This window comes from Vagococcus sp. CY53-2 (genome assembly GCF_022604695.1).
Lineage (GTDB): Bacteria > Bacillota > Bacilli > Lactobacillales > Vagococcaceae > Vagococcus.
On record NZ_JALAHP010000002.1, the window covers coordinates 57,672 to 115,342 of the forward strand.

At 33.6% G+C, this 57,671-nt stretch carries 60 protein-coding genes, 2 pseudogenes and 2 other annotated features (2 of these 64 cut by a window edge); of the genes and pseudogenes, 50 read left to right on the forward strand and 12 right to left on the reverse strand.

What is annotated here, in order from left to right:
* The 3 genes in view from MN581_RS04075 to MN581_RS04085 are tightly spaced (at most 15 nt apart) and all read right to left on the reverse strand, a layout consistent with a single transcriptional unit that may run on beyond the window.
* On the reverse strand, positions 1–329 hold the start of the coding sequence (locus MN581_RS04075; RefSeq protein ID WP_117972423.1) for an ABC transporter permease. Its footprint begins 484 nt before the window's first position; the window shows 329 of its 813 coding nt (coding positions 1–329); it begins with the start codon at positions 327–329; its stop codon lies off the left edge, out of view.
* 13 nt (positions 330–342) lie between these two features.
* Entirely contained in the window at positions 343–1,428 is a 1,086-nt protein-coding gene (locus MN581_RS04080; RefSeq protein WP_117972424.1) for an ABC transporter ATP-binding protein, read from the reverse strand.
* Between the two features lie 15 nt (positions 1,429–1,443).
* Positions 1,444–1,986: an XRE family transcriptional regulator gene (locus MN581_RS04085; protein WP_071457808.1), complete on the reverse strand. Its 543-nt coding sequence runs from the start codon at positions 1,984–1,986 to the stop codon at positions 1,444–1,446.
* Positions 1,987–2,184: 198 nt separating this feature from the next.
* On the opposite strand from MN581_RS04085, the gene MN581_RS04090 reads away from it, so the two are divergent.
* Complete coding sequence (locus MN581_RS04090) at positions 2,185–3,183, forward strand: YhdH/YhfP family quinone oxidoreductase (protein WP_233519154.1); 999 nt, start codon at positions 2,185–2,187, stop codon at positions 3,181–3,183.
* Positions 3,184–3,225: 42 nt separating this feature from the next.
* Here the strand turns inward: MN581_RS04090 and MN581_RS04095 are convergent, their stop codons facing one another.
* Both MN581_RS04095 and MN581_RS04100 read right to left on the reverse strand, forming a co-directional pair.
* The gene (locus MN581_RS04095) at positions 3,226–4,668 is read right to left on the reverse strand and encodes a M20 family metallopeptidase (protein WP_117972425.1); all 1,443 of its coding nucleotides are present in this window, start codon (positions 4,666–4,668) and stop codon (positions 3,226–3,228) included.
* 27 nt (positions 4,669–4,695) lie between these two features.
* Positions 4,696–5,982, reverse strand: a complete 1,287-nt coding sequence (locus tag MN581_RS04100; protein ID WP_241699257.1) for an anaerobic C4-dicarboxylate transporter family protein — start codon at positions 5,980–5,982, stop codon at positions 4,696–4,698.
* A 361-nt stretch (positions 5,983–6,343) separates the two neighbouring features.
* Here MN581_RS04100 and MN581_RS04105 point away from each other — a divergent pair, with 361 nt between their 5' ends.
* The gene (locus tag MN581_RS04105; RefSeq protein WP_241699258.1) at positions 6,344–7,546 is read left to right on the forward strand and encodes a chloride channel protein; all 1,203 of its coding nucleotides are present in this window, start codon (positions 6,344–6,346) and stop codon (positions 7,544–7,546) included.
* A gap of 18 nt (positions 7,547–7,564) precedes the next feature.
* Here the strand turns inward: MN581_RS04105 and murB are convergent, their stop codons facing one another.
* A complete protein-coding gene (gene murB / locus MN581_RS04110; protein WP_241699259.1) occupies positions 7,565–8,473 on the reverse strand; it encodes a UDP-N-acetylmuramate dehydrogenase in 909 nt (302 codons plus the stop codon).
* 171 nt (positions 8,474–8,644) lie between these two features.
* Between murB and MN581_RS04115 the strand changes: the two genes are divergently transcribed.
* Positions 8,645–9,403, forward strand: coding sequence for an exodeoxyribonuclease III (locus MN581_RS04115; RefSeq protein ID WP_241699260.1), 759 nt, complete (start codon positions 8,645–8,647; stop codon positions 9,401–9,403).
* Between the two features lie 12 nt (positions 9,404–9,415).
* Positions 9,416–10,288, forward strand: coding sequence for a hypothetical protein (locus MN581_RS04120; protein WP_241699261.1), 873 nt, complete (start codon positions 9,416–9,418; stop codon positions 10,286–10,288).
* A gap of 55 nt (positions 10,289–10,343) precedes the next feature.
* Here the strand turns inward: MN581_RS04120 and MN581_RS04125 are convergent, their stop codons facing one another.
* Both MN581_RS04125 and tsaE read right to left on the reverse strand, forming a co-directional pair.
* Positions 10,344–10,865: a GNAT family protein gene (locus tag MN581_RS04125; protein ID WP_117972431.1), complete on the reverse strand. Its 522-nt coding sequence runs from the start codon at positions 10,863–10,865 to the stop codon at positions 10,344–10,346.
* A complete protein-coding gene (gene tsaE, locus MN581_RS04130) occupies positions 10,858–11,337 on the reverse strand; it encodes a tRNA (adenosine(37)-N6)-threonylcarbamoyltransferase complex ATPase subunit type 1 TsaE (RefSeq protein WP_117972432.1) in 480 nt (159 codons plus the stop codon). Before tsaE ends, MN581_RS04125 begins: the two co-directional genes overlap by 8 nt.
* 198 nt (positions 11,338–11,535) lie before the next feature.
* Between tsaE and MN581_RS04135 the strand changes: the two genes are divergently transcribed.
* The 22 genes from MN581_RS04135 (at position 11,536) to MN581_RS04240 (ending at position 29,252) form a co-directional block, all read left to right on the forward strand.
* Complete coding sequence (locus tag MN581_RS04135; RefSeq protein ID WP_117972433.1) at positions 11,536–12,384, forward strand: MerR family transcriptional regulator; 849 nt, start codon at positions 11,536–11,538, stop codon at positions 12,382–12,384.
* Between the two features lie 587 nt (positions 12,385–12,971).
* Entirely contained in the window at positions 12,972–13,256 is a 285-nt protein-coding gene (eutM, locus tag MN581_RS04140) for an ethanolamine utilization microcompartment protein EutM (protein ID WP_117972434.1), read from the forward strand.
* Positions 13,257–13,273: 17 nt separating this feature from the next.
* On the forward strand, positions 13,274–14,278 hold the full coding sequence (locus tag MN581_RS04145; protein ID WP_117972435.1) for a DMT family transporter: 1,005 nt from the start codon (positions 13,274–13,276) through the stop codon (positions 14,276–14,278).
* Position 14,279: 1 nt separating this feature from the next.
* Positions 14,280–14,558, forward strand: coding sequence for a hypothetical protein (locus MN581_RS04150; protein WP_117972436.1), 279 nt, complete (start codon positions 14,280–14,282; stop codon positions 14,556–14,558).
* A 44-nt stretch (positions 14,559–14,602) separates the two neighbouring features.
* Positions 14,603–14,899, forward strand: a complete 297-nt coding sequence (locus MN581_RS04155; RefSeq protein WP_117972437.1) for a BMC domain-containing protein — start codon at positions 14,603–14,605, stop codon at positions 14,897–14,899.
* Between the two features lie 16 nt (positions 14,900–14,915).
* Entirely contained in the window at positions 14,916–15,239 is a 324-nt protein-coding gene (locus tag MN581_RS04160; protein ID WP_117972438.1) for a BMC domain-containing protein, read from the forward strand.
* Complete coding sequence (locus MN581_RS04165; protein WP_117972439.1) at positions 15,240–16,661, forward strand: aldehyde dehydrogenase family protein; 1,422 nt, start codon at positions 15,240–15,242, stop codon at positions 16,659–16,661.
* Between the two features lie 26 nt (positions 16,662–16,687).
* Positions 16,688–19,228, forward strand: a complete 2,541-nt coding sequence (cutC, locus tag MN581_RS04170) for a choline trimethylamine-lyase (RefSeq protein WP_117972440.1) — start codon at positions 16,688–16,690, stop codon at positions 19,226–19,228.
* A gap of 15 nt (positions 19,229–19,243) precedes the next feature.
* Positions 19,244–20,194: a choline TMA-lyase-activating enzyme gene (gene cutD, locus MN581_RS04175; protein ID WP_255424287.1), complete on the forward strand. Its 951-nt coding sequence runs from the start codon at positions 19,244–19,246 to the stop codon at positions 20,192–20,194.
* Positions 20,195–20,227: 33 nt separating this feature from the next.
* Positions 20,228–20,572, forward strand: a complete 345-nt coding sequence (locus MN581_RS04180; protein ID WP_117972441.1) for a BMC domain-containing protein — start codon at positions 20,228–20,230, stop codon at positions 20,570–20,572.
* On the forward strand, positions 20,569–21,009 hold the full coding sequence (locus tag MN581_RS04185) for a EutP/PduV family microcompartment system protein (protein WP_241699262.1): 441 nt from the start codon (positions 20,569–20,571) through the stop codon (positions 21,007–21,009). The genes MN581_RS04180 and MN581_RS04185 overlap by 4 nt, the downstream gene beginning before the upstream one ends.
* 23 nt (positions 21,010–21,032) lie before the next feature.
* Positions 21,033–22,175, forward strand: a complete 1,143-nt coding sequence (locus tag MN581_RS04190; RefSeq protein WP_241699263.1) for a 1-propanol dehydrogenase PduQ — start codon at positions 21,033–21,035, stop codon at positions 22,173–22,175.
* Positions 22,176–22,751 (forward strand): hypothetical protein, encoded by a 576-nt coding sequence (locus MN581_RS04195; RefSeq protein ID WP_241699264.1) that lies wholly within the window; start codon positions 22,176–22,178, stop codon positions 22,749–22,751.
* Positions 22,723–23,559 (forward strand): ethanolamine utilization protein EutJ, encoded by an 837-nt coding sequence (gene eutJ / locus MN581_RS04200; protein WP_117972445.1) that lies wholly within the window; start codon positions 22,723–22,725, stop codon positions 23,557–23,559. Before MN581_RS04195 ends, eutJ begins: the two co-directional genes overlap by 29 nt.
* A gap of 12 nt (positions 23,560–23,571) precedes the next feature.
* Positions 23,572–23,865: a BMC domain protein gene (locus MN581_RS04205; protein ID WP_117972446.1), complete on the forward strand. Its 294-nt coding sequence runs from the start codon at positions 23,572–23,574 to the stop codon at positions 23,863–23,865.
* On the forward strand, positions 23,859–24,122 hold the full coding sequence (locus tag MN581_RS04210; RefSeq protein WP_117972447.1) for a EutN/CcmL family microcompartment protein: 264 nt from the start codon (positions 23,859–23,861) through the stop codon (positions 24,120–24,122). The genes MN581_RS04205 and MN581_RS04210 overlap by 7 nt, the downstream gene beginning before the upstream one ends.
* Positions 24,123–24,137: 15 nt before the next feature.
* On the forward strand, positions 24,138–24,734 hold the full coding sequence (locus tag MN581_RS04215) for a hypothetical protein (protein ID WP_117972448.1): 597 nt from the start codon (positions 24,138–24,140) through the stop codon (positions 24,732–24,734).
* A complete protein-coding gene (locus MN581_RS04220) occupies positions 24,734–25,330 on the forward strand; it encodes a BMC domain-containing protein (protein WP_117972449.1) in 597 nt (198 codons plus the stop codon). The genes MN581_RS04215 and MN581_RS04220 overlap by 1 nt, the downstream gene beginning before the upstream one ends.
* Positions 25,331–25,340: 10 nt before the next feature.
* Entirely contained in the window at positions 25,341–26,861 is a 1,521-nt protein-coding gene (locus MN581_RS04225) for an acetaldehyde dehydrogenase (acetylating) (protein WP_117972450.1), read from the forward strand.
* A gap of 20 nt (positions 26,862–26,881) precedes the next feature.
* Positions 26,882–27,520: a phosphate propanoyltransferase gene (locus MN581_RS04230; protein ID WP_117972451.1), complete on the forward strand. Its 639-nt coding sequence runs from the start codon at positions 26,882–26,884 to the stop codon at positions 27,518–27,520.
* A 29-nt stretch (positions 27,521–27,549) separates the two neighbouring features.
* A complete protein-coding gene (gene eutM, locus MN581_RS04235) occupies positions 27,550–27,828 on the forward strand; it encodes an ethanolamine utilization microcompartment protein EutM (RefSeq protein ID WP_117972452.1) in 279 nt (92 codons plus the stop codon).
* A gap of 92 nt (positions 27,829–27,920) precedes the next feature.
* On the forward strand, positions 27,921–29,252 hold the full coding sequence (locus MN581_RS04240; RefSeq protein WP_241699265.1) for an FAD-dependent oxidoreductase: 1,332 nt from the start codon (positions 27,921–27,923) through the stop codon (positions 29,250–29,252).
* Between the two features lie 53 nt (positions 29,253–29,305).
* On the opposite strand, the gene pta is transcribed toward MN581_RS04240, so the two are convergent.
* Both pta and MN581_RS04250 read right to left on the reverse strand, forming a co-directional pair.
* Positions 29,306–30,289, reverse strand: a complete 984-nt coding sequence (gene pta / locus MN581_RS04245) for a phosphate acetyltransferase (protein ID WP_117972454.1) — start codon at positions 30,287–30,289, stop codon at positions 29,306–29,308.
* Between the two features lie 172 nt (positions 30,290–30,461).
* Positions 30,462–31,136: a uracil-DNA glycosylase gene (locus MN581_RS04250; protein WP_117972455.1), complete on the reverse strand. Its 675-nt coding sequence runs from the start codon at positions 31,134–31,136 to the stop codon at positions 30,462–30,464.
* A gap of 104 nt (positions 31,137–31,240) precedes the next feature.
* On the opposite strand from MN581_RS04250, the gene MN581_RS04255 reads away from it, so the two are divergent.
* Positions 31,241–32,110 carry a Cof-type HAD-IIB family hydrolase gene (locus MN581_RS04255; RefSeq protein ID WP_241699266.1) on the forward strand — a complete coding sequence of 290 codons (870 nt, stop codon included), beginning with the start codon at positions 31,241–31,243 and terminating at the stop codon, positions 32,108–32,110.
* A gap of 33 nt (positions 32,111–32,143) precedes the next feature.
* On the forward strand, positions 32,144–32,692 hold the full coding sequence (locus tag MN581_RS04260; RefSeq protein ID WP_241699267.1) for a hypothetical protein: 549 nt from the start codon (positions 32,144–32,146) through the stop codon (positions 32,690–32,692).
* Between the two features lie 36 nt (positions 32,693–32,728).
* Here the strand turns inward: MN581_RS04260 and asnA are convergent, their stop codons facing one another.
* Entirely contained in the window at positions 32,729–33,736 is a 1,008-nt protein-coding gene (asnA, locus tag MN581_RS04265; protein ID WP_117972458.1) for an aspartate--ammonia ligase, read from the reverse strand.
* Positions 33,737–33,989: 253 nt separating this feature from the next.
* Here asnA and MN581_RS04270 point away from each other — a divergent pair, with 253 nt between their 5' ends.
* The 12 genes and pseudogenes from MN581_RS04270 (at position 33,990) to truA (ending at position 46,637) form a co-directional block, all read left to right on the forward strand.
* Complete coding sequence (locus tag MN581_RS04270) at positions 33,990–34,982, forward strand: LacI family DNA-binding transcriptional regulator (protein WP_117972459.1); 993 nt, start codon at positions 33,990–33,992, stop codon at positions 34,980–34,982.
* An 80-nt stretch (positions 34,983–35,062) separates the two neighbouring features.
* The gene (locus MN581_RS04275) at positions 35,063–36,379 is read left to right on the forward strand and encodes a sugar ABC transporter substrate-binding protein (RefSeq protein ID WP_117972460.1); all 1,317 of its coding nucleotides are present in this window, start codon (positions 35,063–35,065) and stop codon (positions 36,377–36,379) included.
* 65 nt (positions 36,380–36,444) lie between these two features.
* Positions 36,445–37,323 (forward strand): sugar ABC transporter permease, encoded by an 879-nt coding sequence (locus MN581_RS04280; RefSeq protein WP_117972461.1) that lies wholly within the window; start codon positions 36,445–36,447, stop codon positions 37,321–37,323.
* 2 nt (positions 37,324–37,325) lie between these two features.
* Positions 37,326–38,174: a carbohydrate ABC transporter permease gene (locus MN581_RS04285; RefSeq protein WP_071456316.1), complete on the forward strand. Its 849-nt coding sequence runs from the start codon at positions 37,326–37,328 to the stop codon at positions 38,172–38,174.
* A gap of 15 nt (positions 38,175–38,189) precedes the next feature.
* Entirely contained in the window at positions 38,190–39,650 is a 1,461-nt protein-coding gene (locus MN581_RS04290; protein WP_241699268.1) for a glycoside hydrolase family 32 protein, read from the forward strand.
* Positions 39,651–39,709: 59 nt separating this feature from the next.
* Positions 39,710–40,571, forward strand: a pseudogene (locus tag MN581_RS04295) (ROK family protein).
* Positions 40,572–40,574: 3 nt separating this feature from the next.
* Positions 40,575–40,785 (forward strand): annotated as a pseudogene (locus tag MN581_RS04300) (IS30 family transposase); the annotation flags it as partial.
* Positions 40,786–40,941: 156 nt separating this feature from the next.
* Positions 40,942–42,219, forward strand: a complete 1,278-nt coding sequence (locus MN581_RS04305) for an MFS transporter (protein ID WP_241699269.1) — start codon at positions 40,942–40,944, stop codon at positions 42,217–42,219.
* 46 nt (positions 42,220–42,265) lie between these two features.
* A complete protein-coding gene (locus tag MN581_RS04310; protein ID WP_117972464.1) occupies positions 42,266–43,696 on the forward strand; it encodes a glycoside hydrolase family 32 protein in 1,431 nt (476 codons plus the stop codon).
* A 12-nt stretch (positions 43,697–43,708) separates the two neighbouring features.
* Positions 43,709–44,581: a fructokinase ScrK gene (scrK, locus tag MN581_RS04315; RefSeq protein ID WP_117972465.1), complete on the forward strand. Its 873-nt coding sequence runs from the start codon at positions 43,709–43,711 to the stop codon at positions 44,579–44,581.
* A gap of 87 nt (positions 44,582–44,668) precedes the next feature.
* Positions 44,669–45,679, forward strand: a complete 1,011-nt coding sequence (locus MN581_RS04320; RefSeq protein WP_117972466.1) for a LacI family DNA-binding transcriptional regulator — start codon at positions 44,669–44,671, stop codon at positions 45,677–45,679.
* 217 nt (positions 45,680–45,896) lie between these two features.
* The gene (gene truA, locus MN581_RS04325; RefSeq protein WP_117972467.1) at positions 45,897–46,637 is read left to right on the forward strand and encodes a tRNA pseudouridine(38-40) synthase TruA; all 741 of its coding nucleotides are present in this window, start codon (positions 45,897–45,899) and stop codon (positions 46,635–46,637) included.
* 40 nt (positions 46,638–46,677) lie between these two features.
* On the opposite strand, the gene MN581_RS04330 is transcribed toward truA, so the two are convergent.
* Positions 46,678–48,093, reverse strand: coding sequence for an MFS transporter (locus tag MN581_RS04330; RefSeq protein ID WP_117972468.1), 1,416 nt, complete (start codon positions 48,091–48,093; stop codon positions 46,678–46,680).
* Between the two features lie 205 nt (positions 48,094–48,298).
* Between MN581_RS04330 and MN581_RS04335 the strand changes: the two genes are divergently transcribed.
* The 10 genes from MN581_RS04335 to MN581_RS04380 all read left to right on the forward strand — a co-directional run.
* A complete protein-coding gene (locus MN581_RS04335; protein WP_117972469.1) occupies positions 48,299–48,856 on the forward strand; it encodes an XRE family transcriptional regulator in 558 nt (185 codons plus the stop codon).
* A 62-nt stretch (positions 48,857–48,918) separates the two neighbouring features.
* Complete coding sequence (locus MN581_RS04340) at positions 48,919–50,082, forward strand: MFS transporter (protein ID WP_241699270.1); 1,164 nt, start codon at positions 48,919–48,921, stop codon at positions 50,080–50,082.
* A 139-nt stretch (positions 50,083–50,221) separates the two neighbouring features.
* Complete coding sequence (locus tag MN581_RS04345; protein WP_117972471.1) at positions 50,222–51,253, forward strand: branched-chain amino acid aminotransferase; 1,032 nt, start codon at positions 50,222–50,224, stop codon at positions 51,251–51,253.
* Between the two features lie 52 nt (positions 51,254–51,305).
* Positions 51,306–51,541 (forward strand) — a binding site (T-box leader).
* A 37-nt stretch (positions 51,542–51,578) separates the two neighbouring features.
* Positions 51,579–51,818: a binding site (T-box leader), on the forward strand.
* 65 nt (positions 51,819–51,883) lie between these two features.
* A complete protein-coding gene (locus MN581_RS04350; RefSeq protein ID WP_117972472.1) occupies positions 51,884–52,963 on the forward strand; it encodes an ATP-binding cassette domain-containing protein in 1,080 nt (359 codons plus the stop codon).
* The gene (locus tag MN581_RS04355; protein WP_117972473.1) at positions 52,947–53,627 is read left to right on the forward strand and encodes a methionine ABC transporter permease; all 681 of its coding nucleotides are present in this window, start codon (positions 52,947–52,949) and stop codon (positions 53,625–53,627) included. The genes MN581_RS04350 and MN581_RS04355 overlap by 17 nt, the downstream gene beginning before the upstream one ends.
* A gap of 21 nt (positions 53,628–53,648) precedes the next feature.
* Complete coding sequence (locus tag MN581_RS04360; RefSeq protein ID WP_117972474.1) at positions 53,649–54,500, forward strand: MetQ/NlpA family ABC transporter substrate-binding protein; 852 nt, start codon at positions 53,649–53,651, stop codon at positions 54,498–54,500.
* Between the two features lie 24 nt (positions 54,501–54,524).
* Positions 54,525–55,730 carry a M20 family metallopeptidase gene (locus MN581_RS04365; protein WP_241699271.1) on the forward strand — a complete coding sequence of 402 codons (1,206 nt, stop codon included), beginning with the start codon at positions 54,525–54,527 and terminating at the stop codon, positions 55,728–55,730.
* Between the two features lie 338 nt (positions 55,731–56,068).
* On the forward strand, positions 56,069–56,752 hold the full coding sequence (locus MN581_RS04370; protein ID WP_117972476.1) for a metal-dependent hydrolase: 684 nt from the start codon (positions 56,069–56,071) through the stop codon (positions 56,750–56,752).
* A gap of 154 nt (positions 56,753–56,906) precedes the next feature.
* A complete protein-coding gene (locus MN581_RS04375; protein ID WP_117972477.1) occupies positions 56,907–57,404 on the forward strand; it encodes an Rrf2 family transcriptional regulator in 498 nt (165 codons plus the stop codon).
* Positions 57,398–57,671, forward strand: partial view of a YhgE/Pip domain-containing protein gene (locus MN581_RS04380; RefSeq protein WP_117972478.1) — the 5' end (the start) only. The gene runs 2,429 nt beyond the window's last position; only the first 274 of its 2,703 coding nucleotides appear in the window; the start codon lies at positions 57,398–57,400; its stop codon lies beyond the right edge, outside the window. Before MN581_RS04375 ends, MN581_RS04380 begins: the two co-directional genes overlap by 7 nt.

Consider the following 57,671-nt stretch of genomic DNA (forward strand, 5'->3'; position numbering starts at 1 on the left):
AACGCATAAGCTTTTAACAACAAGTTAATCCAAGTGGGCAAGATAATTAACATGAGCCACAGTTGTTTGTGTTTTAATTTTGTTAAAAAATAAGCTGTTGGATAGCTAATCACTAGTGTAAATAAGGTAATAAGTAGAGCGTAGAATAATGAGTTAAAGGTCATACTCAAGTAAGTTTTACTTGTTAAATATTGTTGGTAATTACTTAAAGTAAATTGCCCATTAATATCAAAAAATGATTGATAAATAATTAAAATTACTGGTGCAATAACAAATAGAGCTATCCATAAAAAATAGGGAATAGTATAGAATCGTTTTGATTGTGTCACTTATCAACCCTCCTTAGTCGTCATAACTTTCTAATCTGGCATCAAAATCTTCTTCTGATTCATTAAAACGCATGACATGAATGTCTTCTGGTTCAAAAAATAAACCAACTGCTTGTCCTTCAAGTGGCTTCTTAGTTGAATGCACCACCCATTCATTTCCTTCAGAATCAATACAGAAAATTTCATAATGAACCCCTCTGAATAATAAGGTATCAACTGTCGCTTTTAATTTTCCTTGTTCGACAGGTACTAGGGAAATATCTTCAGGGCGCATTACTACATCAACGGGCTCATTTTCCCTCATACCACTGTCGACACATTCAAATTGTTTTCCGACAAATTCAACTAAGTTATCCTCAATCATAACCCCTTTTACAATATTGCTTTCTCCAATAAAATCCGCTACAAAACGGTTAATCGGTTCATCATAAATATCAGAAGGAGAGCCACTTTGTTCGATTTTCCCATCATGCATAACAAAAATTTCATCACTCATAGCTAAAGCTTCTTCTTGATCATGAGTAACAAAAATAAAGGTAATGCCTAACCGCTTTTGTAGTTCACGTAACTCTGATTGCATGGCTGTTCGCAATTTTAAGTCAAGAGCAGATAAAGGTTCATCCAATAGTAAAATTTCAGGTTCATTTACAAGCGCACGAGCGATTGCCACACGTTGTCTTTGCCCACCAGACATCTCACTGATTTGTCTTTCTTCTAAACCAGATAACTGAACCAAACGTAGAGCTTCACGTACTTTTACATCAATTTGTTCTTTGGGTAATTTTTTGATTTTTAACCCAAATGCCACATTTTCATAAACATCCATATGAGGAAAAAGAGCATAATCTTGGAATACAGTATTTACTTTACGTTTGTTTGCAGGAACTTTATTAATCACTTTTCCATCAAATAAAATTTCTCCAGATGTTGGTTCGCTAAAACCAGCAATCAAACGTAAAATCGTTGTTTTGCCACATCCTGATGGACCTAATAAGGTATAAAATTTTCCTTGTTCGATTTCAAAACTCACTTTTTTTAATACAGTGGTGTCGTCGTATTCTTTCACGACATCTTTAAATTCAATAATTGTGTGACTCATTTTCTCCCACCTTTACTATAAATAAGAATTTGTTGCAACAATGAGGAGTTTGCTAACTCCATCGTGAGCATTAGATATTTGGTGCTGGTTGAGTGCTTGGTAATAAATACTTTCACCTTTTGAAGCAATATAGGTATCTTCACCTATGGTAACATAGATTTTTCCTTGTAACACATAACCAAATGTTTCGGATTGTGATGGTTCAAATTCTTTGTATTCTCCTTTTTTTTCTAGAGTTAATAATATAGGTTCCATTTCATTTTCATTAGAGTCAGAAACTAACCAATTTATTTCATATCCTTTATCTTCATCAAGGTGAATGGTTTGATCTTCTTTAGGATAGACGACTTGTTGTTTTTGATGTTTTTCATCAAAAAATTGTTTTGGAGAAACACCTAATACTTCTAAAATGGAGAAAAATGTCTCTAGAGAAGGGGAGCTTAAATCTCGTTCTAATTGAGAAATGTATCCTTTTGTGAGATCTGTTCGTTCTCCTAATTCTTCTTGTGTTAAATTTTTTTGTATTCGTAAGTTTTTAATTTTTTTCCCGATAAGTATGGTCAACACCTCCAGTCTAATAGTTTATATATACTAAACTTAAAATGATAGATGTTTATTTATATTAAACTTTTAGTTTACTTTCTGATGGTAGTATACAAGATGATTTTCAACAAATCAATTCATTTTTTTGATATCCCAATTTGTTGTTTTTTTATGATAAACTAAGTGTATTAAAGAGATGAGGAGACGATGTAAATGATGGATAAAACATTCAAAGCACTTATTGTTAGTGAAAAAGATGATAGCATTATCTCAAGTATAGAAGATTGGTCAGTTGACAGATTATCAGAAGGAGACACACTGGTTGAAGTTGAGTATTCAGCGATAAATTATAAAGATGCCTTAGCAACGATAAAAAATGGGGGAGTTATTCGGTCATATCCTATGATTCCTGGTATCGATTTTTCAGGAACTATTATAGAAACAACTCACGAAGGATTATCTGTTGGCGATAGAGTAGTTGTAACTGGTCAAGGGACAGGGGTAAGTCACACAGGAGGTTTTAGTGAAATAGCACGTATTCCAGGTGAATGGATTCAAGTTGTGCCACAAGATTTAGATTTAAAAGTAGCTGCGTTTGTTGGGACAGCTGGAATAACAGCCGCTCAAGCGATTCATCGTCTAGAATCTGTTGGTTTAGGTGAAAACAAAGAGTCCAGTATTTTAATAACCGGAGCAACAGGTGGAGTTGGAAGTATGGCGATTAATTCATTAAAAGCTAAAGGATTTAACAATATCACCGCATTAACACGCAAAAAATCGACGGATTATTTGGATTCTTTAGGCGTACAACATATTATTAGTACCGAAGAAATACTTGAAAATACTCGTCCATTACAAAAACAATTATTTGATTATGTCATTGATACGATTGGTGGGGCAACACTAGAAGCAATACTACCTAAAATTTCATACGGTGGGGGAATTTCTCTATGTGGAAATGCAAGCGGTATTAAATTTAGCACGACAGTTTTACCGTTTATCTTACGCGGTGTAACCATGTTCGGAATTGATTCAGTTCAATTAACAACAGAAGAAAAATCTGCGTTATGGGATACAATTAAAGACAGTATCACAAAAGAGATGATTGACGCGACTATAGCTAATGAAATCTCGTTAGAGGATATCGTTCCAGTGACGAAACAATTATTAGAAGGAACGCATTCAGGAAGAACGATTGTTAAAATTAAATAATAAAAAAGGTGGAGCAAAATTAATTGCTTCACCTTTATTTGGTTAGAAAGCTAAACTATTTGGTTTTACGTCTGCTGGAATTGGATTCACGTAAGGCGTTACATCTGTTATATTTTTTAGCTCAGCCTTCGCTTGATCAATATACTCAGGTTCTTCAAGCACTTTAACAGCTGTTGCTGCCATGATTTTAGCTGCTTGAATCATTCCTTTTTTAGCGATACCACTTTTTCCGTTTGTAACCCATTGCCATGTATGCATGGCGGTATTTTGAACTTCTGTTGCAACGATACATTGAACCGTTGGGACAATCCAACTGACATCTCCTACATCAGATGAACCAGGAAGGGTAACGTTAGTTAATACCTCATTGAATGGATAAACATAGTCAGCTAATACTTTACCCACATTTTCTTTTAAGACTTTTTGTTCAACAGGTGTAGCCGGTGGAACCATCCTAAATTGTTTTTCTTCTTCAGTTAATGTATCATGAATTGCTTTAGCAAATACTTGATCTTCCTCATCAAATTCCGGTCCACCATAATGCATCATCACGTCTCCCATAATGCGAGAGTACACAACGTTTGGAATATAGTTTGAACAAGCTTTGTCGAAATGTACGGTTACTTCTGTTTCAGTCATAAGAGCCGCGCCTTCTGCAATTTTACATAAACGATCATAAATTTCTTTTGCTTGGCTTCCTTTTGGTGCACGAATTAAATATAAAAGTTTTGCATGATCTTGGACAACACTAGGAGCTACACCCCCAGCATCCATATACGCATAGTGATATCTTGCTTCTGGTGTCACATGTTCACGAAGGTAATTTCCACCGACATTCATCAACTCACAAGCATCAAGTGCACTACGTCCCATGTCTGGAGCATTTGCAGCATGAGCTGATTTTCCTTTAAACTCAAAAGCTGCTTGGATATTAGCTAGTGTTTTTACACCCCAAATGGCATTATCTGTTCCTGGATGCCAACAAATCGCCATATCTAATCCATCAAAAGCACCAGCTCTTGCCATAAATGTTTTTCCAGATCCGCCTTCTTCAGCAGGACAACCAAAATATTTAATTTGCGCAGGGATATTGTGCTCTGTAATATAATCTTTGGTCGCAATTGCAGCAGCAAGTGAAGCTGTACCAAGTAAATTATGTCCACAGCCATGTCCATTTGTGTTTTCTGTATCCGGATTTGCTTCTTTTTGTGTAGAACCTGCTTTTTGAGACATGCTAGGTAGTGCATCATATTCCCCTAAAAATCCAATGACAGGACCTTCATTTCCAAAACTTGCAACAAATGCTGTGTCAATCTCTCCAATATTTGTTTCTATGCTAAATCCTTCTTCTTTTAATACATTAATCAACACGTCTGCTGATTCTTTTTCATGGAATTTTGTTTCGGCAATATCCCAAATTTTATCGCTTGTTTGGAAATAAGTGTGTTGTTTTTGATTAATTAATGTTTCAATTTGTTTATACATATAGTATATCCTCCTAATATTCAATGATTACATAAATAGTGTGATACCATAAGATAGAGCAATAGAAAGTGCGGTTATAATTATTCCTGGTATGATGAAACTAAAGACCTTAGTCCGCCCAGTTCTATCTAATTCAACTGCAAGTAACAACGTCGGTTGTGCTGGAATCACAAAGTTAACATTTAGACACTGAACAATAATAATAAGTAACATTGGTGATATCCCTAGTGTCAGTGCTAATGGGAAAATAATTGCTGCAACGGCCGTTTGAGCCCCAATAATCATCGCAACAAACGCACAGATAAAGATGATAACCCAAGGATAGTCAGCTAGTATCTGTCCGACACTTGACACTAAAACAGCTTGATTTTTTGGAGCGCCAAAGATAGTTGAACCAACCCATCCAAGACCTAATACAATTAAGGTTGCTCCTAAAGCGTTAGCAGTAGCTGGAGCATGTAAAATATCTTTTGATTTCACTTTAAAGAGCATGATATTGATTGCAGCAGACAAATACATAAACATCTGAACTAAGTCAGCAGTTGCAATTTTTATTGGTTTTCCATCTACATTATACTCTGGTAAGAGACTGGGAAATAGTCCCAAAATAATAATGGCTAAAACACAGAGTAAGAATACTAATGTAGATTTTTTTGCGGCAGGACTTAACTCTTTTTCTTCATTTTCAATAATTACATCTTCTAGAATTGATTCATCAAACGGCAATTTTTTATTAACAATAGTAAGTAATATACTTAAAATAATAATGGATAATAATGTAGCAGGTAGTGCAATGGACAAATAGGTACCTAAAGATATACCATATGCAGCTAATAATGTTACGACATAAGCAGTGGATGATGATGCTGGACTACAAAGTAATGCCATGTTTGAGGCCAAAACAGATGATATTAAAGCACCTTTTGGATTGACTTTAGATTTTAAAGCAGTTTCTGAAATAATTGGCTCAAGAGATAGTGCAATCATTGCTGTTCCCATACCGAAAACAAACAAGAAACAAACAAGAGGTGCAACTATTGTAATCGCTTTCGGGAAACGTTGGATAATTTTAGTGGCAACGCGAATCATGTAGTCCATTCCACCAGATGCCTGTAATGCTCCACTAGCAATGCCAATTGACATAATAATAAGAACAGCTGTAACAGGTGGAGAAGATGGTGGAAGTTTAAAAATAAACAGCATGATAAATAGGGCAACAATTGCAGAAACACCAGAACCTAATGCACCACCTTTCATCAAACCATAAATAATAGTTGCTATCATGATAGCAATTTCAATTAATAATAAAGCCATTTGAACCCTCCTGATAAATAGAATATAACGTACTGAAAATAAACAACTTATTAAACCTACTTAAAAAAATAATAAAATCGAATACATTTGGATATTATCAATTAAATGTGTCCTAATTATTTATTTTATATGAATTTTATTAGACTTTTTAAACATTAAAACACCATGAGTATTATACCTTCTTTCTTTATATAAAGAATATCCTATTGATATTTTCCATTTAAATGCTTAAAATAAGGTTAAGTTCAGCGGAAATGAAAGTTTCCTTGAAAAATTATTAACTAAATTCATGTTTAGCTAATGATGTCTGCATACTAGTTTTGGTGTGTGGCTTTTTTTGTGTAAAAAGAAGGGTGAGAAGATGGGGAAAGTTAAAAGACATATTTTGTGGATGATTTTTGGATTGATTATCGGAATCTTTGTAGGTATACTTGAATGTATTTTTGGTAAAGTATTATTATTTGTTACAAATATTAGAGTACAATATTTTATGTTTTTTATATTTTTCTTACCGATTATAGGTTTATTTATTAAATGGCTATATCAATCTTATGGCAAGGAAAGTAGTAAGGGAATGACCTTATTGTTTGAAGTAGGGCAGAATAATCGTGATGTAATACCAGTTAGATTGATACCAATTATTACACTTAGTACATGGCTGACTCATTTAGTCGGTGGGAGTGCTGGTAGGGAAGGCGTGGCAATTCAGATTGGTGGAACCTTTACTAATTGGTTTTCTAGACACGTTTGGAAAAAATTTATACCAAGCCATGAAAAAAAACAACAGATGATAATAGTAACAGGAATGGCGGCAGGATTTGCAGGATTATTTCACACGCCGATTGCAGCAACTTTTTTTTCAATGGAAATTTTAGCTGTAGGCTATTTATCAATTGAGTCTCTTCTTTCCGCCAGTGTCGCAGCAGTTACGTCAAGCTATATGTCACAATTTCTTGGTTTAACAGCTTTTTCTACAACAATAGGAACGTATCCAGAATTAACTATCAGATTGATTTTAGTGTTATGCTTATTGGGATGTATCTTTGGTTTAGTGGGACGGTTATTTTCAATTAGTTTAGAAAAAACAAAATTATTCATTCAATCGATACAATGGCCCATTTATAAAAAAATGTTTTTCTTTTCAGTTATTTTAATGGTGGGGTTGATTATTGCTGGACGGGGGAGATATTCAGGGCTTGGTAGCAATTTGATTGAAGCAGCATTTTACCAAGGGACAGTTTATTCATATGATTTTCTGTTAAAATCAATCTTTACTGTTTTCACCTTATCTATTGGTTTTCAAGGCGGGGAAGTGACACCTCTATTTTCGATTGGTGCAACGTGTGGTGTTCTTTTGGCACACTTATGTGGGTTGCCTGTTGAATTTGTCGCATCATTAGGTTTCGCCTCAGTTTTTGCCAGTGCGACCAATACATTAGTTGCTCCATTATTTATTGCAGGAGAAATATTTGGTTTTGAATTATTGCCATATGCATTTTTTGTTATTATTGCTTCTTATTTAATGAATAATAATGACTCAATTTATCCTAATCAAAAAGTGTGACATCGTTATATAACAATGTCACACTTTTTGTTTTCTACCAATAATTCTTACTTCAGTTTCAAGAGAAACATGGAATTTGTCTAGAATAATGTCTTGGATGTATTGAATTAGTGTAATATAATCTGTTGCGGTTGCCTTATTTATATTAACAATAAAACCTGCATGTTTTTCTGAAATTTGTGCTCCACCAATCATGTGTCCTTGTAAACCGGCGTCTTGTATTAATTTTCCAGTAAAATAACCTTCTGGTCGTTTAAAGACACTACCACACGATGGGTATTCAAGAGGTTGTTTTGATTCACGTAAATAGGTTAGTTCATCCATTTTTTCTTTTATTACCGTGTGTTGTCCTTTCTCTAAATGGAAGGTCACGGATAAAACAATTCCTTTTAGAGTTTGGATGATGCTATGACGATAAGAAAATGTCATATCTTCTTTATAAAAGGTCTTTATTGATCCATCTTCTAAAATAACCTCAGCTGAGTAAAAAACATCTGCCAACTCACCACCGTAAGCACCAGCATTCATATATGCCGCTCCTCCGATACTTCCAGGAATGCCACAAGCAAATTCTAATCCAGTTAAGTCATGTTTTAAAGCATCATAAGTCACATCAATAAGTTTTGCTCCCGATTCAGCAACTATTGTTGTATTGTGAATGATGACTTGTTTCATTTGAGTTAACATGATAACAACATCTTTAATGCCACCATCTCGAACGATTAAATTACTGGCATTTCCTAGACAAATCCATTCTAGTCCACTTTTTTGGCAAAAATTAATTAAAGATTGAACCTCTTCTTTGGATGTAGGAAATGCTAAAAAGTCAGCAGGACCACCGGTTTTAGTATATGTATAATGTGATAAAGGTTCATTTGTTAATATAGTTATATTCGGAAATTGTTGAACAATAGTTTGTGTCGTCACGCTAATACCCTCTCTTAGTTAGAATAATTATAGTGGTTTCATTTTAACATAAAATCTATTGAAAAAGTATGATTGCTCATCATATCGTTCTGTTTATAAATCGGATAAAAAGCACAATATTCAGTGCAATTATGATAAAATACAATTATAGATAATTTTAGGAGGACGACTATGAAGTTTATTTCTTGGAATGTCAATGGGTTACGTGCAATTGTGAAAAAGAATTTTTATGAAGACATAAAGCAAATAGATGCAGATATTATTTCACTACAAGAAACGAAATTACAAGAAGGGCAAATTGAAATGGCGTTACCTGGTTATTATCAATATTGGAATTATGCAGAAAAAAAAGGTTATTCTGGTGTGGCTGTTTTCACTAAAATTGAACCTATTTCTGTGAAGAAAGGTATGGGTATTAAGGAGTTTGATGCAGAGGGCCGTTTATTAACGCTTGAATTTGATACTTTTTACTTAGTGAATTGCTATACACCAAATGCACAACCAGAATTAAAACGATTGGATTTTCGTTTGGATTGGGAGGAGCAGTTTAAAAAATATTTAGTAAAGCTAGATGAAGAAAAGCCGATCATTTTATGTGGAGATTTAAATGTTGCTCATGAAAACATCGATCTGAAAAATTGGAAGAATAATCGTAAAAAACCTGGCTTTTCCGATCAAGAAAGAGATGCTTTTACACAATTATTAGATTCAGGATTTATTGACACTTATCGTTATTTTTATCCTAATAAAGAGGGTGCTTACAGTTGGTGGAGCTATCGCTTTAATGCACGAAAAAATAATGCAGGATGGCGTATTGATTATTTTTGTGTGTCAAACAAATTAAAAAATAAATTGAAAAGTGCAGATATTCTATCAACAATATTTGGAAGTGATCATTGTCCAGTTGAACTATTGGTTGATATGAACTAGAAAGGAAAAAATATGTTAAAAAATTGGAAAAAATTAGTTATAATGGGATTCTTGGTATTTGGATTCTTAGGTTTTTCTACGGTAGCTTATTCATCTGGTTCAGATAAGCTTCTTTATGATTTAACTTATGATAAAGAAAGAAATGTTCTAACAGGAAAAACAACACCAAATGCCAATATTTTTCTGACAAATCTTGCTGGATCTATTGTAGCAAATGATAAAGGAGAGTTTGAGGTACCAATTCCTAAAGGAACAAAAGAAGCAATGGTAGGAATGCTAGATGCTGAAGGAGATAAATCAACAGATGTTCGGTATGACTTTGATAAGGGGAAAGTCATTGCTACAGAGGAAACTAAAGAGTCTGAACAAAAGAAAGAGTCTGACGATAAGACCAAAGAAAGTACGGAAGACTCTGGTAAAGTAAGCAGCTCTAATACCGAAGAAACAAGTACGAGTAGCAGTAATAGCAAATCACAAGAAATAGCTAATACAGCTTCTTCTAACCAGAACGAAAAAGAAAGTACTGAAAAAAGTACAAAAACAAAGACAAAACAAGCCCTTTCTATTTTAAAGTGGATACTGGTTATTGTAGCAGTCATTGCTACAGGAGGCGCCGTGTGGTTTTTATGGAAGAAAAAACAGGCATCAAATAAAGTAAAAGCGAAACATTCACGTGAAAAAGAATCATCGAAAGATTCTAGTAAAAAAAGTCAAAAAAAATCAGGGAAAAAAAATTCTAAGAAGAAGTCCTCAAATCGTTCCCAATCTAAAAAAGATTCAACACACGGTAGGAAACAAACACATCATTCCGCCACAAAAAAAGTATCAAATGATAAGAAAAAAAATCAGCCAAAACGCAAAAAGAAAAAAACATCTAAAAGATAAACGAGATTCAACGACTACACTTATGAAGTCGTTGAGTCTTATTTTTTTAAAGTAGTTAAAGTAGTAAGTAGCTCAGTATCGCAATATCAATCAATTCATTTTGTTCAGATAAAAAGGCCTTTTTTTTTATTCCTTCTAGAGAAAATCCCATTTTATCATACAAACGAAGAGCTCTATCGTTACGAGTCTGGACATTTATTTCAATACGTTTAGTGATTTGGTAATCTAAACATAATTGGATTAACTCTTCAATCATGGCAGTTCCTAAACCGAGTCCCCAAAATTCTTTTTTTATAGTAATTCCTAATTCTCCAACATGTTGAAAAGCAGTATCATCATCACTTACAATAGTAGCAACTCCTATAATATCATTATAATTTAAGGCTAATAGAATAAATTGATTAGATGCATTATAAATATAGTCTATTTCATGAGCCATAGTGTCTGGCGACATGTTTAAAGCATGAGGGCTAACAACGAGATAAGGTGTTTCTTGATTAAGTTGGCTAATAGCATTAATTAAATTTTTTGCATCATCAGGTATAGCCTGACGAAGTGTAATATTAAATTCAGTCATTTTTTTGATCCTCTTCTAGTGCAGTCATTAACGCATTAATTTGGTTATAACGCTCAGTTTCACCATAGTTTTCTATAGTGATAAATCTGGTGTCTTCAGAAGTTTTATGAAGTATAATTTCGATAAATGTGTTATCTATTGTATCCTTAATTAATTCTCCCCATTCAATCAAACATACCCCTTCACCATCTAGGTATTCCTCTAATCCTAAATCATCACTTGCCCCTTCTAGGCGATAGACGTCCATGTGGTATAAAGGAAGTCTTCCGTTATCATATTCGCGTATTAGTGTATAGGTGGGACTTTTTATCATTTGTGTAATACCTAAGCCTTTTGCAAATCCCTTTGAAAAAGTTGTTTTACCAGCACCTAATTCTCCAGTTAAAATAAAAACATCTCCTGGCTGTGCTAATTCTGAGAGTCTTTCTCCAAAATATTGAGTATCTGTATCATCTTTTAAATAAAGCGTCATATTAAAGCTCCTTTACTAGTCTTTGTTTGTAAGTATATCGTAGAGTTGAAAAATAAAAAAGGATGTCGAATAATTAAAAACATAGAAAAAATAATATAATATAAAAAATATGACATAATTAAAAAGTGATGGCATTTTTTTAATGTCTTATGGTATATTTAGTTTATATAGTGTTAGTTGTGTGGAATGGAGATTCAAATGAGTGATGTAAGGGATTGTAAGGGAATGTACTCGATTGGAGAGGTAGCAAAAATGTGTAATGTTTCCCGTAAAACATTACGCTTTTATGAAAAGTTAGGTTTAATCATTCCAGATTATGTTAGTGAAAAAAATGGTTACAGGTATTACAAAGAAGAAACGATGAATTTAATTCCTATTATTAAATATTACAAGCAAATGGGTTTTAAATTACAAGAAATGGGTAATGTCCAAAAAACATTGGATAGCTTTTATAAAGAACCAAAATTTTTAACAAAGCAATCAGAGTTAAAAGAAGAAGAACAGCGTATAAAAAATAGTTACTTAGCAATCACAGAATGGGTCGAGTTGTTAAGGGAAGGTTCCATAGCAATCGAAAATAATATTCAAAATGTTAATATAAAATATTTTGATTCCTTTGATTACGTGTACCTAGAACAAGAATTTCATCAAAACTATATGGATGCTGTGATTAATATTCCATGGGTAAATTATTTAGAGACGATTGATTGTCAAATTAGTGGACCGGTGATTTTATATTATGAAAATGGTCAGGAAAAAATGTCTAATGATGCTTCTAAAGTGAAAGTATTACAAAAGCCTGTTAATAATTTATTGTCAAGTGTTCCTACTATGTCATTTGGAGGGAAACTTTTTTTATCAAGTTATCATATAGGAGATTTGTCTCAGATTAATAAACAATATACGAAAATGTTGGATTGGGCAAAAGAAAATAATTATGAATACTCCAACGAATTATATGAGCGTTTTGTTATTGATTATTGGTCAACAATGAATACGGATACATTTGTTGTCGAATTATTAGTACCAGTAACTAAGAAAAAGTAACATCTTTAAGAAGTAATTTTGGCACAAGATCTTTATCTTGAGCTTAAAAATTGCTTCTTTTTTTGTCGTAGTATATGGTAATGAATATCAATTAGTGTGTTATTGAACATAATTTGTCCCTAGGGGAAGGTTTTAAATAGAGTGTTTTACTTTTTTAAAATCATGTATTATAAAAATATATAAACGTTGTAATATAAAGGTTTATGTCCATTTTTTTGAATTTAAAATTGTTATGAGTCAAAAAAAAAATAAAAATATTTGTAGAAAAACATAATACAAAATAGAGTTAAACTAGTTATTTATTTATTTAATGTGAAAAACAACACAATTATCTGTGTTGTTTTTTATTTTTTTATTTAAAGATAAATAATAATGATTAAAAATAAAAAAGCATATAAATTATCATATTTGTGTGTGGGTTAACAGAGTATTCTCAATTACTCTAGTTAACTGAAAAAATAGATCTCAGTAGTACAGGAAGTTTGGTGTATTAGTCATAAAAATGTGTTTGACTCTCACCTTAAGGGGATGTTCTAGATTATAACTATAAACAAAGAAGAAAACGCTTTACACTAGGAGGAAAAAAGATGAAGTACGATGCATTAGGAATGGTGGAAACAAAAGGATTAATTGGTTCAATCGAGGCAGCAGATGCCATGGTGAAAGCAGCAAACGTATCATTAGTTGGTCGTGAATTTGTTGGAGGCGGTATAGTAACAGTTATGGTAAGAGGTGATGTTGGAGCCGTTAAAGCTGCTACAGATGCTGGAGCAAGTGCTGCAGAACGTGTAGGTGAACTTCTTTCTGTACATGTTATCCCTAGACCACATGGTGAAGTTGAAAATATTTTACCATTAAGAAACAACAACTAAATTAAGGGGGTACATTAATGGAAACTCAGAAAAACATGGTATGTTCATCCGCAGATACAAAGATGAACTTAGTGAATAAAAAATTTAGAATGAAAGGGATTACTAATGGATTAATATCAGGTATTACTTATGCCATTTATTCAACTCTTGTTGTGGTAGCTAGTGGTTATGATCCTTTAACCAGTGCAGCTGGTATTTTAGCGGCTCCTTTTGTTTGTTCAGGGTTAAATGATTTTTTTGCCGGAATCTTTTTATTATTTTATAACGCTAAAGAAGGTAGATTAAAAGAAATTATTCGTATGGTGAAAACAAAACCAGGCAAAATGTTAGTCGTTGGATTTTTATTAGGTGGCCCGATTGCAAATGGTGCGTATCTTGTTGGATTAGCATTAGCAGGAGCATACGCTATTCCAATTTCAGCAACTTGTAGTTTGTTTGGCGCATTATTTTCTTGGATCTTTTTAAAACAAAAACCAACACTAAGAATTGTGATAGGTATGATTATTTGTGTATTTGGTGCTATTACAATTAATATGGTGGCTCCAGAAGGCGCACCAAACTTTACACTAGGAATTATTTGTGCATTAGTTGCTGCAGTATGTTGGGGATTAGAAGGTGTGTTTTCAAGTTTTGGTGGCGCGATGATCGACACAGATGTTGCTGTAAATTTACGAGAATTAGTTTCAGGACTTGTAGTGATTATTTTTATTTTACCAATTATTGGTGGAGTAGACTTATTATTTAATACACTATCAGCTTTTACACCAGTTATTTGGTTGATTTTCTCAGGATTAAGTGCAGGGGTTTCATTTTTAACTTGGTATAAAGCAAACGCTATGGTTGGAACGGCCGTTGGAATGTCATTAAATGTTACTTACGCTTTTTGGGGTGTCATATTTAGTGTTCTATTTTTAGGAGATACACTGACACCAACGATGATTGTTGGATCGATTTTAATTGTTATGGGAGCTATTTTAGTGACAATGAACCCACTTGATTTATTCAGAAAGGGGGAAGCGTAATATGCTTTTACCTGCAAGAACAGCTGTTTTAAATCAAATGTACGATAGAAAAAAATATAATGTCCAAGAAGTGATGGCACAATTGAAATCACAATATGGTGAAGAAAAACAATTTAATCAAAGGTTGTTTTCAGAACACCTTATGGCACTTGAAGCCAATGGTTTAGTTGAGTTAGATAGTTATAATCTTGATGGAAATGATGAGTTATTGATGTATTACATCATTACTGAAGAGGGAAGAAAAACAGTGGATAAATATGTTAATAAGGCATACAGATAATGTTTTCTAATAACTTGTGAATTGGATAATAAGGGGGATTGAATTTGGTATACAGAGGCCAAGAAGCGTTAGGTTTAGTCGAAACAATCGGCTTAGTGCCTGCATTAAAAGCATGCGATGAAATGTTAAAGGCAGCCAACGTTGAATTAATTTCATATGAAAATATCGGATCGACATTAGTTACTATCATGGTTAAAGGTGATGTGGCGGCTGTTGAGAGTGCAGTAGAAGCTGGGGCAAGAGCGGCGAAAGAAATTGGGACACTGACAGCACATAACGTCATGCCAAGACCTATTGAAGCAATCGGAAAAATTGTATCGGTTCACAGTATTGATGGATAAAGAGGAGGGGATGCAGATGCAAAGTTTTGAAGCAATTGGCGCAATCGAAACATTTGGTTTGGTATTTGTACTAGAAGCGTGTGATGCCATGTGCAAAGCGGCAGATGTTGAGTTAGTCGGATATGAAAATGTTGCATCAGGGTATATTTCAGTCATTGTAAAAGGTGACGTTGCTGCGTGTAAAGCAGCAGTAGAAGCTGGAACATCAGCAGTAGAAAAACTAGGAGCGGAAGTTTATAGCTCGGTAGTGATTGCTGGACCACATATGGATTTAAATAAAATCATTCAGTATTATCAATTACTTGATGAACCGCTTCAAGAGGAGGGAGCTGCTGTTTAGATGAGTAGAGCAGACAAAGATCTGTTATCAATCCAAGAAGCAAGAATTCTTGTAGAAAACGCAAGGAATGCTCAATTTTTAGTTAAAGATTATAAGCAAAGTTACTTAGATAAAATCATTAATCAATTAATAGATGATATAACAATTGAGTTAGCACACTTTGTAGACATGGAAGTCAATGAAACAAAACGTGGGTGTAAAAAAGACAAGGAATGGTTATTAAATACTTTTTTATCACAATTAAAAAAAGAGTTACCCGACCAACAGTGTATTGGAGAGCTTTTAAAAGATTCTGCGGGGAATATTTTAAAAGTAGGTGTGCCTTTAGGAGTGGTAGTAGCCTTCCCTTCTGAAAATAATGTCGTCCTAAACACGTTATATAGTCTTATTATCGGCATTAAATCGGGAAATAGTACTATTATTATTCCAGATAATCAAGCCTATCGTACAACCATTCATATTGTAAATGGTGTTAAAGATATTTGTGAAAAATATGGTTTGCCAGTGGGCTGTATCACATGTCTTGAGACCACTTCTGAAAGTGGAATATTAGAAATAGTGACACATAAAAACACTTCTATGATTATTTCGGCCGGAAAAATAACCAACACAACTAACACTCAAAAGCCGATGATTTATGGAGGAACAGGTGGAACACCAGTTTTTATTGAACACACAGCTAATATTTCAAATGCCGTACAGTCAGTGATAGACAGTCGTTCGCTAGATAACGGGATGTTACCAGGTTCAGAACAATATTTAATTGTTGAACAAAGCATCGCGAGTGAAGTGAAAAAACAATTTCAAAAAAAAGGGGCTCATTTTCTATCTGAAGAAGAAGAACATCAGTTGCTTAATCTGTTACAGCCTAAAAATAATGGCATTAATCCTATATGCGTTGGTAAAAATGCTAGAGAATTAGCTAAAATGGCTCATTTTTCTGTTGAAGAAAGTACCAACATTCTAGTATCGGAAAAAAATTATGTGCATGAGCTAGATCCTTTTGTTAATGAAATGAAATGCCCAGTGATTGCTTTTTATTTAGAACCTGATTGGATGCATGCCTGCGAAAAATCGATTCGGTTATTAAGGGAAAAAAATAACGGTCATACGATAGCGATCCATTCAAACAATATAGAAATATTAAACCAATTTGCCTTAAAGAAACCTGTCGGACGAATGATCGTTAATTCACCGTCGTCCTTAGCTAGCATGGGAATTGATTCAACGTTATCAATTTCTTGTTTATTAGGTGGTTTAACAACTGGTAAAGGTATTAGTGCTAAAAACATCACAGCATCAGATTTAACGTATATGCGAGAAATTAGTCACTCAACAAAGTATGTTGAACATACTAGCAGTGTTGAGGAAGAATCACATGAAAAAATGTTAGAAGAGATTTTACGAAAAATTTTAGCTTAAAACATTATGTAAAGTGAGGAATTAAGATGGATATTAAAGAATTTTCAGCTAAATTGGCTGAAGCAACAAAAGAATTAAGTACAGAAGAACAGCAAGCCTTGATGAAGATGTTTGCTTCTGTATCAGATGATATTACAAAAACAGATTCAGTTGATTTAACTTTTGTAAGCGGTAATCACACAGAGATTCCAAATGGTGTTACACCTAGGTTAGAAGCGTTGAAAGAAAATTATTTAAAACAAAAACCGACTATCACAACTCATAAAGCGCGCGTCATGACCGAAATAGCTAGAGAAAATCCTGGAATGCCTAAAAATATTTTGCGTTCAAAATCATTTAAGAAAAGTTGTGAGACAGCACCATTAGTGATTCAAGACAATGAATTAATTGTTGGTGCACCAAATGGCGCACCAAGAGCTGGATCTTTTTCACCAGATATCGCATGGCGTTGGATGGAAGAAGAAATTGATACTATTTCTAGTAGACCACAGGATCCATTTTATATTTCTGATGAAGACAAACGCATCATGAAAGAAGAGTTATTTCCATTTTGGAAAGGCAAATCAATTGATGAATACTGTGAAGATCAATTTAGAGAAGCAGGTGTTTGGGAAATTTCTGGTGAATCATTTGTATCAGATTGCTCTTATCACGCATTAAACGGTGGGGGAGATTCTAATCCTGGTTATGATGTCATCTTAATGAAAAAAGGGATGCTTGATGTTCAAAAAGAAGCGCAAGAACAATTAGATAAATTAAGTTATGACAATCCTGGAGATATCGAAAAAATTTATTTCTATAAATCAATCATTGAAACAGCTGAAGGCGTAATGATTTACGCTCGCCGCTTGTCAGAATACGCAGCACAACTTGCAGCAAAAGAAACGAATCCACAACGTAAAAAAGAATTACAAAAAATTTCAGAAATTAATGCGAGAGTACCAGCTCATAAACCTGAAACATTCTGGGAAGCAATTCAAGCCGTTTGGACCATTGAATCTCTACTTGTTGTAGAAGAAAATCAAACAGGTATGTCAATTGGTCGAGTGGATCAATACATGTACCCATTCTTTAAAAATGATATCGAAACAGGTCGAATGAGTGAATATGAGGCATTCGAATTAGCGGGTTGTATGTTAATTAAAATGTCAGAAATGATGTGGATAACAAGTGAAGGTGGTTCTAAATTCTTTGCTGGTTATCAACCATTTGTCAATATGTGCGTGGGCGGAGTAACTCGTGAAGGCTACGACGCAACCAATGATTTAACTTATTTATTAATGGATGCTGTGAGACATGTAAAAGTGTACCAACCATCATTAGCTTGTCGTATTCATAATCGCTCACCTCGAGAATACTTGAAAAAAATTGTGGATGTTGTTCGTGCTGGAATTGGGTTCCCTGCCTGTCATTTTGATGACACACATATCAAGATGATGTTAGCTAAAGGTGTATCGATTGAAGATGCACGTGATTACTGTTTGATGGGTTGTGTCGAACCGCAAAAAGCAGGAAGACTTTATCAATGGACTTCTACAGCTTATACACAATGGCCAATTTGTATTGAATTAGTATTAAATAGAGGCGTTCCTTTATGGTATGGTAAACAAGTTTGTCCAGATTTAGGCGATGTATCACAATATAAAACATATGAACAATTTGAAGAAGCTGTTAAAGAGCAAATCAAATATGTGACAGAATTATCATCCATCGCAACGGTTATCACTCAACGTGTTCACCGAGATTTAGCACCAAAACCGTTAATGTCAATCATGTATGAAGGTTGTATGGAAAATGGAAAAGATGTATCAAGTGGTGGGGCGATGTATAACTTTGGTCCTGGTGTGGTTTGGTCAGGATTGGCAACGTATGCAGATTCAATGGCAGCTATTAAAAAATTAGTCTTTGAAGAGAAAAAATACACACTTGAAGAACTAAATACAGCACTAAAAGCAGACTTTGTTGGTTATGAACAAGTTAGAACAGATTGCTTAAATGCACCAAAATATGGAAATGATGATGACTATGCAGATTTAATTGCAGCAGATCTTATTCACTTTACAGAAAAAGAACATCGTAAACACAAAACATTATTCTCAGAATTATGTCACGGAACGTTATCTATTTCAAACAACACACCTTTAGGTCAGTTGACAGGAGCATCTGCCAATGGTCGTAAAGCATGGATTCCATTATCAGATGGTATCAGCCCAACACAAGGAGCAGACTTCAAGGGACCTACAGCGATTATTAAATCTGTTTCTAAAATGGCCAATGACACAATGAATATGGGAATGGTTCACAACTTTAAAATTATGTCAGGTATGTTAGATACAGAAGAAGGCGAAAATAGTTTAATTACATTACTTAAAACAGCGAGCGTGTTAGGAAATGGCGAAATGCAATTTAACTACCTTGATAATGAAACCCTTCTAGATGCACAAAGACATCCAGAACAATACCGTGATTTGATTGTTCGTGTGGCAGGATATAGTGCATTCTTCGTTGAATTATGTCAAGACGTTCAAGATGAGATTATCAGCCGTACAATGATAACAAAATTTTAGCAATAAGTTAGAAAAGTGGTGAATCAATTGATAGATTCAGTCGAAAGACAGGTTATGGTTTTTAATATCCAAAAATATAGTCTTTATGATGGACCTGGCATTCGGACGATTGTATTTTTTAAAGGCTGCCCTTTAAGATGTCAATGGTGTGCTAATCCAGAAGGGTTAGAACGAAAATTTCAAGTCATGTATAAAGAAAGTATTTGTAGTGATTGCCATGCTTGTGTGGATGCTTGCCCAGTTGGAATTCATTATATTGATGAAAAAGGAAATCACCAAGTAAATCGTGATATTGCGTGTACAGGATGTCAAGAATGTGTGGCAGTTTGTCCAATGTCTGCGTTGAATATAACAGGTGAGATTCGCTCTATTTCTGAAGTAATGGAAATCATTCATGAAGATGATGAGTTTTATGAACAATCTGGTGGCGGTGTGACATTGAGTGGTGGTGAGTGTACTGCTCAACCAGAAGCAGCACTTGCGTTATTACAAGCATGTAAGACAGACGGCATTAATACAGCAATCGAAACATGTGGACACTCACGAATGGATCGATTGATGGCAATTGCTGATTATGTGGATTTATTTTTATATGATTTAAAACATATGGATCCAGTGAAACATAATAAACTAACAGGTATTAGCAATGAACGAATTTTAGAAAATCTAAAACAATTATTAGAAGATGGGCATGATGTTCATATTAGAATGCCAATGTTGAAAATGATTAATGATAGTAAACCAGAAATTGAGCAGATTATTAATTTCTTATTACCTTACAAAGATTATCCTAACTTCAAAGGCATTGATTTATTACCATACCATAAATTAGGTGTGAATAAATATGGCCAATTAGGTATGGAATATCCAGTAGACGGCGATCCATCATTAACTGATGCGGAGTTAGACCAAATTGAAAGTTGGATTAAAGAGTATGATTTCTTTGTAAAAGTGGTCCGACATTAAGTGATGAGAGTGATTAAAAAGGAGTGAGTTGACTTGTTAGATGATACGGTTAAACGAGTAATAGAAGAATCTGTCCCAGGAAAACAAGTCACCTTAGCTCATGTGATAGCTTCTCCCATAGAAGAAATTTATGAGTCTCTAGGTATTGAAAATGAAGGAGCCATTGGTATTTTGACTATTTCTCCTTTTGAAACAGCAATTATCGCAGCAGATATTGCAGGAAAAAGTGCCGATGTACAAGTTGGGTTTTTGGATCGTTTTACAGGATCTGTCTTGATTTCTGGAGATGTTCAAAGTGTAGAGGAAGCTTTGCAAACAGTGGTCAATACACTGAAGCAAACATTGAACTATGAAGTTGTTAAGGTGACACGAACATGAAAAAACGTGTGCTTATTATAGGACCTAAAAATAGTGGGACAAGAGTGATTGCTCAAGGGATTGAACAATCACAAACACCGATAAAAAAAGTAGCTAATGTATTATATACCGATAAAACGATTATTGTACCTAATACTTATTTAGAAAGTCCGTGGATGCATAAGCACATTATTGCATTGCAACAATCAGCTAGCTACGCATTATTCTTAGTCCCTATACAATGTAAGAAAATAAGTTACCCACCTAATTTTTCAAAGGTTTTTCGCGTACCAGTTATGGGGATTATCACAAGTGTGGGTGATGAGTTTTCAAAAAAAGAACAACAATATGCTAGAACCGTGATTGAAAAAATAGGGTTGTCATCAAACTGGTGTCAGCTTAATTTAGAAACAGAATTTGATTTAGAAGACATGATTCAAATACATAGTAAAAAATAAATTGTTAGAAAGGAGGTGTTACGTTGTTAAATGAATTTCAAGTCGCAACCCATATTATTTCAGGAACAGATTCTTTAAGTGAATTACAAAATCTTTCCTTAAAAAAAGTATTAATAGTGTGTGATCCTTACATGGTAAACAGTGGAAAAGTAGAAATAATGACGAGCCTGTTTGTGGAAAGTGGTGTCGAATACACGATTTTTTCAGATATATCTCCAGATCCAACGATTGATATTGTAACAAAAGGATTGGTCTCTACGTTATCTTTCGAGCCAGATAGTATCGTTGCTCTTGGTGGAGGTTCTGCAATGGATGCAGCCAAAGCCATTCGTTATATTTATCAAATGATTAAGCAAACACTTGATGTATCACTGGTTTGTATTCCAACAACAAGTGGAACTGGGAGCGAAGTCACATCATTTTCAGTGATATCTGATCCATCAACGGATAGTAAGTATGCGTTAGTAGATAAAAAAATGATTCCAAACGTTGCCATATTAGATCCAAAAATTGTGTTAACAGTCCCTAAAAACATTACGGCAGATACTGGTATTGATGTGTTTACTCATTGTATTGAAGCTTTAGCCTCAACTAAAGCAAATGACTTTACCGATGCCAATAGTGAAAAAGCAATCAAGATTATTTGGAATGATTTAGTTAAGGCATACAATGATGGAGATAACTTAATCGTAAGAGAGATGATTCATAATGCCTCTTGTTTAGCTGGAATTGCATTTAATGAAGCCTCTTTAGGAATATGTCATAGTTTAGCTCATGCTTTAGGTGGAAAATTTCATATCCCACATGGACGAGCGAATGCGCTGTTATTACCTCATGTTATTGCTTATAACGCAGAACTTGATAATGATTTTGAAACATCTAATTTAGAGACGTACTATCAAATAGCAAATGTTTTAGGGGTACGATCTGGTACGAAAAAATCTACAGTCTATGCTTTTATTTCTAAACTACAACGGTTAATGAAACAACTAGACTTACCTCAAACTATTGAAGAATTTGAGATTGATAAAGATGATTTTATCTCAGCTATTCCTGAGATGGCTCAAAAAGCAATGAAAGACCAATGCACGATAACCAATCCTAGACAACCTCAGCAAGCTGATTTAGAAAATATCTATAGTAAATTGTTGAGAGGTGGGTATTAAATGTATTTTTTTACAGAAAAAGACCTACGTATGATGTATAAAAAAAAAGCATTTAATCAATTTGTTTTAGAGAAACATCAAAAATTAACACCAGAAGCAAAACAATTTTTATCAGATCGAAAAATTGATGTGACGATTAAAAAAGAAAAAGATATCGTAAACAATGAGCCTGAATCAGTGAAACAAGCAACTAATACAGAATGGATTGGCTATAAAGAAGTTCTTTCCTCAGAAATATTAGAAGCCTATTTTCTTGGTGAAAAAATTAAACATAAGATAACGCATCGTATATTATTACTTGAAACATCAATTAATCATATGCTGTCGCAAGAAGAAAAATCAAAAGAAACATCTGATGATCGTTTTCCTGTATGCGAGAATGTGTCTTCTTATGTGGTTAATTTGGAAGGGCCACTACTAGTAAAATTACAAAAAGTCTATGGGTTACTTTGTTTGATGGCTCGAACATTTCCTGAATTTAGTCATGGGTTTAGAGAAGTGATACGCGAGCTGGTAGACATAGTTGACACGATAGTTGGAGGTATAGATGACAAACGAAATGACATTACATTGTAATAAGTTTATCGAAACATTTGAAACGGTTATTAAAACACCTAAAAAAAGTAAGTCTGACATCTATTATACAGGAGTCGATTTAGGAACGGCTTGCATAGTTTTGGTGGTTTTAGATAGTGACTATCAGCCTGTTGCAGGTGCTTATCAATACGCCAATGTTGTAAGAGATGGAATGGTAGTTGACTATGTAGGTGCTGTAGATATCGTCAGTGAATTAAAACAAGATTTAGAAAAAAAACTTGGAACCACACTTGTTTATGCAGCAGCATCACTACCACCAGGAACAGATGATTTAGATGGTGGTGCGATTAAAAATGTGGTTCAAAGTGCAGGGTTTGAATTAACCAAGGTATTAGATGAGCCAACAGCTGCCAATCAGTTATTAAATATAACTGATGGCGCTGTGGTTGATATTGGTGGAGGAACAACTGGAATTGCTATTTTAGAAAATGGAAAAGTAGTGAAAGTAGCCGATGAAGCAACAGGTGGAACACATTTATCACTTGTGATTGCTGGGAATTATAAATTTAATTTTGAACAAGCCGATAAATACAAACGAAATGAAGCGCATCATGATGAATTACTGATCGTGGTAAAACCTGTTATTCAAAAAATAGCATCCATTATTTCAAATCAAATTAATGGTTATAAAGTTAATGCTATCTATCTTGTAGGAGGTACTGCTTGCTTAAAAGGAATCGAGACAATTATTGAAAAAGAAACAGGGATAAAAACAATTAAGCCCATTAATCCTATGTTTGTAACACCCATAGGAATTGCGTTGAGTTGTACTAATCAAGTTATGTAAGGAGGCACAAAAATGGATTGTCGAATTATTAAATCACCAGGTGAGAACACAATGGCTATTTTAAATAGACGAAAAAGTTCAAAAGAAAAATTAGAAAAACCAGGTGCTGTCGGTTTAGTACAAGGAAAATTGATTGAGATGGTTTGCGCCACAGATGTGGCTGAAAAAGCAGTTGGCGTGACGATTGAAGACATTCGTGGAAGTTGTCCTCAAAACATGATTTTATTAGCTATATTTGGTGATACAGCCTCCGTTGTCGCTGCGATTGATGAGATTAAACGAAGAGAGAAGAATAACGAATGGTAACGGCAACCTTAATAGATAATATATGGGCAACACGCAAATCGGATAAGTTACAAGGACTTAAGTTAATGCTCGCTCAAATTAATGGAGGCGTTAAAGACGGTGAGATAATGGTTGTATGTGATGTTATTGGAGCTGGAATTGGTGATCGAGTTATTATTGCAACAGGGACAGCAGCTAGACGTATGTTAGAAGATGATTTGATTCCTGTTGATGCAGCAGTCATTGGTATTATCGATGAAAGCTGTGAGTCTGTATAAAGAGAGTGTGACAAAATGAAAAAATTGATTTGTGCCAGTGATGTTGAATCACTTCATGAAGAGAATAAACGAGTCATTCCTATATCAGAGAATACGATTGTAACCCCTTCAGCACATGATTTAGCTGAAGAATATGCTATGACATTTAAAGTTGAAAAAGAAACATTGGATTTACCAGACCTGATGACTGGTGAGTGGAGTAAGGAATCACTCGTGATCTTATTAAAAAGTTTACTAACAGGGGATCTCTTAACACCATTTATTCTTGAAAAAGACTCAAGTGGAATAGAAATTATAAAAAAAGAGAGCATCAAATCACAAGAATTTCCGACAAAAGAAGAGGGTGTTACTTGTCAAACAGTGATGCACTCAACTGATGGGACAGCAGTTATTGAATTATTATCTTTAGAAGATACTCACTTTATTGAACAACAACTAGAGGAGTCTTTCTATTATGTTATTTCTGGTGAATTTGATACCACTTTGAATGAAGGAAAGACAAATTTAACCATAGGTGACTTATTACATATTCCTAAAAATGAAGTCATTGATTGGAAGATTATCAAGAAAACAATGGTACTTAAAATACAACTAAAAGGATGTGTTAACTGATGAATGACTCTCTTGGAATGATTGAAACAAAAGGTCTTTTGGCAACTATTGTGGCATCAGACACGATGTTAAAGTCAGCTGACATTCATCTAGTTGGCGTGACAAAAGTAGGCGGTGGGTTAACCTCTATTTTAATTAAGGGTGATGTTTCGGCAGTAACCACAGCTGTGAGTGCTGCTGAATCGAATCTTTCATATTTATCACTTGATTCATTAGTTTCATCTCATGTGATAGCTAGGACAGAAGTGGATACTCACTTTTTTATAGATGAGAAAGAGCCTGTTGTAATCGATAGTGAGAATATCGAAGAAGTGATAGATAATGATGGATTCATTAGTGAAGATGAGTTGATGACACCTTTAGAGATTGAAGAAAAAATAGAAAACACATTAGATCTTGCCTTTTTAGAATTAGAGCAGATTACTTACCAAAATAAAGAGGAGCTAGTCAGTCAATTGACTCAAATGAAAGTAGTCGATTTGAGAAAACTAGCCAAACATCAAATAGATTTTAGTATCGCTAGAAAAGAACTTTATAAAACAAGCAAAGAAAAATTAGTTGAGGCATTAAGTGAGTTTTTAATAAACAATGAATAGAGGAGTTTGAATGGAAATATTTGATAAAGACTTAAAATCCATACAGGAAGCAAGAGATTTAGCTCGCCAAGGAAAAGTAGCCGCTAATGAGATAGCGACTTTTTCAGAAGAGCAAATTGATCAAATCTTACAAAAAATGGTTCAAGTAATCAGTCAACAATCACCAAACTTAGCACAAAGAGCTGTTGATGAAACAGGTTTTGGAAAAGTAATGGATAAAATGTATAAGAATCATGCGGCATCAACTCTTTTATATGATGAGATAAAACATGAAAAAACAATAGGAATTGTGTCAGAGGATGAAGCCAAAGGAACATTTGATGTGGCTGAACCAGTAGGATTGGTATTAGGAATTATCCCATCAACCAATCCTACATCAACAGTGATTTTTAAATCAATGATTGCAATAAAATCGCGAAATGCTATTGTGTTTTCACCACATCCATCAGCTCTAGACTGCACGAAAAAAACGGCTGAAATGCTAAATCGAGCAGCTGTGTCAGCAGGAGCTCCAGATGGCATTATAAGTTGTTCGACTATTCCAACTATGGCTGGAACAAATGAATTATTACATGCACCTGAAGTCAGTTTAATTATTGCAACAGGTGGACCTGGAATGGTAAAAGCAGCATATAGTTCTGGAAAACCAGCATTAGGTGTTGGAGCGGGAAATTCACCAGCTTACATTGAAAAAACAGCTGATGTTAAAACAGCAGTAGAAAAAATTATTGCGTCTAAAACATTTGATAATGGGACTATTTGTGCATCAGAGCAATCAATAATTTGTGAAAAAGGAAATGAAGCAGATGTTGTTCGTGAGTTTAAAGCACAAGGTGGATACTTTATGACACCAGAAGAAACAGATAAAGTATGTGGCTTATTATTTAAAAATGGTTATGTCATGAATGCCGGATTTGTTGGACGAGAAGCTACAGTAATCGCAGAAGCAGCAGGTATTACTGTTCCGAGTGATACAAAAGTATTGATAGGTCGACAAGAAGGTGTAGGAAAAGGCTACCCATTATCATTTGAAAAACTGACAACTGTATTAGGTTTTTATGTAGTAAATAACTGGGAAGAAGCTTGCCATTTAAGTATTGAACTATTACAAAATGGTATTGGACATACTATGAGTATCCATACGAATGACAAAGACATGGTAATGAAGTTCGCAGCAAAACCTGCCTCAAGAATTTTAGTTAACACTGGAGGTAGCCAAGGTGGAACAGGTATCTCAACTGGATTACCCATTTCATTTACATTAGGCTGTGGAACCTTTGGTGGAAGTTCTGTTTCTGAAAATGTCGGGCCAAAACATTTATTAAATATTAAAAAAGTAGCGTATGGATTAAAAGATGTTCGAACACTAGTCAGTGATGATAAAACATTTAACCCATATACGAATGAATGCTCTAAAGAAGAAATAACTTGTCACACAAGTAGAGAAAAACAAGAGATAAAAGATGTTTCTGAAAGTGATTTGGAAACATTGACTAAAGTGGTTCGACAAATATTATCAACCATGGACTAATTAAAGAGATGAGTGAAAAAATGGAAAACTATGAAGAGTTATTAATAGAAATATTAAAGAAAATCGCCCAAGAATCACAGACAACAGATCTTAGTATTCCAGTAGGGATTTCCAATCGCCATTGTCATTTATCTAGAGAAGACGTAGAAAGTTTATTTGGTAAAGGATATGACTTAACTAAACTTAAAGACCTATCTCAACCTGGACAGTATGCATGCAAAGAAACCATCATGATTTGTGGTCCAAAAGGGATGATTGAAAATGTCAGAATTTTAGGACCTGAGAGAAAGCAAACACAAGTAGAAGTATTACAAAGTGACTGTTTTAAACTAGGCATAAAGGCACCATTAAGATTATCTGGCGATCTAGATCATTCAGGTGATGTGACCATGATTGGACCAAAAGGCTCTAAGATGTTGGTTTCAGGTGTGGTTGTGGCAAAACGTCATATTCACATGCCGTTAAAAGATGCCAAGCGTTTTGATGTTGTCGATGGAGAAAATGTGTCGATTGCTTTTGATGGTGCTAGAGGCGGCGTATTGAATGAAGTTATCGTACGAGTAGATAGTAACGCAGGCTTAGAATGTCATATAGATGTTGAAGAAGCCAATGCACTTGGTGTAAGTTCTAACACAAACATTGTGATTCAAAAAAATTAATATAAAAGAAAATTTAGGAGGAAATTATAATGAAATCAGATGCTTTAGGAATGATCGAAACAAAAGGACTAATTGGTTCAATAGAGGCTGCTGACGCAATGGTTAAAGCCGCAAATGTATCTTTAGTAGGAAAAGAATTAGTAGGTGGGGGGATTGTGACTGTAATGGTAAGAGGTGATGTTGGTGCAGTCAAAGCCGCAACAGATGCCGGTGCAGCCGCTGCTCAACGAGTGGGAGAATTATTATCTGTTCATGTTATTCCAAGACCTCATTCAGAAGTAGAAAACATTTTACCAACAGAAATCTAAAACGTTATGAGATAAAATAGAAATAAAGCGGTGCAAATTATCCTTTTAAAAAGAGATGAGATGTTCCGCTTTTTATATTAAAGGAGAAAGCGATGAAAAAAACAATCATCATTGGTTCGAATCATGCAGGGATTGCAGCAGCAAATGTCCTGTTAGAATACTCTGATACTCATGATGTGGTTATTATTGAAAAAAATGCAGAATTTAGTTATCTAGGTTGTGGCACAGCTCTTTGGGTAGGACAACAAATTGAGTCGTATGAAGGGCTATTTTATTTAAATGAATCAGAATTTAGAAAAAAAGGGGCAACTATTTACACAAATACAGAAGTGACTAAAGTTGATTTCTATAACAAGACAGTCACATGCTCTGACGATAATCATCAAATATTTACGGAACACTATGATAATTTAGTATTAGCGACAGGATCTAAGCCAATAATATTAAATGTTCCTGGAAAAGAGTTAGGAAATATTCATTGCTTGAAGACATTTAATGATGGAAAAATAGTGAATGAACTTGCTGAAAAAGAAACAATTCAACGAGTAGCAGTAATTGGAGCAGGTTATATCGGTGTTGAGATAGCAGAAGCATTACAACGAAGAGGAAAAAAAGTATTGCTATTTGATGGCGAAAATCGTTCATTGTCAAGTTATTACGATCAAGCATTTTCCCAAAAAATGGATGATACATTGGCAAAAAATGGTATAGAACTTCATTTTGGAGAGCGTGTGACAGAATATCAAGGAAATAAACAGATCGAACATTTAGTAACTGACAAAGGTCATTATGCTGTAGATATGGTAATTAATGCAGTTGGGTTTTTACCTAATAATGAATTAGGTAAAAATCAGTTAGAATTGTTTCATAATGGTGCTTATATTGTCGATGAGTGTCAACAAACAAGTAACCCTTCTGTTTATGCAGTGGGTGATTGTGCGACAATCTATTCAAATGCGTTACAAAAAACCGATTACATTGCGTTAGCGACAAATGCGATTAGAAGTGGTATGGTAGCAGGTTATAACATAGCTGGACGAGACGTTTCATCACTAGGTGTACAGGGCTCAAATGCTATTTCTATTTTTGGATTTAATATGTCTTCGACTGGATTATCTATTGAATCAGCGAAAAAGAAAGGATTAAACGTGAGTTATACTGAGTTTGAAGATTTACAAAAACCGGCATTTATGGCTGATAATTACCATGTTAAACTTCGTATTGTATATGACACTAACTCAAGACGAATTGTAGGCGCACAAATGTGTTCTGAAAAAGATGTTTCAATGCTGATTCATCTATTTTCTCTTTCAATTCATAAAAAATTAACGATAGATGAATTACAATTATTGGATTTGTTCTTTTTACCGCATTTTAATCAGCCGTATAATTATATTACAATGGCAGCTTTGAATGCTAAATAAATAAAAACCAATGCAATTTTCTATTTCAGAAAAGGCATTGGTTTTTATTTTTACTATTTATTCATGATTGCTTGACCAGCAGTAATGATAGATAATTTGTAAACATCTTCTTCATTACATCCACGAGATAAGTCAGAAATTGGTTTGTTTAAACCTTGTAAGATAGGTCCAATCGCTTGGAAACCACCTAAACGTTGTGCAATTTTGTAGCCAATGTTTCCAGATTGAATTTCTGGGAAGATAAACACATTTGCTTGACCAGCTACATCTGAATCTGGTGCTTTTTGTTTCGCAACAGAAGGAACATAAGAAGCGTCAAACTGTAATTCACCATCAATAGACATTTCAGGAGCTAACTCTTTGGCAATACGAGTTGCTTCAGCGACTTTTGTTACTTCTTCAGATTTTGCAGATCCTTTTGTTGAAAAGCTTAATAAAGCAACTTTAGGATCAATATCAAATAATTCAGCTGTTTTAGCACTTTCAACAGCGATTTCTGCTAATGCTTGAGCATCAGGGTTGATATTAATAGCACAATCAGAGAAAATATATTTTTCTGAGTCACGGTTACCTAACATCAAGAAAGCACCACTTGTACGGCTAACACCTGGTTTAGTTTTAACGATTTGTAAAGCTGGGCGAATTGTGTCACCAGTAGAGTGAACAGCACCACTTACTAAACCATCAGCTAAGTCCATATAAACTAACATTGTTCCAAAGTAGTTTTCATCTTTTAAAATAGTACGTGCTTGATCTTCGGTTGCTTTACCTTTACGGCGTTCAATGAAAGCAGCAACCATTTCATCAAATTTTTCGTAAGTGTCAGGGTTAATAATTTCTAAGTTATCAACACTTAAACCACGAGAAGTAGCCAATTCTTTGATTTCTTCAGGCTTACCAATTAAGACAGGTTCAATTAAGTTGTCTGATTTTAAACGAACAGCCGCACCTAAAACGCGTTCATCTGTGGGTTCAGGAAAAACCATACGTATATTTTTGTTAATAATTTTATGTTTAAGTTGGTCAAATAGTTCCACGAAAACATCCTCCAATTTTCTTATACTTTTTTCACAAGTCTATCATATCATGTTTATGAACAAAAAGAACAGTATTTTGTTCTGTTTTTTCGAAAAAACTTAGGTAAAACATAATAACACCAAATAAATTTTTAATAAAATAAAACAGATTTTTTTATTTTATTAGTACAGTTTAGGATAACGTCCAATTTATCTGTGGTTGATTGGTTTCTTTTAAACTATTATTTATTTTAGAAAATGGCTTTGAGCCAAAGAACCCCCTGTATGCCGATAGTGGACTAGGATGTGGTGCTTCGATAATGATGTGTTTTGTATGGTCAATTAATTGTTTTTTTTGTTGAGCGGGTTTGCCCCAAAGAACAAAAATGATAGGGTTCTCTTTTTTATTCAACGATTTTATTATACAATTTGTGAAGTTTTCCCAACCTTTGTTTTTATGCGAATGAGCCTTTCCTTTTTCAACAGTTAGGACTGTATTAAGTAATAAAACCCCTTGTTTTGCCCAAGGAACTAAATAACCACTACTAGGAGTATTGATTTTACAATCATCAGCTAATTCTTTAAAAATATTAACCAAAGAGGGTGGTATCTTGGTTCCTGGTAGTACAGAAAAACTAAGTCCGTGAGCTTGATTATCTCCGTGATAGGGGTCTTGTCCTAAAATAACGACTTTTGTTTCACTAAAAGGAGTGTAGTTTAAAGCACTAAAAATATTTTGTTTATCAGGAAAAATGGTCTTTGATTGGTATTCTTTTTCTAAAAAAAGTTCTAAGTTTTTCACATAGTCGGTTTGTAACTCATCATGCAATATGTCTTGCCAGTCTGTTTGAATTAAGTCTTTTAACATTTTTTCACCTCTATTGTTTAGTTTATCATAATTTTTTTATTATAAATGTATCTTTCAAAAAAAAATGGTACACTAACAGTAATAAAAGAACTAGGAGGAACATTATGATTAAATTGATCGCATCTGATATGGATGGCACGCTTTTATCATCCCATCTAGATATTTCAGAATTAAATAAACAAGCTATAAAAACAGCTGCAGAAAATGGTATTGAGTTTATGGTAGCAACCGGCAGAGGCTACTCTGAAGCTCGGCCTGTTTTAGATGAAGCGGGCATTCACTGTGCTATGATTACTGGTAATGGTGCACAAATCTTTGATGAGTTTGATAATGTCTTACATACTGTTAGTTTAGAAAAAGAAACAGTTAAAGAGGCTATGAAAATTTTAGAAGAGGAAGACTTATATTATGAGCTAATGACAACAGAAGGTGTGTATTCGAATAATGAAGCACAACGAATTGAAAAGTTTGCGATTCTTTTATCTGAAAATATTCCTCATTTAACGTTTAAAATGGCGATTGCCATGGCTTCTACTCAATTAAAAATGCTACCTGTTAACTATACAGAACACTACGATACGTTAGTTGATGATCCTGAAGTCGAGATTTTAAAAGTGATTTCGTTTAATGAAGAGGGAGCTAAGAGATTTGAGCCAGCTTTAGAAAAACTTCATAAATTAATGAATGTTCATGTGACATCATCTGGTGTGAATAATTTGGAAATTAATCATGTTAATGCAACAAAAGGAAATGCTGTAAAATATATCGCTGAAAAACGTGGCATTTCTATAGATGACGTCTTTACAATTGGCGATAATTTTAACGATTTACCTATGTTAGAAGTTGCTGGTGTGAGTTTTGCTATGGGAAATGCTGAAGAAAAAGTCAAAGAAGTTGCTAAGTATCAAACAGATACAAATATTGAAGACGGTGTAGGTAAAGCAATACTACGAGCAATTGAAGAAAACCTTTAGAGCGACGATTTTGATTAAAGGAAGTTGATAGCAATGGAGACATACTATATTAAAGAACATGTCCTTTCAGCTAATGTTCGTACAGTTATTAAAGATATTCAGGATAAACCAGTGTATATTTTAGTTGGACGTTGGGGTGTGAAGGGGGATGTGCTATCGGTGTATAGCATGGAAGGGGATGTTTTAGCAACAGTGAAACAAACGACATATGCTTTTCCATCTCGTTTTGATTTGTATGATAGGCAACAAAAAGTTGGCTCTTTAGGTAGATTATTTTCATTGAATCGTGATATTTATTTAGTAAAGCAGCTGAATTGGTTAGTTTTAGCTAATGTTGGAAAACAATCCTATCGAATGTATTCTTTAAAAGAACGAATGATGTTGATGAATAAGCATACATCATTTCAAGGAGATTACTACAAGCTATCAATTATCAATAAAGAAGTATCTCCAATTTGTATTTGTATAGGAGCTGTAATGGATTATTGGGCAAAAAATAATGAAAAAAATTGGCAAACTGTTAACTCATTTCTTAATCCTAAACCTTCTTATCAATCAATTGAATTAATTAGAAAAAAATAAAAGCACTTTGGGAAACTTTCCTAAAGTGCTTTTTTGTTATAATAAGTTTATTGTTCCTCGGCATGCTTCGATTGTTTCTTCATCCCATAAAGATACTTGCACTTCTCCAATATGAGCTTTTTCTAAAAGTAACATGCACATACGACTTTGACCAATCCCACCACCAATTGTTAAAGGTAATTCATTTGCTAAAATTTGTTGATGGTATGGGTATTTCAGCCGATCAGTTGCGTTGGCTTTTTCTAACTGTTCTTTTAAGGAAGTTTCATCCACACGAATCCCCATACTAGATATTTCGACAGCAGTTTGTAGTGGTTCATGCCAAAATAGTAAGTCTCCATTTAATTGCCAATCATCGTAGTCAGGAGAACGACCATCATGCGGTTTTCCGCTCAATAATTTATCTCCGATTTGCATAATAAATGTTGTTGGGTGCTCTTTTACATAAGCTTGTTCGCGTTCTTTATCATTGAAATCAGGATATAAATTTTCTAATTCTTGTGTTGTGATAAATGAGACGTTGCTATCAAGTTCAATAGATAGAGATGGGTATTTCGTATGCAAACGACTAGATGTTTCAATAATGGCATTGACAATTTGTTGGACAGTTTGTTTTAAATAATCTAGGTTACGTTGCTCTCTTGAAATAACACGTTCCCAATCCCATTGATCCACATAAATAGAGTGTAAATTGTCTAACTCTTCATCACGCCTAATCGCATTCATGTCAGTATAGATTCCATTTCCTACATGAAAATCATATTGTTTTAAAGCTGTTCGTTTCCATTTAGCTAGTGAATGAACCACTTCTGCAGGAGTATCTAAAGCTGGAACGTCAAATTGTACAGGTCTTTCTACACCGTTTAGATTATCATTTAAACCAGACGTTGTATCCACAAATAATGGTGCAGAGACTCTTTTTAATTTTAAACTTCCAGTTAACGCTTCTTCAAACCAGTGTTTTGTTAGTCCAATCGCTTTTTGTGTGTCATAAACAGACAACGAAGATTGGTAATTTTTTGGTACAATTGTTTTTTTCTTCATATAGTTCACTTCCTAATCAAAGATTTCTCACTATTTTATCATATTTTTTTAATTAATGAAAACAAATATAGAATTTCTGAAAAACGACAAAGTCTAAATTGTATCAATAAGATATATATTATAAATCGTTAAGTTGAAGGTAGTGATGGTAATACAATAAAAGTAAATTATATATTTGTTCAATATAAATGGAATCGTTTCCTAACATTATGAAATGTGTTACAATAATTCTGAGAAATAAGGAGATGATGAGTTGAAAGCGACGATGAAAGATGTTGCCGCACTTGCTGGTGTCGGTGTTGGGACTGTATCAAGAGTTATAAATGGCATAAAAGTTAAGGAACAAACGAAGGATAAAGTTGAATCAGCAATCGAAATATTAAATTATGAACCAAATGAGTATGCAAGAGGGTTAAAAAAGAATAAAACTAATACCTTGGCGCTTATTGTCCCTACAATATGGCATCCTTTTTTTTCAGAGTTTGCGTACTATGTAGAAGAGGAATTAAGCAAAGAAGGGTACAAACTTTATTTATGCAATTCAAACGGAGAAGCTGATAAAGAAAAAGAATACATACAAATGGTTAAACAAAATAAAGTTGATGGAATTATTGGGGTTACCTATTCGGACATTGATAATTATGTATCTGCTAATTTACCTTTTGTTAGTATTGATCGCTATTTTACTGAAGATGTTTATTATGTTACAAGTGATAATTTGTTGGGAGGAAAAATAGCAGCTTCTGAATTGATAAAAAGAAAAGTTCAATATCCGGCATATATTTCAAGTGTATCAAAATATAAAAATGAAACATTAAAGAGATATGAAGGTTTTTCAGAATATTGTGAAGAGCATAATCTATCTGTTGTAAAATTAATGGTTGACGAACCAAGAGTGAATTTTGTGCAACAAGTTGAGCAGTTTTTGATAGAACACCCTGAAATAGATGGTATATTTGCTGTTAATGATTTAACGGCTTTAGATATTATTAAGGTATTAGATAAATTAGAGAGAAAAGTTGGGGAAGATATTCAAATAATTGGATTTGATGGTTCTAAAACGGCACTGGATCAAAATTATTTATTATCAACAATTAGACAACAAGTAGATAAGATGGCCGAAGTCTCTGTCCAAAACATTATTAAGTTAATTAATGGAAATGAAGTGCCAAAACGAGTCATGCTACCAGTGAAATTTGTTGAAGGTTATACAACAAAAAAAAATATTGACATCATTGAAAAATGATGTTAAATTTAACGCATTAAAGGAAACGTTTCCATTTTTTATTTATGACATTATGGAAACGTTTCAAAAGGGGAGAGAGTATGAAGAAACTTTTTAAATATTCAATGTTGTTAATTGCTACATTGGGTCTAGTATCTGCATGTGGGGGATCTAAAGAAACCAAAAAAGAAGATAAAGATCCTGGAAGTATCAAAGTTTGGGTACAGTTTTCAGATGAAACACCAGAAGGAAAAGCTTGGCAGGAAATTGTTGACGGATTTAATAAAGAGTACAAAGGGAAATATAAGGCGTCAACAGAATATATTCCACGTAGTGGGAGTGGTGGTGGATATGAAGATAAAGTAAATGCAGCTGTAACAACTAAAACATTACCTGATGTAATAACCTTAGATGGTCCAAATACTGCGGCATATGCTCACTCTAAAGTAATTGCACCTTTAGATAATTATTTAAAAGATGCAGACATGGATGATGTGCTTGATAGTATCAAACAGCAAGGAACTTACGATGGAAAATTTTATGCATTTGGTTTTTCTGAGTCAAGTGTAGGAATGTATTATAATAAAAAAATGTTCAAAGATGCGGGCATTAAAGATGAAGAATTACCAACAATTGATAAACCTTGGACATGGAGTGAATTAGAAGATATTTTATCTAGATTACATAAGAAATATGATTCGCCAGTATTTGATATGCAAATTGCAAGCAACGATGAAATGTTAACTTATGCATATACACCATTTATTTGGTCAAATGATGGTGACGTGGTAAACAGCAAAGGAACTGAAGCTAAAGGTCAATTTAATAGTAAAAATTCTGTGGAAGCTTTATCTTTTATTCAGAACTTAGTAAAAAAAGACTATGTACCAATTACACCGGTGGAAAAAGGATTTGAAACTCAAAAATATCCGATGTATTTAAGTGGTTCATGGACAATGGCAGATTTAGAAGCTAATTATCCAGATGTTGATTATGGAATTTTACCTTATCCTGTATCTGATAAAACTAAAAAATTAGTATCACCAACTGGTAGTTGGCAATTAGCGATGACAACACAGACTGAGAAAAAAGATGCAGCTGCTGCCTTTATATTATATGCAACAAATACAGAATCAAGTAAAATAATGAGTTTAGCAAATAGTGTACTACCTATTAGAAAATCTACAATTGATTTAATTAAAAATGACGTTTCTGAAGGCATGAAAGTATTGATGGAGCAAAATCAAGTTTCTGGCCATGCAAGACCTGTTGTGGTGGCATATCCTCAAGTCTCAAGAGCCTTCCAACAAGCAATACAAGATTTAAGTTACTTTGATGAAAACCCTGATGTACAAAAAGTTGCAGATCAACGAGCTGAAGAGATGCAGCAAGCAATAGATGTTTCATTAAAGAGATAAAATAAGAACAGGTAATTAGTAGAATATATTACGAATTGCCTGTTTGATTTTAAAGGAGAGAGATTATGGGAAAGCAAAATGATAGAAAACAGAATGCTTTAGGTTATTTATTTTTAAGTCCTGCACTTATATTATTAGTTATCTTTTTACTCATACCTATTGGAATGATGTTTTATTATGCGTTTACAGATTATTATTTGTTAACACCCGATGCAAGACAATTTGTTGGATTAGATAATTTTAAAAAATTGATGTCAGACCCAATATTTAAGCAAAGTATTTGGAATACAGCTAAGTTCGTTGTATGGATTATTCCGGTTCAATTGGGAGCTGCTTTAGGAATGGCTTTAATAGTGAATAAACAACGTAAAGGAAATATATTTTTTAAAGTAGCTTTTTTTGCACCAGTAGTAATGTCTTTAGTTGTTATCTCCATTTTATGGTTGTATCTATTAAATCCAAACGAAGGTTTAATTAACGCATTGCTTAATAAAATAGGGATTGCTTCGATGCCGTTTTTAAAGAGCCCTAAACAGGCAATGTATACCATTGTTTTCGTTTCAGCATGGCAAGGAGCAGGATACCAAATGCTTCTACTCTTGGGTGGTATGCAAAATATACCAAAAGATGTCTATGAAGCAGCTGAACTAGACGGATTTACAAAGTTCCAACAATTTAGATATATTACTATGCCTCTACTAAAACCAACAGCAATATTTGTTTTATTAACAACATTAATATCAGCGTTCAAATTAATTGTTCAACCAATGGTAATGACACAAGGTGGTCCAATGAATTCAACAATGACTATGGTTTACTACATTTACCAAACAGGATTTACTGATAGATTAGTAGGTTACTCAAGCTCAATTGCTTTAATATTTACAACGATGATTGGTTTGATAACTATTGCTCAACGTAAAATAACTAAGGAGGATGAATAACAATGCAGAAAAAAAATATATTATTAAAGATTATAGAATATGTTTTACTGATAATTCTTGCTTCATTGTTCCTATTCCCAATGTTATGGATGGTTGCGTCATCTATGAAACCAGAAGCGGACGTATTTAACAATTTAACGTCATTAAAAGCATTTTTACCAAGTTTAAATCCAGCCAATTGGTTTAAAACATACGAAGAAGTTATTTCTCGTTTTAGTGTAGGAACATATCTCTTAAATAGTATTTTTTATGGATTAACATTTGCATTAGGTTCAATTATCGTCAATTCGTTGGCAGGATTTGCTTTTGCAAAAATTAATTTTTCAGGTAAAAAAATACTTTTTGGCTTGTTACTAGCACTGTTGATTGTACCGGTTGAAACCATATTAATCTCTCAATTTACAATAGTTGAAAAATTAGGTCTAGTAAATACTAGATTAGCAGTTATTTTGCCTGGTATGGCAAGTGTATTTAACATTTATCTGTTTCGTAATTTTTTTATCGCAATACCTGATGAAATTATTGAATCGGCCAAAATGGATGGAGCTAGTATGGGAACAATATTTTTCAGAATTATGCTCCCAATGTCGAAACCGGCTGTTGCAACAGTAGGGGTATTATCTTTTATCGGTAGTTGGAATGACTACATTTGGCCTCTAATGGTTCTAACAGATAAGAGTAAATTTTCGATGCAGATTGCCATTACAACGATAAATACAACACAACCCGTATATATAAATCAAGTTATGGCAGTTTTAACTATATCAACCATTCCATTAGTAATTATTTATATCGTAGCACAAAAATACATATTACAAGGTTTAGGTGGTTCTGGTACCGGAATCAAATAAAGGAAGGACACATATATGAGTCAATCAGTGAATAATTATATTTTAGAAAATAAGAATAAAATCAATCAAACATTTCGTAATAAGTTTCATTTGATGCCTACTTTAGGGTGGATGAACGACCCAAATGGTTTCGTCTATTATAAAGGTGAATATCATTTGTTTTATCAATACTATCCATATGATAGTGTTTGGGGACCGATGCACTGGGGACACGCAAAATCGAAGGATCTGATTCATTGGGAAGATTTACCAGTTGCTTTAGAGCCTGGTGAAGCATATGATGCAGATGGTTGTTTTTCTGGGAGTGCCATTGTTGTTGAGGACAAGCTATATCTTTTATATACAGGGCACTATGAAAGAAGTGGAGAAAGAAGAGAGACTCAATGCTTGGCTGTATCAACAGATGGAATAGTTTTTGAAAAATATGAAAAAAATCCAGTGATCTCAGAGAAACAACTGCAAAAATATGGTGATATATCTGACTTTAGAGATCCAAAAGTTTTTTATCGTGAAGGTGTATTTTATACAGTTGTAGCAACAAAAAGTGAGACAAATTTAGGTAGAATATTATTATTTGAGTCAAAAGATTTATTTGATTGGCAATTTAAGTCAATTCTTTTGGAAGGGAAAAAGCACCAAGGGATTATGTGGGAATGTCCAGATTTGTTTGAATTAGACAATAAGGATGTTTTAATCATGTCACCTATTGAAATGGAAAGACAAGGATATGCCTATTATAATATTAATTCGACTGTCGTGTTTGTAGGGAAGATAGACTGGAGTGAGGGGAAATTTTCAGTTGAGAATTATCATGAGATTGATACTGGATTAGATTTCTATGCTCCTCAAACTTGTCAAGATGACGAAGGTAACAGAGTCATGGTAGCGTGGATGCAGATGTGGCATAGGACAATATGGAGCCACGAATTATCTCATGGTTGGTCTGGCTCGATGACATTCCCAAGAGAACTAAGTATTGTTGAGAATAAATTAATACAAAAACCTTACAAAACATTTTATGATAACTTGAATACAATATTTAAGGACAACGATATTAGATTGACTGAAGAAAATATATATCAAAATAAATCATTAGATAATTTTAATTATTTAAAATTACAGTTAAAAACTGATAGCGCAGAAAAGGTTTATATTGAGTTATTTGGGAATAAAGTTTATATCAAATATGATGTTAATAGAAATTTGTTAACTTTAACTAGAAAAAATGATAAATATCATATTATTGGAGAAGAAGCTGAAGAATTGAATTCTAGAACGATGAAAGTTTTTCCTAAAAATGACGTTCTACTTATTGAATGTATCATTGACACATCATGTATTGAATTATTTGTAAATCATTCTGATACGATGACTGCAACTTACTATGATAATAATCGACTAAATCAGGTAGATATTCATGTGACAAGCGGTTCTTCACTGCTTGAAAGTATAGAAATTAGTGAGCTTAAATTGTAAGAGAAACTAGTGATATAATATAAAGAGATATGTCTTCTCATAGCTGAGAAGGTTTTATCGTGTTAATTGGTAGTACTGAAGCAGGCGGAACGAAATTTGTTTGTTCAGTGGGTGATGAAGATTATTGTGTACAAAATCAAGTGACCTTTCCAACAGCTATATCTGATGAGACGTTGAAAAAAGCGGTGGATTATTTCAAACAATTGGATCAAATGATGCTTTAGGTGTCGCATCATTTGATCCAATTGAGATTAGAAAACATTACGCCAAAATCAGGGTATTTAACGACCACACAAAAACCAGGATGGCAAGATGTGAATGGCATAGTTTATTTGCAAAATGAATGAGATGTCTCAATATCATGGGCTACAGATGTAAATGGTTCGGTTTATGGGGAATATATTATGTCAACATTATCTAATGAAAAAATAAATTCTTTAGTGTATTATACTGTTGAGATAGGTGTTGTGTTGGTGGTGGAGCTGAGATTGACGGTGATAATCTTGACTTCGCTGGGCATTCTGAGATGGGGCATACGTTCGTGAAACGCCATTCATATGACGTTAATTTTGATGAAATCTGTCCATTTCATGGAGATTGCTTAGAAGGACTCGTATTATGCCCAACTTTTGAAGCAAGGCTAGGAAAGAAAGGTGAAACAGTCCCTTTAAATGATCCGGTGCGGGATATTATGGCTTATTATTTAGGGTAAGCGGTGATACAAGCTACGTTAATTATTCGCCCAGATAAAATTTTTTTGGTGGAAGTATTTCAAATGAACCATTACTTGAAAAAGTTCGAAACAATGTGAAAGAATTTATGAATACTGATGTTGAGTGACCACTACTTGATAAATATATTACAATGCCGTTGATTAAAAACAATGGGTCCGCCACATTAGGAAATTTTACCGATTTATGAATACCTCCAAAACGAATTTTAAATGAACGTTATAATGGGTTATTACGTAAAGATGGATTATCTAAACAAATGGGTTTCAACGAAATTGAGGAATCTTTTATCCAATCTATTGGATCTAAAAAATAATATTCCTAGACAATCATTAAACTATAAAACACCTTCGGAAGAATTTTTGAGTTGTGTAGACAACGATATTTTGTTTAGCTTAATTTGATAAATGACATTTAAAAAAATTCACAAAACAATTTATGTTATCCGGTTGACATGAAAGCGAATTTAATTTATACTTTTAAATATAGAAAGCGCTTTTCAAAAAATGATAACCGGTTGCTATAACCGGAAGACTATAATATCATCGGGGGAAACTGATATGTCAAAATTCAAAGAGTCATTTAAAAATCCATCTTATCTACAAAGTTCATTAACCTTACTATTATTCTTCGCTTCATGGGGAGTATGGTGGTCATTCTTCCAGCTATGGCTGACTTCTGAATCTAACGGTTTGGGATTAAGTGGTAGCGCTGTCGGAACGATTTTTTCAGCTAATTCATTAGTAACATTAATTTTTATGTTTATATATGGTACGTTGCAGGATAAGTTGTACATCAAACGAACACTATTAATTGTTTCAGCAGGCATTGCAACACTTGTGGGACCGTTTTTTATATGGGTTTATGGTCCATTACTAAAAAATAATTTTAATTTAGGAATACTTGTAGGAGCAGTTGTTTTATCAGCTGGATTTCTATCATCAGTTGGCATTTTTGAAGCGGTGACCGAAAGATTTAGTCGTTTGTTCGATTTTGAGTATGGTCAAGCTAGAGCCTGGGGATCATTTGGGTATGCGATTGTTGCATTATTAGCCGGTTTCCTTTTTGTGAAGAATTCTAATTTAAATTTCTGGGCTGGCTCATTTTTTGGCTTATTATTATTACTTAATTTATTGTTATGGAAACCTAAAGCTGAGAAAATAGCTAGCAAAGAATTTGAAGACAAACAAGCAGAATCAAGTAGTGTCCCGTCTTTGAAAGAGATGTTTGGATTACTGAGATTACCGCAACTATGGGCAATTATTATTTTCATTGTGTTTACATGGACATTTTATAATGTATTTGATCAACAAATGTTTCCAGGTTTTTACACTAGTTTATTTTCAACATCAGCAGCAGGTGAAAAAATGTATGGTACGTTGAATGCGATTCAAGTATTTTGCGAAGCAATTATGTTGGGTGTTGTCCCAATCATCATGAGAAAAATCGGTGTAAGAAACACACTATTATGTGGTGTGACTATCATGTGCGTGAGAATAGGTCTATGTGGTTTTGCCTCATCACCAACAGCTGTTTCTTGTATTAAAATGCTACATGCCTTAGAAGTACCGATGTTTATTTTACCAATGTTTCGTTATTTTACTTTGCATTTTGATACTAAATTATCAGCCACTCTTTATATGATTGGGTTTCAAATTGCAGCACAAGTAGGTCAAGTTATTTTATCTACTCCATTAGGAATATTAAGAGATAAAGTGGGTTACCAGTCAACATTTAGAATTATTTCAATGATTGTTTTAGTGGCAGGGGTTTATGCCTTCTTTATTCTTAAAAAAGATGATCAAGATGTTCAAGGAGATCCATTCATTAGAGGTTAATAAATAAATTAATGACTATTAAAAACGAGAAAGTAGGAGATTTATTATGACAAACAAAGATACGATTGAATTAACAAACACACGCTATAGACTAGGGTATCATGTATCTGCGCCATCAGGATGGATTAATGATCCAAATGGTTTTTGTTTCTTTGATGGTTATTATCATGTGTTTTTCCAACACCATCCACATAGTGCTGAATGGGGACCAATGCATTGGGGACACGCTAGAAGTAAAGATTTAGTTCATTGGGAAGAATTGCCAATTGCGTTGACACCTGGTGATAAAGAAGACGAGGATGGTTGCTTCTCAGGTAGTGCAATTGAAAAGGATGGGGTACTCTATCTATTCTATACTGGACATCATTATTATGGAGATGGTGATAAAGAACATTTTTGGCAAAATCAAAATATGGCTTACAGTACAGATGGCATTCATTTTACAAAATATGAAAATAATCCTATCATCGCTAAAGAGCCTGGAGATAATACACATCACTTTAGAGATCCGAAAGTTTGGGAAAAAGATGGCATTTATTACATGATTTTAGGAAGTCAAGGTGAAGATGGACTAGGTAGAGCCATTATTTATTCATCTAAAGACTTATTAGAATGGGAATATGAAGGGCCTATTTCTAAAGCAACTGGGTTAAAAACGGAAGGCTTTATGTGGGAATGTCCAGACTTTTTTAATCTTGATGGAAAAGATATCTTATTATTATCACCACAAGGAATCGATGCTCAAGGGAAAGATTATTTAAATCTGTTCCAAACAGGGTATTTCATTGGTGATTATGACTATAAAACAGCAACATTTACACGTGGTGAGTTCCATGAATTGGATAAAGGGCATGATTTTTATGCGACACAAACAACATTAGCACCAGATGGTAGAAGAATTGTAATCGCGTGGATGGATATGTGGGAAAGCCCAATGCCTGAGCAAGAAGATGGTTGGGCAGGAGCTTTAACTATTCCACGTGAATTGAGATTAAAAAATGATCATCTTTACATGACACCTGTTAAAGAATTAGAAACTTTGCGCGCAGAAGAATTAAAGCATGATACAACAACTGTAATGAAAGAATTATGTTTAATAAAAGATGCCTTATCTAATGAATTATTAATAGATGCTCCACTAGATAAGTCAGAAGAACAAGAACTCATTATTTCATTAAAAACGTCTGAAAATGATTTGGTTTTATTAACATATTCTAATAAAACGAATGAATTTATTTTAAAACGTAATGACAAAGACGACTTAAGATATGGTACAATTCAGTCATGTGATAAACTGTCATTACGAGTATTTATTGATACAAGTTCGATTGAAATTTTTATTAATGATGGAGAGCTCGTGTTCACTGAGCGTTTTTATACTGAGGAAAAACCTGAGGTATGTCTTTCAGTTAGTGAAAAACAAACAATTTCTTATACAGTTTATCGTCTTGAAAACGATGCAGTTTCTTATAACTAAGGAGGTTTTATTGTGTTAATTGGTAGTATTGAAGCAGGTGGAACAAAATTTGTCTGTGCTGTAGGGGATGAAGATTACCGTGTGAAAGATCAAATTACTTTTCCTACTACTACACCAGAAGAAACATTAAAAAAAGCAGTGGATTATTTTAAGCAATTTGAGATTGACGCACTAGGTGTGGCATCTTTTGGGCCAATTGAAATTAGAAAACATTCGCCAAAATCTGGTTATATTACAACGACACCAAAACCAGGTTGGAAAAATGTCAATGTACTAGGTTATTTAAAAGAGGAATTAAATGTTCCAATGTCTTGGACAACTGACGTGAATGGCTCAGCGTATGGTGAATATATTATGTCCACTTTATCAAATGAAAAAATAGATTCATTGGTTTATTATACTGTTGGAACAGGTGTTGGCGGTGGAGCCGTTATTAACGGTGACTTACTAGGTGAAGCGGGACATCCTGAGATGGGACACACCTATGTTAAGCGTCATCCTGATGATTTAGAATTTGAAGGGATTTGTCCTTATCATGGTGACTGCTTAGAAGGATTAGTTGCTGGTCCAACTTTTGAAGCTCGTTTGGGCAAAAAAGGTGAAACGGTTCCTTTAACAGATCCAGTTTGGGATATTATGGCTTATTATTTAGCACAGGCTGTTATTCAAACAACTCTTATTATTCGACCAGATAAAATCGTGTTTGGCGGAAGTGTGGCGAATGAAACCTTACTTGAAAAAGTTCGTAAAAATGTGACTGAACTCTTAAATGATTATGTTGGGTTACCACCTCTAGACAAGTACATTACTCGACCATTAATTAAAAATAATGGCTCAGCAACATTGGGTAACTTTGCTTTAGGATTAAACCAATTACAAGAATAATACTAGTAAAAAGGCTTTTATAATGAAGTGTTATAAAGGCCTTTTTTATGCTATTCTAGACACAGAAAAATGACGAGGGGTAGTTTTATGAGACCGAAGTTAGAAGATGTAGCCAAAAGAGCAAATGTATCAAAAACAACCGTGTCGCGGGTATTAAATAATCGAGGATACTTAAGTCAAAAAACGATTGATAAGGTTAACCAGGCGATTGAGGAGCTTAATTATCAACCAAACGTGGTGGCGAGGCAGCTTTACAATAAAAAAACTAATATTATTGGATTGCTATTTCCAACTGTAGCAAACCCTTTTTTTGGTGAGCTGGCTGAAGCATTAGAAAAGAAACTATATGAAAAAGGTTATAAAGTATTAATTGGTAATTCAATGAATGATTCCAAAAAAGAATCAGATTATTTAAATCAATTATTATCGGAGCAGGTAGATGGTTTAATTGTTGGAACGCATAATCAAGGAATACAGGAATATAAATATCAAAATCTACCCATTGTGGCGATTGATCGCGTGATGAATGAAGACATTCCAGTTATTGAGTCAGATAATTATCAGGGTGGTAGATTTGCTACTAAGGAATTGATTGAGCAAGGAGCAAAAAATATCATCCATACGAATGGACCTAGTGAATTAGAAACGCCAGCTAAACGTCGTCGAATAGCTTATGAAGAAACAATGAAGGAACATGATTTGATACCTAATACAATAACATTAGATTTTAATATTCCCTATCAAGAAAAGAAAAAAATATTTTATGATTTATTTGAAACATACCCAGATGTAGATGGAATTTTTGCATCAAATGATATGGATGCGGCCTTAATTTTACAAGTTGCAAAAGAAAAACGTATACGCGTACCAGAAGATTTATTACTTGTAGGTTATGATGGGACGCTTATGACACGGAGTATTTTGCCAGATTTGACTACTATTATTCAACCGATAGACGAGATGGCAGAGATAGCAATTGATATTTTAATGAAACGAATAAATAAAAAAGAAACAGAGAAAGAATATATCCTTCCAGTAAAAATTTGGCGAGGAAAAACATCAAAAAAGGACAGCTATAAGTCGGACATCATCTATTGAAGTAAAGTTATAGTTCCTTATATTTAATTCATGTAAAATGTATTTGTTGATAAATTAAGGTTAATGGTTATGACTAAATTGAATATTTGAAATAAATTCTGCGTGACAATATGGTGTAAATTAAGATGAAGTAGGACTGATTATTCTTTTATAATCTAATAAATTATGTCATGATAGACAAAGTGACAGTTAGACGATAAAGGAGATTGATGATAATATGAGAAACATAAAAATGACGATTGAATATGATGGGAAAAGATATCAAGGATGGCAACGGTTAGGAGATTCTGATAAAACAATTCAAGGCAAGATAGAAAATATTATTCATCAAATGACTGGTGAAAAAATAGAAATTATAGGCTCAGGTAGAACAGATGCAGGAACTCACGCAAAAGGACAAGTGGCTAATTTTAAAACAGAATCAACTATGTCTTTGGACGAGATGTTAGACTTTTTTCATCAATACTTACCACAAGATATTGTAGTGAAACAACTTAATGATATGCCAGAACGATTTCATGCTAGATATAATGCAAAGGGAAAACAATATAGCTATAATGTCTGGAATCATCGTATTCCATCAGCTTTTTATAAAAATTATAGCATGCATGTCCCAGAGTACTTAAATATAGAAAAAATGGAAGAGGCGTGTGAAAAATTAAAAGGAACGCATGATTTTCGAGGGTTTTCTGCATTGAAAAAAACGAAAAAATCAACTACTCGAACTATATCAGATATAGCCATTCAACGTCATGGTGACATTTTGCAATTTACCTTTGTAGGGGATGGCTTTTTACATAAAATGGTTCGCATTATGATGGGAACATTACTTGATATTGGTGTAGGTCGTTTAACTGTAGAAGACATCGATAATATTTTTGAGACTGGTATTAGAAGTCAAGCAGGTGATACAGTGCCAGCACAAGGTTTATTTTTAGATGAGGTATTTTATAAGTAATAAAAAAAGAAGAAACGTGTTGAGACACATTTCTTCTTTTTTAATCTTTTTTGAAGAATCTGATACCAGTTAACATTGTGGCAATGAAGCAAATAACAAATGAAGTGATATAAACAGCATGCATCCCATAAATGAAAACATCTGGACGTCCTGCTATATAAGTTGTAACCCTTTGTCCATAATGCTGACTCATTGCAGCGTACAAGATAGTTGTTGATAGAGAAATTCCTACCACCATCCCTAAATTTCGTGCAAGAGAATTTAAACTACCTGCTACACCTAAATCCTTTTTCTCGACATTGCTCATAACAAGAGTGTTATTGGGTGCTTGAAATAAGGCATTTCCAAGACCGACAAAAATAGAAGCAAATATAAAAAAGATAAGAGATGTTTGTTCGCCTAAAGTTAAATAGAGTAATTGAGAAATAGTGATTAAAATCAATCCCACAAAAGTTAATAATTTTGCACCAACTTTATCAGTGATATATCCACTAACAGGAGAGCCAATTATCATAGTAAAAGGAACTACCATCATTAAGATACCTGCAAAACTAGCAGAATAGCCTCTTGTATTTTGTAAATAAAAAGGAATCACAACATTTGTAAAAAAGTTTGTGACAAAAATCATAGAAGCTGTTAACAAACTTAACGTAAATACTTTATTTTTAAATAAAGAAAATTGAATGAGAGGATTGTTCTTTTTTGTCTCAATTCGGTAAAAAATTACCATCGTTATCAATGCAATAATAATTAATAAAATAGGCAATGTGTGTGTATAACCTAATTCTTGACCGATAAATATGCCACCAAATAAAGTTAAAATAATTGTGGCAAATAATATAAATCCGATAAAATCAATTTTAGTCCCAGATTTTGTTGAATCTTTTGGTAAAACTTTTTGTCCAAGTAAGATAGTTAATATGCCAATAGGTACATTGATTAAAAAAATATATTCCCAAGAAAATTGGGCAAGAATGACACCGCCAAGTCCAGGACCCATAATCGATCCCAGTGACACGAAAGCACCAATCATCCCTAATGCTCGACCACGTTCACTTAACGGAAAAACTTCTGTGATAATTCCTGTGTTTGTTGACATAGTCATACTAGCACCAATCGCCTGGATAACACGAGAAAGTAGGATGAGTTCAAATGTATGAAAGACACCACATAATAACGAACCTAAGACAAATGTTATCGTTCCAATACGAAATATTTTAATCTTTCCAATACTGTCGCCAACCTTACCGAAAAGTGGTAAACAAGCACAAACGGTCATTAAATAAATTGATACAATCCATTCTGCTTGATTCATTGGAATATGCATGTCTTTTGACATTACTGGTAGAGCGATATTAACAATACTTCCATCTAGTGTAGACATGAAAGTAAATAGTCCAATCGCAACTAAGACAAGCCATCTATTTTTGCTAGGTGATTGATTTATTGTTTTCATTAATTTTTCCTCCATTAATCTATTGGTATAGCGTTTAACATCATTCATTGGAATAAAGTAAGTGAAATGAATAACCAATAATAAATAAACTACTTTATTATCTTACTACAAAGTTTCATTTTTTAGGGGAATTTTTTATAAGAAACAAACTACGATATTTATGATAAACTAGGTTGAAAGAATAAATTAGGGGGACAGGTTGTTTATGGTGGAAAGCAATGAAAAAGATGTTGTTCATCAGTTAGGTGTCTATATTAGAAAGATAAGAAAAGAGTCCGGACTAACGATGGAACAACTATCAAAAAAATCAGGCGTGAGTGTTTTATCAATTGGTAATATTGAAAATGGTCGGACCAATCCAACGATTAATATTTTATGGAAGTTATCCCAAGCATTAAATATGACCTTATCCCAATTAATTGGTTACTCTAATGTATCAAATACTGTATCTAAAGTCAGCACCATGGCTTATTTTATGAGTGATTTAACAAAAGGATGGCTGGTGCAACCTGTTTTTCGTGAAGATAATATTGAAGTGTTTAGAGTATGCTTAAAGGCTAATTCTATTAATACCGCACAATATCAGCCAAAGGAATCTGTTGAAGTATTAACGGTAATGAAGGGGAAAATTGCTATAAAAGTCGAAGGTAACATTTATCATTTAGAAACATATGATACGATTAATTTTTATTCTGGAACCATTCATGAATACATTAATGAAACTGATGAGGATGCTCTTTTAAGTATTGTTGTTAAATATTAAAAAGTATATTATAATATATATTTATATATTATAATATACTTTTTGATTTAAGGAGATTAATGATGGAAAAGAAAATAAATAAAGTGTTGTTGTTAGGAGTTATTTTTGTAGCGATGAATTTACGATCGCCCATTACTGCTGTAGGACCATTAATAGGGGTTATCTCAGATGATTTAATACTTTCAGGAGGGCAAGCGGGATTAATTACTACTATTCCATTGATGTCTTTTGCTATTATTTCTCCAATTGTACCTAAATTAGCAAATAAATGGACAATAGAAAAAACAATTTTTGGTGCTTTAATTGTCTTATTACTAGGTATGTTTTTACGAGCTATCCCACAACTAACTTTTTTGTTTTTAGGAACAACATTTTTAGGTGCAACTATTGCGATTTGTAATGTTCTTATCCCAGGACTTGTAAAAAAAGAATTTCCTCATCAAAGTGGTTTAGTAACAGGAATTTATTCTGTCAGTATGAATTTAACAGGTGCAATTGCATCTGGAATCAGTATTCCTTTAGTAAGAAAAATTGGATTAGACTGGAACGTTGCTTTGGGATTATGGTCAATTTTAGCATTAACAGCATTTATTTGTTGGCTACCTCAGTTGAAACGTCAAGATAAAGAGGTTCAAGAGATGGTTTCACAAGAGAATATATCCATTTGGACGTCAACGCTTGCTTGGTCAGTCACGTTATTTATGGGGATTCAGTCCTTTATTTTTTATGTATTAGTTGCGTGGCTACCAGAAATGTTAGTGGACAAAGGGCTATCGACAACACAAGCAGGTGGTATGTTATCATTACTGCAAATGACGTTGTTGCCTATCACATTTATTGTGCCAATTATTGCTGAAAAACGACCAAATCAAAAAAGTTTTGTTTGGGTTTCTTTTTTATTGTTTGCTTTTGGTATTTTAGGATTAATGGGAAATAATATGAAGATAGTGACTCTGTCTATTATGGGAATAGGTATAGCTGGAGGAATTGCTTTTAGTTTATCCATGATGTTTTTTAATTTACGAACAACGAGTGCAAAGCAAGCCGCTGAACTATCGGGAATGGCTCAGTCTGTTGGGTATTTACTTGCAGCAACAGGTCCTTTTTTATTTGGTTTTTTACATGATGTAACAAAAACTTGGCAGTCATCTCTGATTATTTTATTAATGATGACAAGTATTTTATTAATCGTTGGGCTTAACTCAGCGAAAAAACGTGTTATCTAACATTAACAAGGTATAAAAATTTTTATACCTTGTTAATGTTTATTTTGTTTATGAAAAATTTGAAAAAGATAGAGATAAGAAAGAATGTGTGGTAAAATGAGAAAAAAATGAGAATGATTAGAAAAAGGGGATGGGTTTAATGACATTAGATTGGAATAATTTAGGTTTTGATTATATTAAAACTCCGTATCGATACATTGCACGGTATAAAGATGGTAAATGGTCAGAAGGTGAGTTAACAGAAGATAACACATTACATATTAGTGAAGGATCTATGGCACTTCATTATGGACAACAGTGCTTTGAAGGATTAAAGGCATATCGTTGTAAAGATGATTCAATTAATTTATTTAGAGTAGATGAAAATGCTAAACGAATGAAAGTGAGTGCAAATCGTTTGATGATGCCAGAAGTGCCAGAAGAGATGTTTATTGACGCTGTAAAAAAAGTGGTTAAAGCAAATGAAAATTTTTGTCCCCCTTACGATAGCGGGGCGACACTTTATTTAAGACCTTTATTAATTGGTGTTGGTGATGCCATTGGTGTTGGACCAGCACCTGAATATTTATTTACAGTCTTTTGTACGCCTGTAGGCCCATATTTTAAAGGTGGATTAAAGCCAACTAATTTTATCGTGTCAGAATATGACAGAGCAGCGCCACAAGGGACAGGTGCTGTAAAAGTTGGTGGAAACTATGCTGCGAGTCTTTATCCTGGTAAATTAGCAAAAGAAAAACAGTTTTCAGATTGTATCTATCTTGATCCAGCAACGCATACAAAGATTGAAGAAGTGGGTTCTGCTAATTTTTTTGGTATTACAAAAGATGATGAGTTTGTCACACCGTACTCTCCATCTATTTTACCAAGTATTACAAAGTATTCTTTATTGTATCTTGCAAAAGAAAGATTAGGTTTAAAGACTCGTGAGGGAGATGTTTATTTAAAAGATTTGGATGAGTTTAAAGAAGCAGGAGCATGTGGAACTGCAGCTGTTATTTCTCCAATTGGGGGAATACAAGTAGGCGATGATTTCCATGTGTTTTACTCGGAAACAGAAGTAGGGCCAGTAACTAAAAAATTATATGATGAATTAGTAGGAATCCAATTTGGAGATATTGACGCACCAAAGGGATGGATCACAAAAGTAGAGTTAACATTAAATAAAGATTAAAAAAATGTTGACAGGATTAAAAAAATCGTGTAGATTAATGGCAACATATAAATAATGTTCTGTTTGATTAGGAAAGTAAGCTTTGATGCTTTTTAGAGAGACTCTGGTTGGTGAAAAGAGTTAAGTGATGATAAGTTGAAAATGACCTATGAGGAAAGAGTATCGATAGGTAGGTGCTCTCGGAAAAAGTTTCACCGTTAAAAGAAACACCGATAGATCCATTGTCGGGTATGAGGGAAGAAGAAATTCTTCTAAAAAAAGGTGGTAACACGATAAGTCGTCCTTTTACATAGTTCGCTATGTAAAAGGGCTTTTTTATTTTTATAGACCTACATTGACATGGTAAGTAGATTGACTTTATTTTTTACAGAGAACCTCGTGAAGCTGAGAAGAGGAAAGGTAAACCAATTGAAAATGGCCATGGAGTAATTTATATTCGAGCATTTTGATGTCAGAGTATAACGAGCGCAACCGTTAACTTGCTAGAGTATGATAGTACTCGATAAGGATTAATTTGTGAGAATTAATCAAATTAGAGGTGGTAACACGCACAAGCGTCCTCAAGAAAACAAATGACAGGGTTTGTTTTCTTGAGGATGTTTTTTTATAAATGAATTTGGAGGAAATAAAATGATTGAGTTGAAAGATATATCAGTAACATTCTATCAACCAGACAGACAAATTAATGCTGTCAAAGATGTTAATCTAACTATAGATAAAGGTGATATCTATGGCATTGTCGGTTTTTCTGGTGCAGGAAAAAGTACGTTAGTGAGAGTGATTAATTTATTACAACGACCGACATCAGGTGAGGTCATTATAAAAGGAGAAAACATTACCAATTTAAAGGGAAAGGATTTAAGAAGAAAGAGACAGTCCATTGGGATGATTTTCCAACATTTTAATCTAATGGCAAGTCGTACTATTTTTGATAATGTTGATTTTTCATTAAAGTATTCAGGAAAATCAAAACAAGAGAGAAAAGAAAAAGTAACAGAATTATTAGAATTAGTTGGTTTATCTGATAAACATGACGCGTATCCAAGCCAATTGTCAGGTGGGCAAAAACAACGTGTTGCTATTGCAAGAGCTTTAGCAAATGACCCAGAAATTCTTTTATGTGATGAAGCAACAAGTGCTCTTGATCCAAAAACAACATTACAGATTTTATCTCTATTAAAAGAATTGAATAAACGGTTAAATCTAACCATTGTACTTATTACCCACGAAATGCAGGTGGTTAAAGAAATATGTAATAAAGTTGCCGTAATGGAAAATGGCGAGATTGTTGAAAAAGGAGACAGTGTCACATTATTCAGCCAAGCGGAAAAAGAATTGACTCAGACATTTATTCGAACAGCTTCACATATTGATCAAGCCCTAGAAACGATACTGAATAGTCAATCGTTTATTGATTCATCCAACGATATTTGGCTGATTGAATTATCTTATATAGGAAGTCAAACCAATGAAGCATTAATTTCACAACTGTACAGTCGTTTCCAAGTATCAGCCAATATTCTTTATGGAAATGTTGAAATTATTCAAGATGTTCCATTGGGAAGCTTAGTGGTCAGTTTGTCAGGTGACATTGATAAACGACAAGAAGCAGTAGCATATCTTATTGCTGAAGGCGTGAAAATTACAATCGTTAAAGCAGATGAGCCAGTTGAAGTGGAAGGAGTGAATCATTATGCAAAGGTTAATTGAAAATTATCTACCAAATGTGAGTCAAATTCCAGATGAATTTAAGCAAGCGACTATTGAAACATTATACATGTCGTTTTGGACAGCCATTATTGCGGGAATATTTGGTTTGATATTTGGTGTTATTTTAGTCGTCACTCGACCAGGTGGATTATTAGAACAAAAATATTTGTATCACCTATTAGATAAAATTGTGAATGTAGTTCGTTCCATACCATTTATCATCTTACTGGCTTTATTAAATGTTGTGACGCGTGTGATTGCAGGAACAACAATTGGCGCAACAGCAGCACTTGTACCACTTGTTGCAGGAGTTGTCCCATTTTTTGCAAGACAGATTGAAGTCGCGTTACTCGAAGTTGACCCGGGAGTTATTGAGGCGGCTGAGGCAATGGGAACAAGTCCTTTAGGAATTATCTTTAGAGTGTATTTAAAAGAAGGTTTACCAGGCATTGTCAGAGTTTCAGCCCTCACGATTATCAATGTGATTGGGTTAACAGCGATGGCTGGAGCAGTTGGGGCTGGAGGGTTAGGGAATCTAGCCATATCAAGAGGCCATAATAGATTTCAAAGTGATGTCACTTGGGCAGCATTGATTATTATTTTATTAATCGTATTTATTTGTCAGGGAATTAGTAACTTTATCATAAAAAAAATAAGCCATTAACAATCAAAAGGAGAATGAAATATGAAAAAATTTGTCGGATATATCGTAGCAGTTGCAGTAGTATTATTAGTTGTTACAGGGTGTGGTTCAGGTAATAAAGAGGCAATATCTGAATCAAAAAGCGGAAAAGAAATGACAGTAAAATTAGGTGTTGTCGGATCAGACACAGATGTTTGGGATAATGTACAAAAGAGATTGAAAGATGAAGGAATTAATCTAGAATATGTAAAATTTACTGATTATAGTCAACCAAACGTGGCTTTAGATAGTGGTGATATTGATTTAAATTCATTCCAACATCAAATCTTTTTAGATAACTTTAATCAAGAACATGGGACAGATTTAGTATCAATTGGGAATACAGTGAATGCACCTTTGGGAATCTATTCAGAAAAAATTAAAGATGTTAAAGAACTAAAAGATGGAGACACCATCTCTATTCCAAATGATGTAACAAATGGGGGGCGTGCGTTATTACTTCTTCAAACAGCAGGGTTAATCAAAGTTGATCCAGCCAAAAAACAATCACCAACAGTGAGTGATATTACAGAGAATAAATTGAATTTAAAAATTGAAGAATTAGATGCTTCTCAAACACCTCGTTCTTTACAAGATGTTGCAGCAGCTATTATCAATAGTGGTGTGGCAGTAGATGCTGGATACCATCCAACGAAAGATGCGATATTCTTAGAACCAGTAGACGATACATCAAAACCATATGTCAATATTATTGTGGCAAGAAAAGAAGATGAAGATAACGAAACATACCAAAAAATAGTAGATGCTTATCAAACAGAAGATACGAAAAAAGTGATTGAAGAAACATCTAAAGGCTCAAGTATTCCAGCATGGGATACATTTGGTAAAAAATAAGGCTACTTAAAGGAGAAAAGGACTATGACAAGAGCAGAACAATCAGCAATTATAAAAAATTATATTAAAAAACAATTACCTATATATAAAGAACTAGCATTAGACATACACGCCCATCCGGAAGTCAGTAACTATGAAGTTTACTCATCAGATGTATTAATTAATCAATTGAAAAAAGAAGGTTTTGACGTTAAAAAAAATGTTGCTGGTCACCATACAGGATTTGATGCACGATATAAATCTGGCAAGCCTGGACCAACTTTAGCATTTTTGGCTGAATACGATGCCTTACCTGGAATTGGTCATGCATGTGGACATAACTTATTTGGAAACTATTCAGTTTTAGCTGCTAGTGCATTAAAACAAGTGATAGATGAAGTTGGTGGTGAAATTCGCATTTATGGAACACCTGGAGAAGAAGGAGGGGAAAATGGATCAGCTAAAGGTAGTTTTGTAAGAGAGGGATTTTTTGATGATGTTGATGCCGCCCTCTGCGTTCATCCTGCACACAAGTATGGCAAGACGGCTTTAGGATTAGCAAACGATCCGGTAGATATTGAATTCTTTGGTGTGGCTTCTCATGCTGCAGCAGCACCTGAAAAGGGAGTTAATGCGCTCGATGCTTTAATACAAGTGTTTAATGGTATTAATGGACTAAGGCTTCATCTACCAAAAGATGTGAATATTCATGGCATTATTACTAATGGGGGAGTTGCTGCGAACGTTGTTCCTGAATATGCGTCTGGACGTTTTTATTTAAGAGCAGCTAATAGAAAAACGTTAGATGATGTCTATCAAAAAGTTGAAAATATTGTTAAAGGTGCGTCAATTGCGACAGGAGCAGATTACAAATTTGGGTTATTTCAAAATGGAGTAGATGATATTATTGTGACACCAACATTTGATGATATTTTTGTTAGTCATTTTGAGAGAATCGGTATTTCAGAAGAAGAAATATATAGTGGTGAAAGACAAAATATCGGTTCTTCCGATGTTGGAAATGTTAGTCAAGTGATTCCAACCATTCAACCAACAGTATCTATCTCTGATGAATACATTGCAGGTCATTCAGAAGAATTTAAAGCAGCCGCTAAAAGTGAGAAAGGTTTAAATTCAATAGGAATTGCTGCCCAGTTGTTAGCAGAAACAGCGTTGGATTTACTTTTAGATGACAAGTTATTAAATGAAATAAAAGAAGAACATAAAAAACAAAAAATACAAGGAAATTAATCTTTATTCTTTATCAATATAATAGATTTTTATATTGATATTACCAATCCCCTCTTTTTAAAAAAACTAACATTATATAGTAAAGATGTAGTGGTCATGCCTTTATAGAGATTGGACCCTACTATAATTTTTTATGTTAATCATTAGGCTTGAAAATAAGAAAATAATTTGTTTATCTTATATAGAAATAAGCTATCCCCCCTAGTTATTTTTTATTAAGATGTTTCTAAAAAAACAAGTCTAAAGCATGACTGAATGGTATTATTCCATTCAGTTTTTTGAGTTATTTTATAGAAATAGGTATAATTGATTTATCTAATAAGTTAGGAGGAAATTATATGAAAATTAGCTATCATGGTCATTCAGTCGTTATTATAGAAACAGATGATCATACTCGTATTTTAATTGATCCATTTATTACAGGAAATAAATTAACAGACCTAACACTAGAAAAAGTGGAAATAGATTATATTTTTATTACTCATGGACATAGTGACCATGTGGGGGATTTGGTTTATTTAGCTAAAAAAAACAATGCTCAAGTTGTTGCTATTCCAGAAATTTGTCATTTTGCAACAAGTCAAGGAATTAAGAATGTTCATCCTATGAATATAGGAGGAAAGTTTGATTTTCCGTTTGGTCAAGTTAAAATGGTTTTTGCACAACACAGTTCAGGATATGAGTTGGATGGTGAGATGATTTATATGGGAGAACCCGCTGGATTTATCTTTACCATTGATAATAAGTCAATTTATCATGCCGGAGATACTGCTTTTTATAGTGATTTATCTTTGTTGAAAGATGATTTTGATTTAGATGTCGCTTTTTTACCAATTGGTGACAACTTTACAATGGGGATAGCAGACGCTGCAAAAGCATCAAACGTTATTCAAGCAAAATTGACTATACCGATTCATTATAATACCTTTCCTGTTATAGAACAAAATCCATATGAGTTTATTGGTTTATTACCAGAAAATACAGGTAAAGTATTAGAACCAGGAGAGTTCATTAGTATTTAAAAATCATATGAGAACAGTCCGAATAGAACTGTTCTTTTTTTATTCCAAAAACATGTTGTATTGAAAATGATAAAATAATGAAACCTTTCTATTGCATTGTGGATAAAAAAAGTCTATAATAGCCGAATGTAAGAATGAGAGGAAGTGATATCACTTGAAGTTAACCAATGCAACGGAACAAGCGTTGGCAATCATGGCATTATTATCGACACAGGAAAAAGACGTACCTGTGTCATCAATCGCAATTTATCAAAAACTGTCAGTTTCTTCTTCTTATATTAGAAAGTTACTAAGAAAGTTAGTGGTTTCAAATATTATTGAAGGGGTATCTGGAAATAATGGTGGATTTTACATTAAAAAAGAGTTATCTGATATTACGCTATTACACATTGTTGAAGCAATAGAAGAGCCGTTTCACTCATTTCCAAAAGTGGGTGTTTTAGAGAGAGCTTTTAGTGATTTTACTAAAATTGCTCAAACAGGTGATGAACAAATTGCCGAGTGCTTTTCGCGAGCGGATAAAAAATGGAACAAAGAATTAGAAAGAATCACAGTAGAAGATATATTATCTGATGTCTTTCGTGAGTATGGTGAAATACCACATAGAAATTGGAATGATTTTATAGAGGATGAGAGGTCAATTCAATGTTAAATAGAATAAAAAATGTATGGGATTTATTTGTACTAGATTGGAAAAGGATTTTTCATAACAAGCTCACGTTTGTATTGATGATAGCATTGATGATTATCCCATCGTTATATGCATGGTTTAACATTGCTGCACTATGGGATCCATATTCAAATACTGGTGGTATCAAGATTGGGATTTATTCCGATGATCAAACAGTTGATTTGAAAGGTAAAGAAATCAATATTGGTGAAGAGATAGTTGAAAATTTAAAAGATAATAAAACAATTG

Bases quoted from the DNA above. Each gene is read 5' to 3' on its own strand.
- MN581_RS04215 (WP_117972448.1), top strand. From the start codon at position 24,138: ATGAAAAAATTGATTTGTGCCAGTGATGTTGAATCACTTCATGAAGAG.
- MN581_RS04350 (WP_117972472.1), top strand. From the start codon at position 51,884: ATGATTGAGTTGAAAGATATATCAGTAACATTCTATCAACCAGACAGA.
- MN581_RS04360 (WP_117972474.1), top strand. From the start codon at position 53,649: ATGAAAAAATTTGTCGGATATATCGTAGCAGTTGCAGTAGTATTATTA.
- MN581_RS04340 (WP_241699270.1), top strand. From the start codon at position 48,919: ATGGAAAAGAAAATAAATAAAGTGTTGTTGTTAGGAGTTATTTTTGTA.
- MN581_RS04305 (WP_241699269.1), top strand. From the start codon at position 40,942: ATGTCAAAATTCAAAGAGTCATTTAAAAATCCATCTTATCTACAAAGT.
- MN581_RS04120 (WP_241699261.1), top strand. From the start codon at position 9,416: ATGTTAAAAAATTGGAAAAAATTAGTTATAATGGGATTCTTGGTATTT.
- MN581_RS04320 (WP_117972466.1), top strand. From the start codon at position 44,669: ATGAGACCGAAGTTAGAAGATGTAGCCAAAAGAGCAAATGTATCAAAA.
- MN581_RS04335 (WP_117972469.1), top strand. From the start codon at position 48,299: ATGGTGGAAAGCAATGAAAAAGATGTTGTTCATCAGTTAGGTGTCTAT.
- MN581_RS04145 (WP_117972435.1), top strand. From the start codon at position 13,274: ATGGAAACTCAGAAAAACATGGTATGTTCATCCGCAGATACAAAGATG.
- MN581_RS04150 (WP_117972436.1), top strand. From the start codon at position 14,280: ATGCTTTTACCTGCAAGAACAGCTGTTTTAAATCAAATGTACGATAGA.
- MN581_RS04370 (WP_117972476.1), top strand. From the start codon at position 56,069: ATGAAAATTAGCTATCATGGTCATTCAGTCGTTATTATAGAAACAGAT.
- MN581_RS04210 (WP_117972447.1), top strand. From the start codon at position 23,859: ATGGTAACGGCAACCTTAATAGATAATATATGGGCAACACGCAAATCG.
- MN581_RS04195 (WP_241699264.1), top strand. From the start codon at position 22,176: ATGTATTTTTTTACAGAAAAAGACCTACGTATGATGTATAAAAAAAAA.
- MN581_RS04160 (WP_117972438.1), top strand. From the start codon at position 14,916: ATGCAAAGTTTTGAAGCAATTGGCGCAATCGAAACATTTGGTTTGGTA.
- MN581_RS04290 (WP_241699268.1), top strand. From the start codon at position 38,190: ATGAGTCAATCAGTGAATAATTATATTTTAGAAAATAAGAATAAAATC.
- MN581_RS04205 (WP_117972446.1), top strand. From the start codon at position 23,572: ATGGATTGTCGAATTATTAAATCACCAGGTGAGAACACAATGGCTATT.
- MN581_RS04185 (WP_241699262.1), top strand. From the start codon at position 20,569: ATGAAAAAACGTGTGCTTATTATAGGACCTAAAAATAGTGGGACAAGA.
- MN581_RS04355 (WP_117972473.1), top strand. From the start codon at position 52,947: ATGCAAAGGTTAATTGAAAATTATCTACCAAATGTGAGTCAAATTCCA.
- MN581_RS04220 (WP_117972449.1), top strand. From the start codon at position 24,734: ATGAATGACTCTCTTGGAATGATTGAAACAAAAGGTCTTTTGGCAACT.
- MN581_RS04345 (WP_117972471.1), top strand. From the start codon at position 50,222: ATGACATTAGATTGGAATAATTTAGGTTTTGATTATATTAAAACTCCG.
- MN581_RS04230 (WP_117972451.1), top strand. From the start codon at position 26,882: ATGGAAAACTATGAAGAGTTATTAATAGAAATATTAAAGAAAATCGCC.
- MN581_RS04330 (WP_117972468.1), bottom strand. From the start codon at position 48,093: ATGAAAACAATAAATCAATCACCTAGCAAAAATAGATGGCTTGTCTTA.
- MN581_RS04125 (WP_117972431.1), bottom strand. From the start codon at position 10,865: ATGACTGAATTTAATATTACACTTCGTCAGGCTATACCTGATGATGCA.
- MN581_RS04115 (WP_241699260.1), top strand. From the start codon at position 8,645: ATGAAGTTTATTTCTTGGAATGTCAATGGGTTACGTGCAATTGTGAAA.
- MN581_RS04105 (WP_241699258.1), top strand. From the start codon at position 6,344: ATGGGGAAAGTTAAAAGACATATTTTGTGGATGATTTTTGGATTGATT.
- MN581_RS04225 (WP_117972450.1), top strand. From the start codon at position 25,341: ATGGAAATATTTGATAAAGACTTAAAATCCATACAGGAAGCAAGAGAT.
- MN581_RS04250 (WP_117972455.1), bottom strand. From the start codon at position 31,136: ATGTTAAAAGACTTAATTCAAACAGACTGGCAAGACATATTGCATGAT.
- MN581_RS04275 (WP_117972460.1), top strand. From the start codon at position 35,063: ATGAAGAAACTTTTTAAATATTCAATGTTGTTAATTGCTACATTGGGT.
- tsaE (WP_117972432.1), bottom strand. From the start codon at position 11,337: ATGACGCTTTATTTAAAAGATGATACAGATACTCAATATTTTGGAGAA.
- MN581_RS04260 (WP_241699267.1), top strand. From the start codon at position 32,144: ATGGAGACATACTATATTAAAGAACATGTCCTTTCAGCTAATGTTCGT.
- MN581_RS04095 (WP_117972425.1), bottom strand. From the start codon at position 4,668: ATGTATAAACAAATTGAAACATTAATTAATCAAAAACAACACACTTAT.
- eutM (WP_117972452.1), top strand. From the start codon at position 27,550: ATGAAATCAGATGCTTTAGGAATGATCGAAACAAAAGGACTAATTGGT.
- MN581_RS04365 (WP_241699271.1), top strand. From the start codon at position 54,525: ATGACAAGAGCAGAACAATCAGCAATTATAAAAAATTATATTAAAAAA.
- MN581_RS04165 (WP_117972439.1), top strand. From the start codon at position 15,240: ATGAGTAGAGCAGACAAAGATCTGTTATCAATCCAAGAAGCAAGAATT.
- MN581_RS04135 (WP_117972433.1), top strand. From the start codon at position 11,536: ATGAGTGATGTAAGGGATTGTAAGGGAATGTACTCGATTGGAGAGGTA.
- MN581_RS04080 (WP_117972424.1), bottom strand. From the start codon at position 1,428: ATGAGTCACACAATTATTGAATTTAAAGATGTCGTGAAAGAATACGAC.
- MN581_RS04310 (WP_117972464.1), top strand. From the start codon at position 42,266: ATGACAAACAAAGATACGATTGAATTAACAAACACACGCTATAGACTA.
- MN581_RS04255 (WP_241699266.1), top strand. From the start codon at position 31,241: ATGATTAAATTGATCGCATCTGATATGGATGGCACGCTTTTATCATCC.
- MN581_RS04280 (WP_117972461.1), top strand. From the start codon at position 36,445: ATGGGAAAGCAAAATGATAGAAAACAGAATGCTTTAGGTTATTTATTT.
- cutC (WP_117972440.1), top strand. From the start codon at position 16,688: ATGGATATTAAAGAATTTTCAGCTAAATTGGCTGAAGCAACAAAAGAA.
- MN581_RS04090 (WP_233519154.1), top strand. From the start codon at position 2,185: ATGATGGATAAAACATTCAAAGCACTTATTGTTAGTGAAAAAGATGAT.
- asnA (WP_117972458.1), bottom strand. From the start codon at position 33,736: ATGAAGAAAAAAACAATTGTACCAAAAAATTACCAATCTTCGTTGTCT.
- eutJ (WP_117972445.1), top strand. From the start codon at position 22,723: ATGACAAACGAAATGACATTACATTGTAATAAGTTTATCGAAACATTT.
- MN581_RS04240 (WP_241699265.1), top strand. From the start codon at position 27,921: ATGAAAAAAACAATCATCATTGGTTCGAATCATGCAGGGATTGCAGCA.
- MN581_RS04100 (WP_241699257.1), bottom strand. From the start codon at position 5,982: ATGGCTTTATTATTAATTGAAATTGCTATCATGATAGCAACTATTATT.
- MN581_RS04285 (WP_071456316.1), top strand. From the start codon at position 37,326: ATGCAGAAAAAAAATATATTATTAAAGATTATAGAATATGTTTTACTG.
- truA (WP_117972467.1), top strand. From the start codon at position 45,897: ATGAGAAACATAAAAATGACGATTGAATATGATGGGAAAAGATATCAA.
- eutM (WP_117972434.1), top strand. From the start codon at position 12,972: ATGAAGTACGATGCATTAGGAATGGTGGAAACAAAAGGATTAATTGGT.